At 62.7% G+C, this 55,614-nt stretch carries 52 protein-coding genes, 2 tRNA genes and 1 riboswitch (2 of these 55 only partly in view); of the genes, 35 read left to right on the forward strand and 19 right to left on the reverse strand.

Going from position 1 to position 55,614, the window contains the following annotated elements:
- On the reverse strand, positions 1 to 297 hold the start of the coding sequence (locus LAC81_RS00525) for a Crp/Fnr family transcriptional regulator (RefSeq protein WP_113536565.1). 408 nt of this gene lie to the left of the window's left edge; 297 of the gene's 705 nt are visible here — the first part of the coding sequence; the start codon lies at positions 295 to 297; its stop codon lies beyond the left edge, outside the window.
- A 261-nt stretch (positions 298 to 558) separates the two neighbouring features.
- On the opposite strand from LAC81_RS00525, the gene LAC81_RS00530 reads away from it, so the two are divergent.
- Positions 559 to 981, forward strand: coding sequence for a DoxX family protein (locus LAC81_RS00530; protein ID WP_223726314.1), 423 nt, complete (start codon positions 559 to 561; stop codon positions 979 to 981).
- 57 nt (positions 982 to 1,038) lie between these two features.
- Here the strand turns inward: LAC81_RS00530 and LAC81_RS00535 are convergent, their stop codons facing one another.
- Together LAC81_RS00535 and LAC81_RS00540 are read right to left on the reverse strand one after the other, a co-directional pair.
- Positions 1,039 to 1,467: an RbsD/FucU family protein gene (locus tag LAC81_RS00535; RefSeq protein ID WP_223726315.1), complete on the reverse strand. Its 429-nt coding sequence runs from the start codon at positions 1,465 to 1,467 to the stop codon at positions 1,039 to 1,041.
- Positions 1,467 to 2,699, reverse strand: coding sequence for an ROK family transcriptional regulator (locus LAC81_RS00540; protein WP_223726316.1), 1,233 nt, complete (start codon positions 2,697 to 2,699; stop codon positions 1,467 to 1,469). Before LAC81_RS00540 ends, LAC81_RS00535 begins: the two co-directional genes overlap by 1 nt.
- A 348-nt stretch (positions 2,700 to 3,047) precedes the next feature.
- Between LAC81_RS00540 and LAC81_RS00545 the strand changes: the two genes are divergently transcribed.
- The 7 genes from LAC81_RS00545 to LAC81_RS00575 all read left to right on the forward strand — a co-directional run bounded on the left by LAC81_RS00545 (position 3,048) and on the right by LAC81_RS00575 (position 9,822).
- On the forward strand, positions 3,048 to 4,073 hold the full coding sequence (locus LAC81_RS00545; protein ID WP_113536767.1) for a sugar ABC transporter substrate-binding protein: 1,026 nt from the start codon (positions 3,048 to 3,050) through the stop codon (positions 4,071 to 4,073).
- A 201-nt stretch (positions 4,074 to 4,274) separates the two neighbouring features.
- Entirely contained in the window at positions 4,275 to 5,360 is a 1,086-nt protein-coding gene (locus LAC81_RS00550; protein ID WP_223726317.1) for an ABC transporter permease, read from the forward strand.
- Positions 5,360 to 6,142: an ATP-binding cassette domain-containing protein gene (locus tag LAC81_RS00555; RefSeq protein WP_113536560.1), complete on the forward strand. Its 783-nt coding sequence runs from the start codon at positions 5,360 to 5,362 to the stop codon at positions 6,140 to 6,142. The genes LAC81_RS00550 and LAC81_RS00555 overlap by 1 nt, the downstream gene beginning before the upstream one ends.
- Positions 6,139 to 6,759: a nucleoside triphosphate hydrolase gene (locus LAC81_RS00560; RefSeq protein WP_223726318.1), complete on the forward strand. Its 621-nt coding sequence runs from the start codon at positions 6,139 to 6,141 to the stop codon at positions 6,757 to 6,759. The genes LAC81_RS00555 and LAC81_RS00560 overlap by 4 nt, the downstream gene beginning before the upstream one ends.
- A 186-nt stretch (positions 6,760 to 6,945) precedes the next feature.
- Positions 6,946 to 7,983 (forward strand): dihydroorotase, encoded by a 1,038-nt coding sequence (pyrC, locus tag LAC81_RS00565; RefSeq protein ID WP_223726319.1) that lies wholly within the window; start codon positions 6,946 to 6,948, stop codon positions 7,981 to 7,983.
- Positions 7,984 to 8,111: 128 nt separating this feature from the next.
- Complete coding sequence (locus tag LAC81_RS00570; RefSeq protein WP_223726320.1) at positions 8,112 to 8,804, forward strand: orotate phosphoribosyltransferase; 693 nt, start codon at positions 8,112 to 8,114, stop codon at positions 8,802 to 8,804.
- Positions 8,805 to 8,895: 91 nt separating this feature from the next.
- Positions 8,896 to 9,822: a carbohydrate kinase family protein gene (locus tag LAC81_RS00575; protein ID WP_223726321.1), complete on the forward strand. Its 927-nt coding sequence runs from the start codon at positions 8,896 to 8,898 to the stop codon at positions 9,820 to 9,822.
- A 7-nt stretch (positions 9,823 to 9,829) separates the two neighbouring features.
- Here the strand turns inward: LAC81_RS00575 and LAC81_RS00580 are convergent, their stop codons facing one another.
- Both LAC81_RS00580 and LAC81_RS00585 read right to left on the reverse strand, forming a co-directional pair.
- Positions 9,830 to 10,045, reverse strand: a complete 216-nt coding sequence (locus LAC81_RS00580) for a helix-turn-helix domain-containing protein (protein ID WP_113536556.1) — start codon at positions 10,043 to 10,045, stop codon at positions 9,830 to 9,832.
- 3 nt (positions 10,046 to 10,048) lie between these two features.
- The gene (locus LAC81_RS00585; RefSeq protein ID WP_223726322.1) at positions 10,049 to 10,603 is read right to left on the reverse strand and encodes a DUF2975 domain-containing protein; all 555 of its coding nucleotides are present in this window, start codon (positions 10,601 to 10,603) and stop codon (positions 10,049 to 10,051) included.
- A gap of 82 nt (positions 10,604 to 10,685) precedes the next feature.
- On the opposite strand from LAC81_RS00585, the gene LAC81_RS00590 reads away from it, so the two are divergent.
- A complete protein-coding gene (locus LAC81_RS00590; RefSeq protein ID WP_223726323.1) occupies positions 10,686 to 11,279 on the forward strand; it encodes a hypothetical protein in 594 nt (197 codons plus the stop codon).
- Between the two features lie 77 nt (positions 11,280 to 11,356).
- Here the strand turns inward: LAC81_RS00590 and pgi are convergent, their stop codons facing one another.
- Together pgi and LAC81_RS00600 are read right to left on the reverse strand one after the other, a co-directional pair.
- Positions 11,357 to 12,982, reverse strand: a complete 1,626-nt coding sequence (gene pgi / locus LAC81_RS00595; protein ID WP_223726324.1) for a glucose-6-phosphate isomerase — start codon at positions 12,980 to 12,982, stop codon at positions 11,357 to 11,359.
- A gap of 138 nt (positions 12,983 to 13,120) precedes the next feature.
- Positions 13,121 to 14,821 carry a long-chain fatty acid--CoA ligase gene (locus tag LAC81_RS00600; protein WP_223726325.1) on the reverse strand — a complete coding sequence of 567 codons (1,701 nt, stop codon included), beginning with the start codon at positions 14,819 to 14,821 and terminating at the stop codon, positions 13,121 to 13,123.
- Between the two features lie 344 nt (positions 14,822 to 15,165).
- Here LAC81_RS00600 and LAC81_RS00605 point away from each other — a divergent pair, with 344 nt between their 5' ends.
- The 8 genes from LAC81_RS00605 to LAC81_RS00640 all read left to right on the forward strand — a co-directional run bounded on the left by LAC81_RS00605 (position 15,166) and on the right by LAC81_RS00640 (position 26,024).
- Positions 15,166 to 16,389, forward strand: a complete 1,224-nt coding sequence (locus tag LAC81_RS00605) for an MFS transporter (protein WP_223726326.1) — start codon at positions 15,166 to 15,168, stop codon at positions 16,387 to 16,389.
- Between the two features lie 188 nt (positions 16,390 to 16,577).
- The gene (locus tag LAC81_RS00610; protein ID WP_113536766.1) at positions 16,578 to 17,738 is read left to right on the forward strand and encodes an AI-2E family transporter; all 1,161 of its coding nucleotides are present in this window, start codon (positions 16,578 to 16,580) and stop codon (positions 17,736 to 17,738) included.
- Between the two features lie 308 nt (positions 17,739 to 18,046).
- A complete protein-coding gene (kdpF, locus tag LAC81_RS00615; RefSeq protein WP_057248082.1) occupies positions 18,047 to 18,133 on the forward strand; it encodes a K(+)-transporting ATPase subunit F in 87 nt (28 codons plus the stop codon).
- Between the two features lie 84 nt (positions 18,134 to 18,217).
- Positions 18,218 to 19,927: a potassium-transporting ATPase subunit KdpA gene (kdpA, locus tag LAC81_RS00620; protein ID WP_223726327.1), complete on the forward strand. Its 1,710-nt coding sequence runs from the start codon at positions 18,218 to 18,220 to the stop codon at positions 19,925 to 19,927.
- A gap of 13 nt (positions 19,928 to 19,940) precedes the next feature.
- On the forward strand, positions 19,941 to 22,058 hold the full coding sequence (gene kdpB / locus LAC81_RS00625) for a potassium-transporting ATPase subunit KdpB (protein WP_223726328.1): 2,118 nt from the start codon (positions 19,941 to 19,943) through the stop codon (positions 22,056 to 22,058).
- A 2-nt stretch (positions 22,059 to 22,060) separates the two neighbouring features.
- Entirely contained in the window at positions 22,061 to 22,630 is a 570-nt protein-coding gene (kdpC, locus tag LAC81_RS00630; protein WP_223726329.1) for a potassium-transporting ATPase subunit KdpC, read from the forward strand.
- An 8-nt stretch (positions 22,631 to 22,638) separates the two neighbouring features.
- On the forward strand, positions 22,639 to 25,335 hold the full coding sequence (locus tag LAC81_RS00635; protein WP_223726330.1) for a sensor histidine kinase: 2,697 nt from the start codon (positions 22,639 to 22,641) through the stop codon (positions 25,333 to 25,335).
- Entirely contained in the window at positions 25,332 to 26,024 is a 693-nt protein-coding gene (locus tag LAC81_RS00640) for a response regulator (protein WP_223726331.1), read from the forward strand. Before LAC81_RS00635 ends, LAC81_RS00640 begins: the two co-directional genes overlap by 4 nt.
- A gap of 30 nt (positions 26,025 to 26,054) precedes the next feature.
- Here the strand turns inward: LAC81_RS00640 and LAC81_RS00645 are convergent, their stop codons facing one another.
- Positions 26,055 to 27,332, reverse strand: coding sequence for an alpha/beta hydrolase (locus tag LAC81_RS00645; RefSeq protein WP_419195788.1), 1,278 nt, complete (start codon positions 27,330 to 27,332; stop codon positions 26,055 to 26,057).
- A 193-nt stretch (positions 27,333 to 27,525) separates the two neighbouring features.
- Positions 27,526 to 28,698, reverse strand: a complete 1,173-nt coding sequence (gene ampC / locus LAC81_RS00650; RefSeq protein ID WP_419195789.1) for a class C beta-lactamase — start codon at positions 28,696 to 28,698, stop codon at positions 27,526 to 27,528.
- A 532-nt stretch (positions 28,699 to 29,230) separates the two neighbouring features.
- On the opposite strand from ampC, the gene LAC81_RS00655 reads away from it, so the two are divergent.
- The 3 genes from LAC81_RS00655 to LAC81_RS00665 all read left to right on the forward strand — a co-directional run bounded on the left by LAC81_RS00655 (position 29,231) and on the right by LAC81_RS00665 (position 30,936).
- On the forward strand, positions 29,231 to 29,482 hold the full coding sequence (locus tag LAC81_RS00655; protein ID WP_223726333.1) for a glycine zipper 2TM domain-containing protein: 252 nt from the start codon (positions 29,231 to 29,233) through the stop codon (positions 29,480 to 29,482).
- Positions 29,483 to 29,499: 17 nt separating this feature from the next.
- Positions 29,500 to 29,850, forward strand: coding sequence for an EF-hand domain-containing protein (locus tag LAC81_RS00660; protein WP_223726334.1), 351 nt, complete (start codon positions 29,500 to 29,502; stop codon positions 29,848 to 29,850).
- Between the two features lie 399 nt (positions 29,851 to 30,249).
- Positions 30,250 to 30,936, forward strand: a complete 687-nt coding sequence (locus tag LAC81_RS00665) for a VOC family protein (protein WP_223726335.1) — start codon at positions 30,250 to 30,252, stop codon at positions 30,934 to 30,936.
- 102 nt (positions 30,937 to 31,038) lie between these two features.
- Here the strand turns inward: LAC81_RS00665 and LAC81_RS00670 are convergent.
- Both LAC81_RS00670 and LAC81_RS00675 read right to left on the reverse strand, forming a co-directional pair.
- Positions 31,039 to 31,114 (reverse strand) — tRNA-Thr (locus LAC81_RS00670).
- A gap of 76 nt (positions 31,115 to 31,190) precedes the next feature.
- On the reverse strand, positions 31,191 to 32,201 hold the full coding sequence (locus tag LAC81_RS00675; protein ID WP_223726336.1) for an NAD(P)H-dependent flavin oxidoreductase: 1,011 nt from the start codon (positions 32,199 to 32,201) through the stop codon (positions 31,191 to 31,193).
- A gap of 336 nt (positions 32,202 to 32,537) precedes the next feature.
- Between LAC81_RS00675 and LAC81_RS00680 the strand changes: the two genes are divergently transcribed.
- A complete protein-coding gene (locus tag LAC81_RS00680; protein ID WP_223726337.1) occupies positions 32,538 to 33,749 on the forward strand; it encodes a biotin transporter BioY in 1,212 nt (403 codons plus the stop codon).
- Between the two features lie 105 nt (positions 33,750 to 33,854).
- Here LAC81_RS00680 and ppk2 read toward each other — a convergent pair whose 3' ends face one another.
- Positions 33,855 to 34,751, reverse strand: a complete 897-nt coding sequence (gene ppk2 / locus LAC81_RS00685) for a polyphosphate kinase 2 (protein WP_223727868.1) — start codon at positions 34,749 to 34,751, stop codon at positions 33,855 to 33,857.
- A gap of 232 nt (positions 34,752 to 34,983) precedes the next feature.
- Between ppk2 and phoR the strand changes: the two genes are divergently transcribed.
- The 7 genes from phoR (at position 34,984) to phoB (ending at position 42,910) form a co-directional block, all read left to right on the forward strand.
- The gene (gene phoR / locus LAC81_RS00690) at positions 34,984 to 36,252 is read left to right on the forward strand and encodes a phosphate regulon sensor histidine kinase PhoR (RefSeq protein ID WP_223726338.1); all 1,269 of its coding nucleotides are present in this window, start codon (positions 34,984 to 34,986) and stop codon (positions 36,250 to 36,252) included.
- Between the two features lie 195 nt (positions 36,253 to 36,447).
- Complete coding sequence (locus LAC81_RS00695) at positions 36,448 to 37,482, forward strand: substrate-binding domain-containing protein (RefSeq protein WP_113536540.1); 1,035 nt, start codon at positions 36,448 to 36,450, stop codon at positions 37,480 to 37,482.
- Between the two features lie 93 nt (positions 37,483 to 37,575).
- Positions 37,576 to 39,060 carry a phosphate ABC transporter permease subunit PstC gene (gene pstC / locus LAC81_RS00700; protein WP_223726339.1) on the forward strand — a complete coding sequence of 495 codons (1,485 nt, stop codon included), beginning with the start codon at positions 37,576 to 37,578 and terminating at the stop codon, positions 39,058 to 39,060.
- On the forward strand, positions 39,057 to 40,379 hold the full coding sequence (pstA, locus tag LAC81_RS00705; protein ID WP_113536538.1) for a phosphate ABC transporter permease PstA: 1,323 nt from the start codon (positions 39,057 to 39,059) through the stop codon (positions 40,377 to 40,379). Before pstC ends, pstA begins: the two co-directional genes overlap by 4 nt.
- A gap of 13 nt (positions 40,380 to 40,392) precedes the next feature.
- A complete protein-coding gene (gene pstB, locus LAC81_RS00710; protein ID WP_223726340.1) occupies positions 40,393 to 41,208 on the forward strand; it encodes a phosphate ABC transporter ATP-binding protein PstB in 816 nt (271 codons plus the stop codon).
- 50 nt (positions 41,209 to 41,258) lie between these two features.
- On the forward strand, positions 41,259 to 41,972 hold the full coding sequence (phoU, locus tag LAC81_RS00715) for a phosphate signaling complex protein PhoU (protein ID WP_223727869.1): 714 nt from the start codon (positions 41,259 to 41,261) through the stop codon (positions 41,970 to 41,972).
- A 254-nt stretch (positions 41,973 to 42,226) separates the two neighbouring features.
- Positions 42,227 to 42,910: a phosphate regulon transcriptional regulator PhoB gene (phoB, locus tag LAC81_RS00720; protein ID WP_057248102.1), complete on the forward strand. Its 684-nt coding sequence runs from the start codon at positions 42,227 to 42,229 to the stop codon at positions 42,908 to 42,910.
- Between the two features lie 69 nt (positions 42,911 to 42,979).
- Here the strand turns inward: phoB and LAC81_RS00725 are convergent, their stop codons facing one another.
- Positions 42,980 to 43,501 (reverse strand): GcrA family cell cycle regulator, encoded by a 522-nt coding sequence (locus LAC81_RS00725; protein ID WP_113536536.1) that lies wholly within the window; start codon positions 43,499 to 43,501, stop codon positions 42,980 to 42,982.
- 421 nt (positions 43,502 to 43,922) lie between these two features.
- Between LAC81_RS00725 and LAC81_RS00730 the strand changes: the two genes are divergently transcribed.
- The 3 genes from LAC81_RS00730 (at position 43,923) to LAC81_RS00740 (ending at position 47,424) form a co-directional block, all read left to right on the forward strand.
- The gene (locus LAC81_RS00730) at positions 43,923 to 45,122 is read left to right on the forward strand and encodes an aspartate aminotransferase family protein (protein WP_113536535.1); all 1,200 of its coding nucleotides are present in this window, start codon (positions 43,923 to 43,925) and stop codon (positions 45,120 to 45,122) included.
- Between the two features lie 104 nt (positions 45,123 to 45,226).
- A complete protein-coding gene (gene argF, locus LAC81_RS00735) occupies positions 45,227 to 46,144 on the forward strand; it encodes an ornithine carbamoyltransferase (protein WP_223726341.1) in 918 nt (305 codons plus the stop codon).
- A 290-nt stretch (positions 46,145 to 46,434) separates the two neighbouring features.
- A complete protein-coding gene (locus tag LAC81_RS00740) occupies positions 46,435 to 47,424 on the forward strand; it encodes an Hsp33 family molecular chaperone (protein WP_223726342.1) in 990 nt (329 codons plus the stop codon).
- Positions 47,425 to 47,513: 89 nt separating this feature from the next.
- Here the strand turns inward: LAC81_RS00740 and apaG are convergent, their stop codons facing one another.
- Both apaG and LAC81_RS00750 read right to left on the reverse strand, forming a co-directional pair.
- Positions 47,514 to 47,906 (reverse strand): Co2+/Mg2+ efflux protein ApaG, encoded by a 393-nt coding sequence (apaG, locus tag LAC81_RS00745; protein ID WP_057248107.1) that lies wholly within the window; start codon positions 47,904 to 47,906, stop codon positions 47,514 to 47,516.
- 237 nt (positions 47,907 to 48,143) lie between these two features.
- Positions 48,144 to 49,328, reverse strand: a complete 1,185-nt coding sequence (locus tag LAC81_RS00750) for an O-succinylhomoserine sulfhydrylase (RefSeq protein WP_223726343.1) — start codon at positions 49,326 to 49,328, stop codon at positions 48,144 to 48,146.
- A 45-nt stretch (positions 49,329 to 49,373) separates the two neighbouring features.
- Positions 49,374 to 49,452, reverse strand: a riboswitch (SAM riboswitch).
- A gap of 74 nt (positions 49,453 to 49,526) precedes the next feature.
- Here LAC81_RS00750 and LAC81_RS00755 point away from each other — a divergent pair.
- The 3 genes from LAC81_RS00755 to LAC81_RS00765 all read left to right on the forward strand — a co-directional run bounded on the left by LAC81_RS00755 (position 49,527) and on the right by LAC81_RS00765 (position 51,756).
- The gene (locus tag LAC81_RS00755; RefSeq protein WP_223726344.1) at positions 49,527 to 50,624 is read left to right on the forward strand and encodes a 2'-deoxycytidine 5'-triphosphate deaminase; all 1,098 of its coding nucleotides are present in this window, start codon (positions 49,527 to 49,529) and stop codon (positions 50,622 to 50,624) included.
- A gap of 82 nt (positions 50,625 to 50,706) precedes the next feature.
- Positions 50,707 to 50,781 (forward strand) — tRNA-Gly (locus LAC81_RS00760).
- A 141-nt stretch (positions 50,782 to 50,922) separates the two neighbouring features.
- Positions 50,923 to 51,756: a transporter substrate-binding domain-containing protein gene (locus LAC81_RS00765; protein WP_223726345.1), complete on the forward strand. Its 834-nt coding sequence runs from the start codon at positions 50,923 to 50,925 to the stop codon at positions 51,754 to 51,756.
- Positions 51,757 to 51,795: 39 nt separating this feature from the next.
- On the opposite strand, the gene LAC81_RS00770 is transcribed toward LAC81_RS00765, so the two are convergent.
- From LAC81_RS00770 to LAC81_RS00780, 3 genes are all read right to left on the reverse strand, one after another.
- Positions 51,796 to 52,206: a tellurite resistance TerB family protein gene (locus LAC81_RS00770; protein ID WP_223726346.1), complete on the reverse strand. Its 411-nt coding sequence runs from the start codon at positions 52,204 to 52,206 to the stop codon at positions 51,796 to 51,798.
- Between the two features lie 106 nt (positions 52,207 to 52,312).
- Positions 52,313 to 53,167, reverse strand: coding sequence for a thermonuclease family protein (locus LAC81_RS00775; protein ID WP_223726347.1), 855 nt, complete (start codon positions 53,165 to 53,167; stop codon positions 52,313 to 52,315).
- Between the two features lie 13 nt (positions 53,168 to 53,180).
- Entirely contained in the window at positions 53,181 to 53,831 is a 651-nt protein-coding gene (locus tag LAC81_RS00780) for a S24 family peptidase (RefSeq protein WP_113536528.1), read from the reverse strand.
- Between the two features lie 195 nt (positions 53,832 to 54,026).
- On the opposite strand from LAC81_RS00780, the gene LAC81_RS00785 reads away from it, so the two are divergent.
- On the forward strand, positions 54,027 to 55,103 hold the full coding sequence (locus tag LAC81_RS00785) for a calcium:proton antiporter (protein WP_223727870.1): 1,077 nt from the start codon (positions 54,027 to 54,029) through the stop codon (positions 55,101 to 55,103).
- A gap of 25 nt (positions 55,104 to 55,128) precedes the next feature.
- Here the strand turns inward: LAC81_RS00785 and LAC81_RS00790 are convergent, their stop codons facing one another.
- A protein-coding gene (locus LAC81_RS00790; protein ID WP_223726348.1) for a winged helix-turn-helix transcriptional regulator crosses the window boundary here: on the reverse strand, positions 55,129 to 55,614 show its 3' portion. Its footprint extends 24 nt past the window's final position; the window shows 486 of its 510 coding nt (coding positions 25-510); its start codon lies beyond the right edge, outside the window; its stop codon occupies positions 55,129 to 55,131.

The raw sequence follows: 55,614 nt of genomic DNA on the forward strand, positions 1-55,614 counted from the left end.
GGCATCGGCCGAGCGCGTCTGGCCGTCCAGCACCGCCATTTCGCCGAAGATCGCGCCGGCCTCGTGCTGGCGCAGCATCAGCTCGCGGCCCTGCGGGGTGATCAGCGATAGCTTGATGCGCCCGGAGATGACGACAATCATGTAATTGCCTTCGTCGCCGCGCTGGAAGATTACCGTGCCGGCCGGCCACTTCCTGTAGGTCGCGATATCGGCAAGTTCGGCAATGGCATTCTTGTCGAATTCTTCAAAGATCGGAAACGAGCGCCAGAATGTCGGGCTCCTGTTGATTTCGTTCATGACATGCCCCCGGGCGGCGTCCCCTGCCGCGCCGAAATTCTTCGCCTAGCCGCTGCGTCCTTGCAATAGAAAAGAACGATTTGCTGATGATGTAGTTCCGTGTCCGCCGTCAGACGAGCGAGAGAATGCCGGCTGCAAAGGTTGACGATGTCTCCGGGTCGTTTCATTTTTGTGAACGATCTGTCGCCCGCGCGACGGCTAGCTGATTTTGAGAATGCTGGTACTTCTGTTGCCAACACCCGTTTCTCACAGGAGCCTCGCATGCCTCAGAATGTTGTCGTCCTCGTCGGACGCGTCCTGCTCTCTATCATGTTCATCATGTCCGGTTTCAGCAAGCTGATGGATCCGTCGGGCACTGCCCAGATGATCACCGGCGCCGGCTGGCCGGCCCCGACCGCACTCGCCTACCTCGCAGGCCTCTTCGAGCTGGTGGCCGGCCTTGCCGTTCTCGTCGGCTTCCAGACCAAGATTGCCGCCTATCTGTTGGGTCTGTTCAGCCTGGTCACGGCTTTCGCCTTCCACAGCGGCGCAATCAACATCCCGAACTTCCCGCCGGAAGCCAACGGCCTGTTGACCGTCTTCAACGGCCTGATGATGATGAAGAACGTTGCGATCGCCGGCGGTTTCTTCGTGCTGGCCGCCTTCGGCCCCGGTGCCTTGTCGGTCGACAAGCGCGGCGCCTGAGACCTGGTCTCACCGCAATAACAAAAGCCCGCCGTCCTTCGGCGGGCTTTTTGCGTTTCAGGGATAGATCACGCCCTTGCGCAGGATGACGTTGCCGTAGAGCCTGGGTTCACTCGTCTGGACCACGGTGTGGGCAGCCCTGACCCGCGGGTAGAAGTCCGCGCCGAGCAAGGGAACGACGCGACGGTCCGGCTCATGCCGGCCGCAGCACGCGATGATCTCGCTGTGCACCGGGTCGAGCGCGTCCCTGTCCTGCTTGACCGTGGCACGGAAGATCGCTTCGGGCACGAAATCATCGATCGGGAAAACGCTGAGGATGGCGTCGAGCACCGGGATCAGGGCGTGTCCGTCAAGACGGACGAGACGACGCGCGTGCTCCTGCCCCGGGTAGTTGCCATCGACCAGCGCGATCTCGTCGCCATGGCCCATCGCCCGGAGCGTTGCCAGCAGCTCGGGACTGAGGATCGGGTTAATTCCTTTCAGCATCAGCCGAGCTCCTTGAAGAGGACATTGGTGTCGAGCAGGTAGCGGGAGAAGAGCGGTAGGCTGGCGCCGCCGATGGCGCGCGCATGGCTGCCGACGATACCTTCCACCAGCTCCGGAATGGTCACGCCCTGGAGGTCGAGCTCATAGAGCGCCTTGCGCGTGGCGGCGAGCAGCCGCGCCCGCACCCAGGGCGGGAAACCGCCGTCGATGACAACGGCGGAGAAGTCGACGATCGAAACGGCCGACACGACCGCCTGGGCAAGGGCTGCGCCACAGTCGTCGATCCAGATGTCCAGCGGTTCGCCGAAATCGATCCAGTCATCGGCCGAGTACCAGAGTGGCCGCGGATCGATGCCGCGTGCGCGCAACAGGTTCTCGAGCACGAAAACCGAGGCGATCTTCAGCAGCTGAATGGTCTTGCCGTCCTTGCCCGAGACGGGCAGCGGACCGACGGCGCCGGCGGTGCCGGTGCGTCCGGAAAAGAGTGCTGAGTTCAGGACGACGCCGCCGCCGATGAACGAGCCGATGTAGAAATAGACGAAGTCCGGATAGCTGGCGCCGACGCCGAAGGCGAGTTCCGCGCCGCAGGCGCTGGTGCCGTCATTCTGCAGGAAGACCGGATAGGTGGTGCGGGCCGAGACTGCCGCCTGCAGATCGACGTCGCGCCACTTATTCATTTCCTCGCGTGGGGCGCCCACTTCCTCCGCCCAGTTCCAGAGCTCGAAGGGCGTGGCGATGCCGATGCCGGCGATCCGCTTGCGTTGGTCGGGGTCAAGCTGTTGTTCGAGCTTCGCCATGCCGGAAATGATGAAGTCGACGAGATCGCCGGGCAACGGATAGGCGTGCACATGGTGCAGATGCAGCCGGATGCTGCCGACGAAATCCATCAGCACGAGATCGGCGCTACGCCGGCCGATCTTGACGCCGAATGAAAAGACCGCGTCCGGATTGAGCCGCATCGGCGTCGAGGGCTGTCCGACTTTGCCGCGAACCGGATCGCCCTTGACCAGAAGGCCATCGCTTTCCAGCGCCCGCATGATGACCGAAACGGTCTGCGCCGAAAGGCCTGAGCGGCGCGCGATATCGGCCTTGGAAAGGCCGCCGTGACGCCTGACCAGCGACATGACCAGGCGCTCGTTATAGGCGCGCACACGCGTCTGGTTGGCGCCGCCGCTCGGGTCGATGACTTCAGGTTGCGTCGGTCCCCGATCAGGACCGTCTGTCAATGACATGCCACCGTCTCCTCCCGTTGGCACTGGATCATAAATGAGAGCGGGATGCGGGCGGAAAACCGCATGCGATTTTCCCTGATCCCGTTCTGGTGCCCGCTTGGCGCAGGTCTCTTGTTTCCACTTGTCGCGGCTCTGTCAATTTGATGGGCGCACCAATCCTCCGGCGGAGCGTCGTCATCGCAAGAATGACACATCGAAATAATAATTCAATTTGATTTATTTATTGACACCCCGGAAATTTAGTGTTTGTTTTTATCTCGGAAGCGTCGCTCGCAGCGGAGGAGAATGCTGCGGTGGCGTGGCCTGGGCCGGTACGCCGGCACGATTTTCAATCCTTGGGAGGATTTCATGAAGAAGACTGTTCTTTCCGCCGCTTTCGGCGCGCTGTCGCTTGGCGTCGTCTTCGCCGCGCCGGCGCAGGCCGCCGATGTCAGCGCCTGCCTGATCACCAAGACCGATACCAACCCGTTCTTCGTCAAGATGAAGGAAGGCGCGACCGCCAAGGCCAAGGAACTCGGCGTGACGCTGAAGGCCTATGCCGGCAAGATCGACGGCGACCATGACAGCCAGGTGGCTGCGATCGAATCCTGCATCGCCGATGGCGCGAAGGGCATCCTGATCGCGGCTTCCGATACCAAGGCGATCGTCGACCAGGTGAAGAAAGCGCAGGATGCCGGCCTGCTGGTGATCGCTCTCGACACGCCGCTTGATCCGGCAACCGCAGCCGACGCGACCTTTGCAACCGACAACCTGCTCGCTGGCAAGCTGATCGGCCAATGGGCTGCGGCCACCATGGGCGAAGGCGCCAAGACCGCCAAGATCGGCTTCCTCGATCTGACGCCGTCGCAGCCGACGGTCGACGTCCTGCGCGACCAGGGCTTCATGATCGGCTTCGGCATCGACCCGAAGGACCCGAACAAGATCGGCGACGAGGATGATCCGCGCATCGTCGGCCACGACGTGACCAACGGCAACGAAGAAGGTGGCCGCAAGGCCATGGAAAACCTTCTGCAGAAGGATCCGGATATCAACGTCATCCACACCATCAATGAGCCGGCTGCCGTCGGCGCCTATCAGGCGCTGAAAGCCGTCGGCAAGGAAAAGGACGTGTTGATCGTCTCCGTCGACGGCGGTTGCCCGGGTGTCAAATCGGTCGCCGAAGGCGTCATCGGCGCCACCTCGCAGCAGTACCCGCTGATGATGGCCGCACTCGGCATCGAGGCAATCAAGAAGTTCGCCGATACCGGCGAAAAGCCGAAGCCGACCGAAGGCAAGGACTTCTTCGACACCGGTGTTTCGCTCGTGACCGACAAGCCGGCTGCCGGCGTCGAATCGATCGACACCAAGGTCGGCACGGATAAGTGCTGGGGCTGATCGCCTCTACGTTTCGAACGCATGAACGAGCTACGGAAGGGCGGCCCCGGCCGCCCTTCGCGTAAGCGCCGATGTCTTTGACAAGGCGATGAAAACCGCGCAGCTTCTTGTAAGAGTGCTGATGCCCGCCACACGGTGGGCGGGCTGTGCACCGAGCAGCATCGCAACCCCTTGGGAGTGGGGTTCACGGGAGGAAGGTCCATGGGCGAGCCCAACGCAGCCGCACAGCCATCCCAGGAATTCGAAAAAGTCCTGGTCAACAGTTCGACGCAGGTCGCGTCGTTCGATACGCATGACAAGACAGCGATACAGAAGATCCAGCATTTCCTGCATTCGACCCCGGCAGCCGTGCCGTTCATCGTCCTGGTCGCCGCGATCCTGATCTTCGGCATGGCCATCGGGGGCAAGTTCTTCTCGTCCTATACGCTGACCCTCATCCTGCAGCAGATCGCCATCGTCGGTATTCTCGGCGCGGCGCAGACATTGGTGATCCTGACGGCCGGCATCGATCTTTCGATCGGCGTGATCATGGTGCTCTCGGCGGTCATCATGGGCAATTGCGCCGTGACCTACGGGCTTCCCGCGCCAATCGCGATTTTCCTCGGCTTTGTCGTCGGCGGCGCTTGCGGCTTCCTCAACGGTTTCCTCGTCTCCAGGGTCAAGCTTCCGCCGTTTATCGTGACGCTCGGCACCTGGTACGTGATCATGTCGACGAACTTCATCTACTCCGCCAACGCGACGATCCGCGAGGCCGATGTGACGGCGGTCACTCAGATGCTCCACGTCTTCGGCGTCAGCTTCAAGGTGGGCTCTGCGGTGTTCACGCTTGGCGTAGTGATGATGGTCGTGCTGGTTTTCGGCCTCTGGTACGCGCTCAACCACACCGCCTGGGGACGGCACCTCTATGCTGTCGGCGACGATCCGGAAGCCGCCAAGCTCTCCGGTATCCGCACCAGCCGCGTGCTCCTCAGCGCCTACACGCTCGCCGGTCTGATCGCCGCTCTTGCCGCCTGGGTCTCGATCGGCCGCAATGGCTCGATCTCGCCCTCCGCAGCCGTCACCGACTACAATCTGCAGGCCATCACTGCGGCCGTGATCGGCGGTATCTCGCTGTTCGGTGGACGCGGATCGATCCTTGGCACGCTGATCGGTGCGATGATCGTCGGCGTGGTCTCCATGGGCCTCAACATGCTGGGTGCCGACCCGCAATGGAAAGTCTTCCTCACCGGCGTTTTGATCATCACCGCCGTCGCAATCGACCAATGGATCAGAAAGGTAGCAGGCTGATGGCTCAGGAACCCATTCTCACCGCACGCGGCCTGGTCAAGCGATATGGTCGGGTCACCGCGCTCGATCATGCGGATTTCGATCTCTATCCCGGCGAAATCCTCGCCGTGATCGGCGACAACGGTGCCGGCAAGTCCTCGATGATCAAGGCGATTTCCGGCGCCATCTCGCCGGATGAAGGCGAGATAAGGCTGGAAGGCAAGCCGGTGAATTTCCGCTCGCCGATGGATGCGCGAACGGCCGGTATCGAGACGGTCTATCAGAACCTGGCACTGTCGCCGGCGCTGTCGATCGCCGACAACATGTTCCTCGGTCGCGAAATCCGCAAACCCGGCCTCATGGGCAAGCTCTTCCGCACGCTTGACCGGGCCGAGATGGAGAAGAAGGCGCGGGCCAAACTGTCCGAGCTCGGCCTGATGACCATCCAGAACATCAACCAGGCGGTGGAAACGCTCTCGGGCGGCCAGCGCCAGGGCGTGGCGGTGGCCCGTGCCGCAGCCTTCGGCTCCAAGGTGGTGATCATGGACGAGCCGACAGCCGCGCTCGGCGTCAAGGAAAGCCGGCGCGTGCTGGAGTTGATCCTTGACGTGCGTTCGCGCGGTCTGCCGATCGTGCTCATTTCGCACAACATGCCGCACGTGTTCGAGGTGGCCGACCGGATCCATGTTCACCGTCTCGGCAAGCGCCTCTGCGTCATCAATCCGAAGGAGCACACGATGTCGGATGCGGTGGCCTTCATGACCGGCGCCAAGGAGCCGCCGCGCGAGGCGCTGGCGGCATGAACGTCGAGCCGATCGCCAACGAAATCCTGAAGCGGGCGGCCGGCGCCGCCCGTTTCGTCGTCGCCATTGCCGGTCCGCCCGGTGCCGGCAAGTCGACGCTTTCGGATGCACTCGCCGAGACGCTGGTGGCCGGCGGAGAAAAGGCGGCGGTGCTGCCGATGGACGGTTACCACATGGACAATGCCGTTCTGGAGGAAAAGGGCCTGCTGCCGCGCAAGGGAGCGCCGGAAACTTTCGACGTCAGGGCGTTCCTGTCGACCGTTGCGGCAGTGCGTGCCAATGACGGCGAGGTGCTGGTGCCGGTCTTCGATCGTACGCGCGAGATCGCGATCGCCTCTGCCCGGATCGTCTCACCCGAGACCCGCATCATTCTGGTGGAAGGCAACTATCTGCTGCTCGACGAGTCGCCGTGGAACAAGCTGGAGGGCGCCTTCGATTTTACCATCTTCATCAATCCAGGCGTTGAGGAGCTGGAGCGGCGACTTTTGAAGCGCTGGTACGATCATGGTTATGACGAGGAGGCAGCGAAGCGAAAAGCCTTCGGCAACGACATTCCGAATGCCCACCGCGTCGTTGACCGTCAGCGGCCGGCCGATCTGGTGCTAGCGGATTTCTGAGCGATGGTTGGATTGTCGATTGTGTTTCCTGGCGCATTGGTGATATCGAGACGCGGTTCCACCACATGAGAAACCGCCCGCGACCCGCACCTGCCGGCTGCAAAGCCGCGCGCGCGGATCGGGCGCGACGAGCCTGGAGCGGCGGATTTCCGTCTGCGCCTGCTCTGACCTAGGAGAACGCTGACCATGCAAGACCTCGTAATCCGCCGGCCGGATGATTGGCACCTTCACCTGCGCGACGGCGACATGCTGAAGGGCGTTATCGCCGATACCAGCCGCCATTTCGCCCGCGCGATCATCATGCCCAACCTGGTTCCGCCTGTCGTCACGACGGCAGATGCGAGCGCTTATCGCGAGCGTATCCTCTCGGCGATCCCGGCCGGGGACCGGTTCGAGCCGCTGATGACGCTTTATCTGACCGCAGGTACCAGCCCGGACGATGTCGAGGCCGGCCACAAGAGCGGCCTCGTCAAGGCGGTCAAGCTCTACCCCGCTGGCGCCACGACCAACTCGCACAGCGGAGTGCGCAACATCGATGAGGCGATGCCGGTGCTGGAGCGCATGGCGAAGATCGGCCTACCGCTCTGCGTGCATGGCGAAGTCACGAGCTCGGATGTCGACATCTTCGACCGCGAGGCCGTGTTCATCGAGACCGTGCTCGATCCGCTGCGCAAGCGGCTGCCGGAACTCAAGGTGACGATGGAGCACGTCACCACCAAGGACGGCGTCGACTATATCAAGGCGTCGAAGGCGAACCTTGCGGGCTCGATCACCACGCACCACCTGATCATCAACCGCAACGCCATTCTCGTCGGCGGGATCAAGCCGCATTACTACTGCCTGCCGGTTGCCAAGCGCGAGAACCATCGCCTGGCGCTGCGCGCTGCCGCGGTTTCCGGCGACAAGCGCTTCTTCCTCGGCACGGACTCGGCACCCCATGTCGATCCGCTGAAGGAGTGCGCCTGCGGCTGCGCCGGCATCTACACTTCGATCAACACCATGAGCTGCCTGGCGCATGTGTTCGAAGAGGAAGGCGCGCTCGACAGGCTCGAAGCCTTCGCCTCGCTGAACGGCCCCGCCTGGTACGGCCTGCCGGTCAACGAGGAAACGATCACGCTGCGCAAGCAGGCAGAGGTTGTCACCTATCCGAAGAAGATCGAGACCGGCGCCGGTCCGGTCACCGTTTTCGATCCGATGTTCCCGCTCCACTGGGCCGTCGTCTGATCGCCACTGCGTAATTCCTTGGATCGGATGGATCCAAGGACAAAATTATGCGGCAGTTAAAGATGTTACGGCGACCTTTGCGCGTCTGAACAGACGCGCGGCGCTGTAGAGAATTGAAGGAGAGTTTGATGTTTTCCAACGCGTTCACCGACAAGGCCGTGATGGCCGAGCTGGTCGCCAAGATGCTCTGGGAGATCAAGGCGGTGCATTTCAGCGCCGACAAGCCCTATAAGCTCTCGTCCGGCATGGCGAGCCCGGTCTATATCGACTGCCGCAAGTTGATTTCCTATCCGCGCATCCGTTCGGCGGTGATGGATTTTGCCGCAGCGTCGATCCTGCGCGAAGCCGGCTTCGAGAAGTTCGACGTGGTTGCAGGCGGCGAAACGGCCGGCATCCCGTTTGCCGCGATGCTCGCCGAGCGGCTCGGCCTGCCGATGATCTATGTCCGCAAGGCGCCCAAGGGCCACGGCCGCAACGCCCAGATCGAGGGCCACATGCCGGAAGGCGCTCGCGTTCTCGTCATCGAGGACCTGACGACCGCCGGCGGCTCGATGTTCAAGTTCATCGACGCCATCCGTGCGGCCGGCGGCGTCGTCAACCATGGCATTGCGCTCTTCTACTACGACATCTTCCCGGAAGCGGTCGGCGAGATGAAGGGCAAGGGCGTCGATCTGCACTGGATCGCCACCTGGCGCAACGTACTTGCGGTCGCCCGCGAGCAGAAGCTGTTCGACGAGAAAACGCTGGGCGAAGTCGAGGCCTTCCTCAACGCGCCGCTCGCCTGGTCAGGCCGCAACGGTGGCGTGAGCGCTCTGGCATAATGTTCGACGAGGCCCCGGTTCCGCCGGGGCCTCGCAAGGCTTGAGCTATTCGTTTTAAATCGATTGAAATACTATCGGGGAGGTAAAGCCGATGATCGTATGTTGCGGAGAAGCGCTGATCGACATGCTGCCGCGGGACACGACCGCGGGCGAGAATGCGTTCGCGCCCTATGCCGGCGGGGCAATCTTCAACACGGCGATCGCGCTGGGGCGGCTCGGCATTCCGACCGGCTTTTTTACCGGCCTCTCCGACGACATGTTCGGCGATATTCTGCGCGTGACGCTGAAGGCGGCGAACGTGGATTTCGGCCCCTGCGCGACCCTCTCGCTGCATACGACGCTCGCCTTCGTCAAACTCGTCAACGGCCATGCGAGCTACGCCTTCTTCGATGAAAACACCGCCGGCCGCATGATCACTCGCGAGCATCTGCCGGCGCTCGGCGATTTCTGCGAGGCGCTGCATTTCGGCGCGATCAGCCTGATCCCCGAGCCCTGCGGTTCGACCTACGAAGCATTGATGACGCGCGAGCATGAAAAGCGGGTGATCTCATTCGATCCGAACATCCGGCCCGGTTTCATCAAGGACAGGGAGGCCCATCTCGCGCGCATGAACCGCATGGCGGCGATGTCGGATATCATCAAGTTCTCCGACGAGGATCTCGCCTGGTTCGGCATGGAAGGCAGCCACGACGATCTTGCTGCCGAATGGCTGAAGCGCGGACCGAAGCTGGTGCTGATCACCAAGGGCGCCGATGGCGCCGTCGGCTATGCGGTGCGTCACAAGGTCGAGGTCGCTGGCGAAAAGGTCACGGTGGTCGATACGGTCGGCGCCGGCGACACGTTCGATGCCGGCGTGCTGGCGTCGCTGAAACTTGCGGGTCTCCTGACCAAGGTCGATGTCGCCGATCTCACCGAAACCGCCGTCCGCAACGCGCTGGCGCTCGGCGCCAAGGCGGCGGCCGTCACCGTCTCGCGTGCCGGCGCAAACCCGCCGTGGAAGCAAGAAATCGGCCTCTGAGCTTTTCTTATTCTTCCGGTTCCGGGCGGTATTCCAGGATATCGCCCGGCTGGCATTCCAATGCGGCGCAGATCTTCTCCAGCGTATCGAAGCGCACGCCTTTCACTTTTCCCGATTTCAACAGCGAGATGTTCTGCTCGGTGATCCCCACCTGCTCGGCGAGATCGCGTGAGCGGACTTTCCGTTTCGCCAGCATGACATCGAGATTGACGACAATCGGCATGCGTTAGACGAAGCTCCTGTTCTCCGCTTCGACCCCGGACGCAATGACCATGACGTGGCCGAGGCCGACGACGAGCCCGGACATCAGCAGTACGATCATCGTGCCACCATTGATGTCGAACATCACCGCCTGTCCCGCGGTGCCCGGGTTGTCGTAGGTAACGGCCAGGATGCCGATCCCGTTGCTGACGGTCATGCATGTTGCGCCGATCAGTGCAATCAGCCCCACCCTCCGCAACAGCACGCCATTGCGGCCGGAGAGGATTTCGCCACGCTGAAAGCTGTCGAAGAGCTGCCAGGCAAAGGCGAGGCCGGCAATGACAAGCGCATTGTTGATGGCCGTCAGGAAAATGACAGTCGCGATGGCGCGGTAGGAGAGGGTGATCGTGCCCACGCGGGGGAAGACGACATCGCGAATGCCCTGCTCGAAGCCCTGCCGATCGAAAAAGATCTGCCAGTGCATGTAAACGACGGCCGAACAGAACACCGCGCCGCCCAAGAGGATCATGAGCTTCATGAAGCGGCTGAGCCTGCGCAGCCTCTCGGCGCTATCCGTCATTAAAATTCCTTTATCGTTTGACTTGTATTTTTATCGTAAAACAATAAGTAATTCTCGTCAATTATGATTTTGGTATCGCGCCATGCCTTTTCGTTTTCTCAAAAACCCTTTCCTTTTCCTGCTGTTGAACCTGCTTGCCGCCTGCGCGGCACTGAACGTCGGCTCGATCGACAAGTTGTCGAGGCTCGACCCCTCGAAGACCAATCCGGCCGACCTTCGCGTCGCGCTCGCCGTACCGAAGGAGCTCGTCCTGAGGCGAGGCGATGCCACGCTGGGGCTCTCCTGGCGGGACGGGAATGCTCCTCCGGAGAGCCAGAACTATGCGCTCGACGTTCAGGTGGGAGGGGCGTCGAGTTCCGTACTCGCAGACCGCATATCTTCGGGCGAGACGCTCTACGTTTTGGCGCTCGCCGAGACTGATGCCGCACGTTTGCGGGTGCTGCAGGCGAAGATCGCATTGGCAAAAGGGGACGAACCCGGCAACCGGGGCAGCCTGTCGGTCAATTTCTCGGGCGGCTGCTGGCATGGTGACTTCCCGGCGGGCCGCAAGGTCAAGGTCAATGCCTGGATGCGAATGACGCCGGACACGGACTATTTCCCGGTGCTGTCGAATCTCGATCTGTTGCAGGTGCTGAAACCGGAGGGCACCACGGCGCTACCGGCCTGCGCAATATGATGAGGCCCGAGGTGCGCGCGCGCCTCGGGCCTTTTTGCTTAGACCTGTGCGGTTCCGGATGAACCACTCGGACCTGGTTAGTGCGCGGCCTTCAGCAAGGCTGCCACCAGACCTGCGGTCGAGGAATCGTGACCGGCTGCACCCTCCTTGCCTTCGACAACAGGAAGCAGGCCGGTTGCCAGCTCCTTGCCGAGCTCGACGCCCCACTGGTCGAAGGAGTTGATGTTGAACAGCGCACCCTCGACGAAGACGCGGTGTTCATAAACGGCAATGAGGCGGCCGAGCGCGAAGGGATCGAGCTGGTCGTAGACGATCGTCAGCGACGGGCGGTTGCCGGTGAAGACGCGGTGCGGAGCAATCTTGTCGGCCTTGGCATCGGCCATGCCCTTGGCGGTCAGCTGTGCCTTGGCCTCGGCAAGCGTACGGCCCTTCATCAGCGCCTCGGACTGTGCCAGGCAATTGGCAATCAGCAGTTCGTGCTGGTGGCGCAGGTTCTTCTCGTGGCCGTTGGCGGCGATCATGAACTCGGCCGGGATGATGTCCGTGCCCTGGTGGATGAGCTGGTAGAAGGCGTGTTGGCCATTGGTGCCGGGCTCCCCCCAGACGACCGGACCGGTCGAGTAATCGACCGGCGTGCTGTCGAGCGTTACCGCCTTGCCGTTCGATTCCATATCGAGCTGCTGCAGGTAGGCCGGGAAGCGCGACAGGCGCTGGTCATAGGGCAGGATCGCGCGCGAGGGGTAGCCGAGCACGTTGCGATGGTAGAAGCCGAGCAGGCCGAGCAGAACCGGAATGTTCTGGCGGATCGGGGCGGTGCGGAAATGTTCGTCTATGGCATGACCGCCATCGAGGAAGCGGCCGAAATTCTCCTTGCCGACGGCGATCATCAGCGGCAGGCCGATCGCCGACCAGATCGAATAGCGCCCGCCGACCCAATCCCAGAAACCGAAGACGCGGGCCTGGTCGATGCCGAAGGCGGCCACCTTGTCGAGTGCGGTCGAGACGGCAGCGAAGTGATGGCCGACAGCGGCCTCGCCGAGCTTGCCGGCAATGAAGGCGCGGGCGGTCGCGGCATTGGTCATCGTCTCGATGGTGGTGAAGGTCTTCGAGGCGATGATGAAGAGCGAGGTTTCAGGATCGAGGAGCTTCAGCGTGTCGGCGATATGGGCGCCGTCGATGTTGGAAACGAAGTGTAGGCGTGGACCATCATGGAAAGGTGCGAGCGCCAGCGTCGCCATGACGGGGCCGAGGTCGGAGCCGCCGATGCCGATGTTGATGACGTCGGTGATCTTCTTGCCGGTCGCACCCTTCAGCGCTCCCGAGCGGACGCCGTCGGCGAAGGCGCCCATGGCGGCAAGCACACCGTTGACGTCGGGCATCACGTCCTTGCCGTCGACGAGGATGGGGCGGTTGCCGCGGTTGCGCAGCGCCGTGTGCAGCACGGCGCGCTCCTCGGTGATGTTGATAATGTCGCCGCGGAACATCGCGTCCCGCTTCTCCTCGACCTTGGCCGCCTTGGCGAGCGCTTCCAGGCCGTCGAGCACCCTGTCGTTGACGGCGCATTTCGAATAGTCGAACAGCATATCGCCGAGCGTGGTGCTGAAGCGCTGGAAGCGATCGGCGTCGCTGGCGAAGGCCGCGCGGATATCGGTTGCGTTGGTCTCAGAGGCGGTTGCTTTGAGTTGGTCGACAAGCGCTTTCATAGCGGGACTCCTTGGTCGGACAGTGTGTCGGACAATCGCCTGCGTAGCTATTCGCTTTAAGCCGCTCAAATCAAGCCCGCAAAACCGCCGAAATGGCGGTTTTCAGGATTTTTTAAATCGTTTGAATTTTGGACTAATCTACCCGCGCAGATCCTTGCGCAGGATCTTTCCGACATTGGTTTTCGGCAATTCGGTGCGGAATTCGACGTAGCGGGGGCGCTTGTAGTTGGTGAGGTTGGCGGCGCAGTGACGCTTGACGTCGTCCTCCGTCAGCGCGGGATCCTTCTTGACCACGAAAAGCTTGACGGCCTCGCCGGAGTGCTCGTCCGGGATGCCGATCGCGGCGCATTCGAGGATGCCGGGATGGGTCATCGCCACTTCCTCGATCTCGTTCGGGAAAACGTTGAAGCCCGAGACGAGGATCATGTCCTTCTTGCGGTCGACGATCTTGACGAGTCCGGCCGCGTTCATGAAGCCGACATCGCCCGAGCGGAAGAAGCCGTCCGGAGAGATCGCCTTGGCGGTTTCATCAGGCCGCTGCCAGTAGCCGGCCATCACCTGCGGGCCGCGGATGCAGATCTCGCCGACTTCGCCGATCGGCAAGGTGTTGCCTTGGTCGTCGCGGATCTCGACATCGGTGGACGGGATCGGCATGCCGATCGTGCCGGTGAACTCGGTTGCGTCGAGGATGTTGGCCGTTGCCACAGGCGAGGTCTCCGAAAGGCCGTAGCCTTCGGCGATCGAGCACCCGGTCATCTGCTTCCAGCGTTCGGCGACCGGGCGCTGGATCGCCATGCCGCCGCCGAAGGTCAGCATCAGCGACGAGAAGTCCAGTTTCTGGAACTCCGCATTGTTCATCAGTGCGTTGAACAGCGTGTTGAGGCCGGGGAAGATGTTGGTCTTGTGCTTGCCGAGTTCCTTGACGAAGCCCGGAATGTCGCGCGGATTGGGGATCAGGATGTTGTTGCCGCCGGTGGCAAGCCCCATCAGCGAATTCACCGTGAGCGCGAAGATGTGATAGAGCGGCAGCGCGCACATGAAGACGAGGTTGTCGGGGCGTGCGCGCGAGCGAAAGGCCGTCTCGAACCAGATTTCCATCTGCGCCATGTTCGACAGCAGGTTCGAATGGGTGAGGGTCGCACCTTTCGAGACCCCGGTCGTGCCGCCGGTATATTGCAGGAAGGCGACATCGCTTGCGGCAACGTTCGGCTTCTTCATTGTGCTGCGGCCGCCCTTGGCAAGCGCGCTCTTGAAGGGGAGGTGGCCAGGGATCGACCAGGCGGGAACCAGCTTCTTGATCCGGCGCACCACCAGATTGACGATCGCGCCCTTCAGGCCGAGCATGTCGCCCATCGTGGCGACGACGACATGCTTGACCGAGGTCTTGTCGACCACCTGCTGCACCGTATGTGCAAAGTTCTCGAGAACGAAGATCGCCTTGGCGCCGGAATCGACCAGCTGGTGCTGCAATTCGCGCGGCGTATAGAGCGGGTTGACATTCACCACGGTGAAGCCGGCTCTGAGAATGCCGTAGACGATGACCGGGTTCTGCAGGATGTTGGGCATCATCACCGCGACGCGATCGCCCTTGGCAAGGCCAAGGGACTGCAGCCAGGCGCCGATCTTGGCGGACTCGGCATTGAGATCGGCAAAGCTCAGCGACTTGCCCATGCAGGTGAAGGCCGGACGGGTCGAATAGCGGGCAACGGCGTGGTCGAAGAACTCGCCGATCGATTTATAGGGCAGGGGGCCGATTTCGGCGGCTATTCCGGGTGGATAGGATTTCAGCCAGACCTTGCCTGGGCTGGTACCCGTTTGTTGTGCGCTGACTTCCGCCATGACCTCTCTCCCTCTGGTCGCCACAGGCTGGCCTGCTCGCGGCCTGAGAAAATCCCTCCCGACCTTCTCATGCCGATGAAGATGATGCTTTTGATACACCTCTTCAAGCTGAGATTCGGGATTATATAACTTTGACGTAAACGTCAACAAAGCTTACGGTTAACAGGCACGAGCCGCGCTCCCGAAAAAGTATGACGAGAGCCGCAAAAGCTTTGCCTGCCAAGGAAAAACACTGTATTGCATTGCAGCATATCCTTGTTGGTTCGATCCGACATCTGCCGACATATTCCCCAGACTCTTCTCCGGTCTTCTCCCCTCGGGCCGGACGACGCAGGCCATTGCTCATGTGTGACGAAGCTTATTCTTCCGCCGTCGAACCGCGCCGGGCGCGCGTCTCCGCTGCCGAAGTGGCGCTCGCCGTCGGCGGCTTCGGGATCGGCACCGGCGAATTCGCCATCATGGGTCTATTGCCGCAGGTCGCCGATGATGTTGCTGTTTCGGTGCCGCGAGCCGGGGCCGTGATCAGCGCCTATGCGCTCGGCGTCGTCGTCGGTGCGCCGTTGATTGCGGTGCTGGCCGCCCGCTTCTCCCGCTTCCGCGTGCTGCTCGCGCTGATGCTGATCTTCGCCGTCGGCAATTTCGCGAGTGCAATCGCGCCGGACTTCTACACGCTGATCGCCGCGCGCTTCTTCGCCGGCCTGCCGCATGGTGCCTATTTCGGCGTTGCCGCCCTGGTTGCGGCCGGTCTCGCGCCGCCGCACCAACGAGCCCGCGCCGTTGGCCGGGTGATGATGGGGCTGACGATCGCCACCCTTTTCGGCACGCCGCTCGTCGCCTGGTTCGGCCAGGCCCTCGGCTGGCGGTCCGCCTTCGCGATCGTCGGCGGTATCAGCCTTTTGACCGTGGCGCTGACCTTCGTCCATGTGCCGCGCGACAAGGGCAATCCGAAGGCGACGCCGCTCCGTGAATTGGGAGCGCTCGGCAAGCTGCAGGTCTGGCTGATGCTCGGCATCTGCGCCATCGGCTGCGGCGGCATGTTCGCGGTCTTCAGCTACATCACCCCGGCGCTCACCGAAGTTGCGGGTGTTTCGCTTGCCAATGTGCCGATCATGCTGTCGGTCTTCGGCGCCGGCATGATCCTCGGCAACATCGTCGGTGCTCGGCTTGCCGACTGGGCGCTCTTGCCGGCGATTGGCATCGCCATCGTCTTCAACATCTTTGCCTATGTGCTCTTCTACTTCACCATGGGCAATCCGTGGATCGCCATCGTCAACGTGCTCTTCATCGGCGGCGGTTTCGCGGTGGTGCCGGGCGTGCAGACGCGGCTGATGGATGTCGCCGGCGAGGCACAGACATTGGCGGCGGCACTCAGCCATTCCGCCTTCAACCTTGCCAATGCGCTGGGCGCCTGGCTTGGCGGCGCTTCGATCGCTGCAGGTTATGGCTGGACCTCCACCGGTCTTGTCGGTGCCGTTCTCGGCGTTGCCGGCTTCGGCATCTTCCTCGCATCCGTCTTCGTCGACCGTGCTCAGCCCGCTCGCCTGGCCGCAAAGCCTGCGGCGGAATGACCGGCTTTGCCGAAAGAAGGCCTGGAGAACTTGCACCCTCCTAAATTTTTCTGTCATGTCCCGCCGCTAGCGTCGCTTATGGCCCTGAAACTACCGTAAAGCAGGGGCAAAGGGGCGGCGCGCGGCACTAGGCAGGCTGGCAAGGCCGCGGGTTTGTTGTAAGCTCGTCGGAAGACGGAGGATCATTGGTGCAATTGGGTAATCGCGAACGAGAGAACTTTGCGGTGGAGCCACGGCTCCTCGGGCACACAGCCATTTCGCGCCATGCCCTTGTCGGCCCGATGACCGCTGCCCGCTGGATGCTGGTCTTCGTTCTCCTTGCGGGCGTCTATTTCTTCCATGGCTTCGTGGTGCCGGTGCTGGCCGCCGTCGTCATCGGTTTTGCCAGCTGGCCGATCTATCGCCGGCTGCTTGCCGCCGTGAACGGCAATCGCACGCTTGCCGCGACCATCGCCATCGTCTGCGTCATTTCCTTCATCGTCGTGCCGATCTCGATCGCCGCCGTCTATGCGGTCGATGAAGTGCGCGATTGGGTCGTCTGGGCGGTCGAGACCAATGCCAACGGCGCACTGGTCCCTGCCTGGTTGTCCGGTATCCCGGTTGCCGGCGCCTGGCTCGGCGAGCAATGGGTGAAGCATATCGGTCATCCGGGTGCGCTTGGCGAACTCGTCCAGCTCGTCAGTGGTTCCAACATCGGCAATATCTATCGTGGTGTTCTGGTTGTCGGTGCCTCGACCTTCCACGCCTTCCTGACGCTGCTGTTCATGCTGATCACGTTGTTCTTCGTCTATCGCGACGGCCATTCCTTCTCCGGCCAGCTCGATAAGCTTGGCGAGCGCATCTTCCCGATGCGCTGGGAGCGCCTGTCGCGAGTCGTGCCGCTGACGATCAGCTCGACGGTCACGGGCATGGGCATCATCGCCATCGGCGAAGGCATCGTGCTCGGCGTTGCCTACTGGCTTGCCGGCGTGCCGTCGCCGGTTACGCTCGGCATCATCACCGGCCTCATGGCCCTCATTCCCGGCGGCGCGCCGCTCTGCTTCACCCTGGTCTCGGTCTATCTCGTCGCCAGCGGTTCTCCGGTTCACGGCATTGCTCTGTTTGCCTGGGGCACGACCGAACTCTTCATCGTCGACAAGACGCTGCGGCCGCGCCTCGTCGGTGGACCGATCAAGCTCCCGTTCCTGCCGACGTTCTTCGGCCTCGTCGGCGGTGTGAAGACCATGGGCTTCCTCGGCCTCTTCGTCGGTCCGGTGCTGATGGCGCTGCTGGTGGCCATCTGGCGCGAGTGGATGCGCGAAGTCACCGCCCCCACCGAAACGAACGTCAACCACATCATCAAGGGCTAGGCGCATTCGCGCCAAGCCAGCGGCCGCAAATGCGCGGCCGCGCGGATGCGTTCAACGTCTCGCCGATACGCGGACATTGATCCGATCCTGTGTTCCCCGAACCGGAGACAGCGGGCGTCTTTACCTTTTCCTTATGCGCCCTTCCAACCATCGCAATCGATAATTGACCCGTCACGGGCGCAAGATTCGGACCTCAACAGTCCGGAGTATTTGCATGTCCGATGTTCTTTTCCTCGCCGCCGGCATTGGCGGCTTTGTCGTGTTCGCGCTTTATGCGCGCGCGCTGAGCCGTCTTTAGGAGGGTCACTATGTTCGAAGCCCTGATCGGTCTCGCTGTCGCCGTCGCGCTCGCTGCCTATCTCGTCGTCACCCTCGTTCGCCCGGAACGGTTCTGATCCCGGCCGAAGGGTTCGCACCCGTGCCGTTCGCATCAGCCGGGCGTGTTTGCGCCGTCCGGCCGCCCTTAGCGGAGTAATCTCATGTCTATCATCGGGTGGCTGCAGATCAGCCTCCTTTTCGCCGCCGTCCTGATCGTCATCAAGCCGCTGGGGCTTTACATGGCGCGGGTCTTCTCCGGTGACCGCAACGTCTTTTCACCCATTCTCGGTCCCGTCGAGCGCGGCCTTTATCGCGCTGCCGGCGTCGATCCGAACAAGGAACAGGGCTGGCTCGCCTATACGATCTCGATGCTGGCCTTCAGCCTCGCAGGCTTCGTCTCGCTCTATGCGATCCTGAGGCTGCAGGCCTTTCTGCCGATGAACCCGCAGGGCTTCGTGGGCATGCCCTCCGATCTTGCCTTCAACACGGCGGTCAGCTTCGTCACCAACACCAACTGGCAGAACTACGGCGGCGAAACGACCCTCAGCCACTTCAGCCAGATGGCCGGATTGACGGTGCATAACTTCGTCTCGGCTGCGACCGGTATCGCCATGGCGCTCGCGGTCACCCGCGCCTTCGCCCGTTCGAATGCCGCAACCATCGGCAATTTCTGGGTCGATCTCACCCGTTCGACGCTCTATGTGCTCTTGCCGATCGCGGTCGTCATGGCGCTCGCCATGGTCTGGAGCGGTCTACCGCAGACCTTCCACGCCGACCTCACGGCAACGACGCTCGAGGGCGCCAAGCAAACGATCTCGATCGGTCCGGTCGCAAGCCAGGAGGCGATCAAGCAGCTCGGCACCAATGGTGGCGGCTTCTTCAACGTCAACGCCGCTCACCCCTTCGAGAACCCGACGGCGTTTTCCAACTACCTCAACATCTTCGCGATGCTGTCGATCTCGGCAGCGCTCGTCTACACCTTCGGCCAGATGGTCGGTAACCGTCGTCAGGGCTGGGCCTTCATCGCCGTCACCGCAATCCTTCTGATTTCCGGTGTTGCCGTTGTCTATTGGGCGGAATCCCAGGGCAACCCGATCCTGACCGCGCTCGGTCTCGATGCCACGCAGGGCAATATGGAAGGTAAGGAAGTCCGTTTCGGCCAGGCGATGACGGCGCTCTACGCGGCTGTCACGACCGGTCTGTCGGATGGCGGCGTCAACGGCATGCACGGTTCGCTGACGGGGCTCGGCGGCCTCGTGCCCATGTTCCTGATGCAGCTCGGCGAGGTTCTACCCGGCGGCGTCGGTTCCGGCCTCTACGGCATGGTCGTCTTCGCGATCCTCGCCGTCTTCGTCGCCGGCCTGATGGTCGGCCGCACGCCCGAACTGCTCGGCAAGAAGATCGAAGCGCGCGAGATGAAATACGCGATGTTCGCGGTGCTCATCTTGCCGGTGACGATCCTCGGTTTTGCCGCCGTCTCCGCCATGCTGCCCTTCGCGGTCGCGAGCATCGGCACCGCCGGGCCGCACGGCCTGTCGGAAATCCTCTACGCCTTCACCTCCGCCGCCGGCAACAACGGCTCGGCCTTCGGTGGGCTGACCGGCAATACGCCCTGGTACAACACGACACTCGGCCTCGCGATGCTGCTCGGCCGCTTCGCCTATGCCGTTCCGGTCATGGCGATCGCCGGCGCCATTGCCGTCAAGACCCGCGTGCCGGCGTCCAAGGGTACCTTCCCGACCGACACGCCGCTCTTCGTCGGCCTGCTCGTTGGCATCATCCTAATTCTCGGCGGGCTGCAGTTCTTCCCGGCGCTCGCTCTCGGTCCCATCGTCGAGCATTTTTCGATGCTTGCCGGCCAGACCTTCTAAAGGAATTCGACACATGTCTTCCAAACCAGTTGCTCCCAGTCTTCTGGACCCGGCCATCCTCCTGCCGGCGGTCAAGGCGGCGTTCGTCAAGCTCGATCCCCGCCAGCTCGTGCGCAACCCGGTGATCTTCGTCACCGAGGTGGTTGCGGCCGTGGTTACCGGCTTCTTTGTCCGCGATCTTGCAACCGGCAGCGGCAGCCCGCTCTTCTCCGGGCAGATCGCGGCCTGGCTGTGGTTCACCGTGCTGTTTGCCACCTTCGCAGAAGCCGTCGCCGAAGGGCGCGGCAAGGCACAGGCCGACAGCCTGCGTCGCACCAAGTCCGAACTGACGGCCCGCAAGCTGGTATCGGCAGAAGGCCGCGAAACCCAGGAGATCCCGGCGACATCGCTGAAGGTCGGCGATCTCGTGCTGGTCGAAGCCGGGGACCTGATCCCCGGCGACGGCGAAGTGGTCGAGGGCGTCGCCTCCGTCAACGAAAGCGCCATCACCGGCGAATCCGCGCCCGTCATCCGAGAGTCCGGCGGCGACCGTTCGGCCGTCACCGGCGGCACGCAGGTTCTGTCCGACTGGATCAAGGTGCGCATCGCCGTTGCCCCCGGAAACACCTTCGTCGATCGCATGATCGCGCTGATTGAAGGCGCCCAGCGTCAGAAGACCCCGAACGAGATCGCACTGTCGATCCTGCTCTCGGGCCTGACGCTGATCTTCCTCGTCGCCGTCGTCACGCTCTGGGGCCTTGCCGGTTATTCCGGTACCGTTCTCTCGGTCACTGTGCTTGCCGCCTTGTTGGTAACGCTGATCCCGACCACCATCGGTGGTCTGCTTTCGGCAATCGGCATTGCCGGCATGGACCGCTTGGTCCGTTTCAACGTCATCGCCACCTCCGGCCGCGCTGTGGAGGCTGCCGGCGACGTCGATACGCTGCTGCTCGACAAGACGGGCACGATCACCTTCGGCAATCGCATGGCCGCCGACTTCATGCCGGTCCCCGGCGTGACAGAGGCCGAACTTGCGGATGCGGCGCTGCTTGCCAGCCTTGCCGACGAAACGCCGGAGGGGCGCTCGATTGCTGCACTTGCGACCGGCGAGTTCGGCCGTCAGACCCCGGATGTGTCGCTTCCCGCCTCGGAAAAAGGCGAAGTCGTGGCGCTCGCCGTCGGTGGTGGCGCAAGCCCGGCCGGCACGACCCGGATCGACGCCGTCATCCCCTTTGCCGCGGAAACCAGGCTCTCGGGCGTCGACTTCGGCGGGCGCCGGCTGCGCAAGGGTGCTGTCGATTCCATCCTGAAGTTCACCGGCATCCGCGACGAGAACGTGCCGAACGAGTTCCGCCGCGCCGTCGACCAGGTGGCGCGCACCGGCGGCACGCCGCTTGCCGTTGCCGACGGTCCGCGCCTGCTCGGCGTCATCCATCTCAAGGACGTAGTGAAGCCCGGCATCAAGGAGCGCTTCGCGGCCCTGCGTGCCATGGGCATCCGCACCGTCATGGTCACCGGCGATAACCCAGTGACGGCGGCGGCCATTGCCTCTGAAGCGGGCGTCGACGACTTCCTCGCCGAAGCGACGCCGGAGGACAAGCTTGCCTATATCCGCCGGGAGCAACAGGGTGGCCGCCTGATCGCCATGTGCGGCGACGGCACCAACGACGCCCCGGCGCTCGCCCAGGCCGATGTCGGCGTCGCGATGCAGACAGGCACGCAGGCCGCCCGCGAGGCCGCCAACATGGTGGACCTCGATTCCAGCCCGACGAAGCTCATCGAGATCGTCGAGATCGGCAAGCAGCTGCTGATGACCCGCGGCTCGCTCACGACGTTTTCGATCGCCAACGACGTGGCGAAGTACTTCGCCATCATCCCGGCGCTGTTCATTACGACCTATCCGGCACTGGCCGCGCTCAACATAATGGGCCTCGGCTCGCCGCAATCGGCGATCCTCTCGGCGGTCATCTTCAACGCGCTGATCATCGTCGCGCTGATCCCGCTGGCGCTGAAGGGCGTCAGGTATCGGCCGGTCGGCGCGGCCGCCCTGCTGCGTCGCAACCTCGTTGTCTACGGCCTCGGCGGCCTTCTCCTGCCCTTCGCAGGCATCAAGCTGGTCGACCTCGCCGTCAACGCATTCAATCTGGTGTAACCATGCTGAATCAACTTCGCCCCGCCATCGTGATGATCGTGCTTCTGTCTGCCATCACCGGCCTTGCCTATCCCTTCGCCATCACCGGCGCCGCGCAGGTGTTGATGCCCGCTCAGGCAAACGGCAGCCTCATCAGGAAGGACGGCACCCTGATCGGCTCCGCGCTGATCGGCCAGAACTTCACGTCCGACAAATACTTCTGGCCGCGCCCATCCGCGACCGGCCCGGAGGCCTATAATGCCGGTGCGTCGAGCGGCTCCAATCTCGGGACCACCTCGGTCAAGCTGAAGGATCGCGTCGCCGCCGACGTCGAGCGGCTGAAGTCCGCAGGCCTCGCCGGCGAAATCCCCGCGGATGCGGTGACGACATCCGGCTCCGGCCTCGACCCGCATATCACGCCGGCTTACGCCGATGCGCAGGTCGCTCGCGTCGCCAAGGCGCGCGGCCTCGCCGAGGCGGATATCGCCGCCATGGTCGACAAGGCAACGGAAGGCCGCCTCTTCGGGATCGTAGGCGAGCCGCGCGTCAATGTGCTAGAACTGAACCTGGCTCTTGATGCGCCTCAAACCTGAGACAATGAATGCCCGACAGTGAACGCGACGCCAAAAGTCGCCCCGACCCAGACGCCCTGCTGGCGCTCGCTGCACAGGACCGTCGGGGAAAACTGACCGTTTTCCTCGGCGCCGCCCCCGGCGTCGGCAAGACCTATGCGATGTTGATGCGGGCACGCCGACTGAAGGAAGACGGCGTCGATATCGTCATCGGGCTGGTCGAAACCCACGGACGCAGCGAAACCGCCGCGCTGGTCGAGGGTCTGGAAATCCTGCCGCGCCGCGATGTGAACCATCGCGGCCGTGTGCTTTCCGAATTCGATCTCGATGCGGCCCTTGCCCGGCGACCCAAGATCATCGTCGTCGACGAGCTTGCCCACAGCAATTCGGCTGAAAGCCGGCACCCGAAGCGTTACCAGGATATCGAGGAACTGATCGCCGCCGGCATCGATGTCTGGACCGCGCTCAACATCCAGCATCTCGAAAGCCTCTCTGACATCGTCGCGCAGATTGCGGGTGTGCCGGTGCGCGAACGGGTGCCGGACACGGTGTTGAAGCGCGCCGACGACGTGCTGCTTGTCGATCTGCCGCCGGCTGAGCTGATCGAGCGGTTGAAGGAGGGCAAGGTCTATCTGCCCGACAGCGCCAAGCGCGCGGTCGACCGCTTCTTCCGCCTCGGCAACCTGACGGCCCTGCGCGAACTCGCGCTTCGGCGCACCGCCGACCGCGTTGACGACCAGATGGTCGACTATCTCAAGCAGAATGCGATCGAAGGGATCTGGGCGAGTGGCGAGCGTCTGCTGGTCTGCATCGGTTCCGATCCACTCTCCGAAAAGGTGGTGCGCACCGCAAGCCGGCTGGCCGAGGGCTTGAATGCTCCCTGGATCGTCGTGTTCATCGAGCGCGCCGACCGCGAGAGTGGCGATGGCGAGGACGTCCGCCGCCTCGACGAGACCTTTCGCCTCGCCGAACAGCTGGGCGCTGAGACGCGCCGCATCATCGGCAACGACTTCGTCGAGGAAATCCTGAAGCTTGCGCGTCGCGAACACGCAACGCAAATCGTCATCGGCGCCCGCCGTCAGTCCCTCCCGATGCGGTTGTTTCGCCAGCCGCTTCCCGATGCTCTGGCGGAGCGGGTGTCCGGTGTCGGTATCCACCTCGTCACCGATCGCGAAACGGTGCCGGCCAAGCGGCGATCCACCGTCAAAAGGTCCCTGCCGCCGGGGCTCGGACGCGCCATCGGCATCGCCGCCGGGTCGGTGGGGGCGGCAACTGCGATCGGTCTGCTGCTCGGCCGTTTCGTCGTTCTGCCCAACATCTCGCTGCTCTATCTGCTCGCCGTGCTGGCGTCTGCGACCTATGCGGGCCACGTCGCGGCGATCGCGGCGGCGCTGTTTTCGGTGCTCGCCTACAATTTCTTCTTCATTCGGCCGACCGGCACTTTCACAATTGCTGAGCCGCACGAGGTCTTCGCGCTCGTCATCTTCCTTGCTGCCGCCGCCCTTGCCGGCAGCCTGGCATCGCGGGTTCGCGAACAGGCAAAGACGGCGCGCCGGCGCGCTGCTGCAACCCAGGCGCTCTATGATTTCTCCCGCAAGCTTTCCGGTACGGCCAAGGCCGACGACGTGCTTTGGGCGGCGGTGACGCAGATGCAGTCGACGTTGAAGCGCAGCTCGGCGCTGCTGTTGCCCGAGGAGGGCGATCTGCAGCTGAAGGCTGCCTGGCCACCGGATACGGAGCTCGACGTCACCGATATCATGGCGGCGCGCTGGGCAATGGACAAGCAGGAGCCGGCCGGCAACGGAACCGGCACGCTACCGAACAGCCCCTTCCACTTCCGCCCGCTGACGAGCCCGCACGGCGTCGTCGGAGTCTGTGGTTTCATCCAGGCCGACAAGCCGCTGGAGATCAACGAGGAGCGCGCGCTGGCCGCGATCCTCGACCAGACGGCGATTGCCGTCGACCGGGCGCGCTTGTCGCGCGAAAGCTTGGATCAGGCGGCAAAACTTGAGGGCGAGCGCTTTCGCGCGGCCCTCCTGTCGTCGATATCCCATGACCTTCGGACGCCGCTTGCCACCATCACAGGCGCCGTCACCAGCTTGCGCCAACTTGGCGACCGCATGCCGCCGGAAAGCCGCGACGATCTGTTGAAGTCGATCGAGGAAGAAGGTGGGCGGCTGACCCGTTTCGTCGCCAACCTGCTCGACATGACCCGCATCGAGGCGGGTACTGTCAACGCCAAGCGCGATTGGGTCGATGTCGCCGACGCGGTTCGAGCTGCCGTCGATCGTGCCCGCAAGTATTTCCCTGACCGCGAGATCGAAACCAGCATCGCGCCCGATCTGCCCCTGATGCGCGGCGACAGCGTGCTTCTCGGGCAGGTGCTCTTCAACCTGCTCGACAATGCCAACAAGTATGGCGGTGACGAGCCGATCAGCATCTATGCCCGCTCGGACGGCAAAGAGATCGTGCTGTCGGTGACCGATCTCGGCAAGGGCATCGCGCCCAAGGATCTCGAACAGGTCTTCGAAAAGTTTTTCCGCCGCGGCAAGGCGGATGGCCGCACGCCAGGTACGGGCCTCGGGCTTTCGATCGCCAAGGGTTTCGTCGAGGCAATGGGCGGCCAGATCAAGGCGGAAAGCCCGGCGCTTCGCCGCCGCGGCACGCGCATTTCCATGCGCTTTCCCGCCGCCAAGCCTGAAATATCCGAAAAGGACCGTGCATGAGCGTGGAGCGTATCCTCGTTGTCGACGACGAACCCCAAATCCAGCGTTTTCTGAAACCGGCCCTCAGCGCCGCCGGCTACGATGTTCGGGAGGCCATGACTGGTGCCGAGGCGCTGAAAGCGGCTGCGACGACGGCCCCGGATGTCGTCATCCTCGATCTCGGCCTGCCCGATATGGACGGCAAGGAAGTCATCGCCAATCTGCGCGGCTGGTCGCAGGTGCCGATCATCATCCTTTCGGCCCGCGACCGCGAAAGCGAGAAGATCGCGGCGCTGGACCTCGGCGCCGATGATTACATCGAAAAACCCTTCGGCATCGGCGAGCTGACCGCCCGCATTCGAGCTGCCCTTCGCCATCGCGTGCAGATGGAAGGCGGCCAGACCCAGCTTTCCGCCGATGGCGTGTCGATCGACACGATCAAGCGGGTGGTGACCAAGGACGGCGAACCGGTGCGGCTGACGCCGAAGGAATATGACCTCCTGGTCATGCTCGCCCATCACGCCGGCCGCGTCGTTACCCACAAGACGCTGCTGACCTCGGTCTGGGGCGTCGCGCATGGCGAAGACCTGCATTATCTGCGCGTCTTCATCGGCCAGCTGCGCGGCAAGATCGAGCGTGACCCCGCCGACCCGAAGATCATCCGCACTGAGCCGGGCGTCGGCTATCGTTTCGTCGGCGACGAAGGTTGACGGCAGGCTGCCGCCAAAAACGGCGGCCGCTTACTTGATCTTCACCGGCGTCGGCACGTCGGTCGCCAGCGTTTCGCCGACGACTTTCTTCTTCTTGGGGGTCGGCATCGGGTTTTCGAGCATCGATACCGGCGCCGATACGGTGGCTGCAGCAACATTGCCGACGTTTCTTGCCGTGCCGGCAACGACTGCCGCAATGCCGGTTCCAACCGAGATGTCGGAGTCCGTGAGTGTCTGGCCCGTAGCCAACCGTGTGCCAATGAGCTGGACGATTTGCGGGCTTTCCGCGAATTTTCCGTGGTGGAGGCCATCCGCCGATTTGACCTTGGTCAGGTCGATTGCGGTGATGCCGGCCCGTTCCAGCTGGCTGCGGTAGGGCTCGGCAGAAGGATCGATCGCTCCGAGGCGGGAAACGTCGCCGGAAATGAAGCTGGAAAGCGCCAGCGCGCGGTCGTCCTGCGAAACGAAGATCGTGAATTTGGGCCGCTTGTGGCCCATCTCGACGAACTGCTTGGCGAAGACGTCGAGGTCGATGTCGGGCGACGCGAGGATGACGTTCTCGATCTTGGCGGGCACGTTGCCGTCACGGATACCCATCTGCCGAAGCGTCTCCATGGTCAGCCAGGTCCCCATCGAGTGGGCAAGGATGGTAATGCTCTTGACCTTCGGCGCGTCGGAAAGCTTCTTCAGGATGTCTTCAAGCGCCGTGCGCGAATAGTTCGTGCTTTCCTTGTCGTAGTTGTAGTCGAACACATTGGCGCGCGAAGGCCAGGTGAAGAGAACCGGCGTCGCCTTGACGTCCGAGTCGTGGACGATCTGCGCGAGCCGGTAGACCGAATCCTCGTAGCGGTTGTTGAAGCCGTGCACGAAGACGAAGGCATTGCCCTCGACGTCGTGCTGCAGGAACCAGGACTTGGCCTCATCGAGTGTCTGGAGCTGACGCACGCGGGTAACGGCGAATTCCTTGGTGGGATCCGGGGGCAGCTTGCGCGGCCACTGCACGGTGCCTGACTTGCGTGCCGTGTCCGGCGGGATCGAGACTGCGACGTCGGTCAGGAAGGTATTGGCGTCACGTTCGCCGGAAAACAGCGTTGCCGGGTCACCCGAGGGTTCACGCGTCGTTGCGACCAGCATGTCGACTGTGGATGCGCCCGGGACCGGAGCCGTGAGTGCAATGGGTGCCATCACGCCTTTGGCATGGCCGCCGCAACCGGCAAGCAACGCCAGGGTCGCCAAGACAAACACTATTCGTCCTTTGCCTGCGCATTTGTGCCGCAACGAACCTTGAAACCCCACCCGCCCGAACATCGGCATCCCCACATACGCCTGAACTCGACTGCATCTGATCGCGCTTTCGCGAAACGAAGATGACAACACTCGGCGTTAATATGCAAGCGCGCGCTTATTGAAGTTTCGCTACAGGGTTGTTGATGAACGCAGATTCCCCCGTGGCGAGACTGCCGCAACACGGGGGGTCGTCTTTATCGAATGCTCCGGCTGCCTATTCGGACGCGGCAGCCAGCGTTTCCAGGATCGCATGCGCCGCCTTGATCCGCTCGGGATTCGGGAAGCTGCGGTTGGCAAGCAACACGACGCCGATCTTCTTTTGCGGCACGAAGGCGACGTATCCGCCAAAGCCGTTGGTGGATCCGGTCTTGTTGTAAAGCGTCGCGCCCCCCGGACGCTTCGGGGGGATCAAGGCCGTAACCGGGTTGGCCTCGAGTGCCATGGCACGGGAGTTGCCGTCGAGCAGCCGCTCAAGCGAAACCGGATAGGGGTATTGTTCCCAGCCGAGGCCCTGGACCATTTTCTTGGTGTCGAAGTAGCCGACATGCGTTCCCTCGATGGCGCGGCGAACGGTGTCATCGAACTGTTCCGGCCTGATGTTGGCCTCGACGAAGCGGATCATGTCTGCCGCCGACGATTTGACGCCATAGGCTTCCGCATCGAACATGCCCGGGTTCACCCGGATCGGCTTGTCAGCCTTGCCGTAGCCCCAGGCGTAATCGTTCATCGCGCGCGCCGGCACGATGACATAGCTGTGCTTGAGGTTGAGCTTCGGGAACAGCACGGTCTCGAGCGCAGTTGCGAAGCTGCCGCCCATCGCCAGACCCGCGACATGGCCGAAGAGGCCGATGCTCGGGTTGGAGTAACGGCGCCTCTTCCCCGGTTCGGCGGCGGGTTTCCAATCGCGGAAGTAAGCCACCATGTCAGCGTCGCTTTTGACCGCGTCGGGGAACTGCAGCGGCAGGCCGCCTGCAGTATAGGTGGCGAGATTGAGGAGGGTCGCCTTGTCGATCGCGCTGCCGCTGAGATCTGGCATGTACTTGCCCGGATGGTCGTTAAGGGAAAGCTTGCCGAGCACCTGCGCATAGGATGCGAGCGTGCCGGCAAAGGTCTTGCTGATCGAACCCAGTTCGAACACCGTGTTTTCGGTGACGGGTGCTTTCGTTTCCTTGGACGCGACGCCGTAATTGGCGAAGTAATTCCGGCCATTGACGGTGACCGCGATCGCGACGCCCGGCACCTTGTATTCGCGCATGATCGGCTTGATGGCCTTGTCCACGGCGGCAGTAATCCGGGCCTGCTCGTCGTTCTCGGCGAAGGCGGTCGTGGCAAGCGAAACGAGGATTGTAGTAGCAAGGCCTAATTTTGTTATCGTCATTCTATCCATTCGATCTGTTCTTTCTTGTGCGGCCGGGATGTCACTGGCTGGACCCGGGAGGGGGCGTCGGGCCCAAAAAGCGACGGATAGCCGGATCGGCCCGTTGAGCGTGCCTTACGCCCGATGGTCGCCCGGCGAGCTTCGGGCAAAAGCAAGGGGCTGTGCCCGGGGGCAAGCCAGACCTAGGCCGCTCCTCGCCATGTCACAAACGATGATATTTCGCAGGAGACCCAAAAAAATCTAGGGACAGAGCTTCCTGCCGTTTGGCGGGCGTGGCCGAAGAGGGTGAGGGTTACTTCAGGTGGAAAAGCTAATACTACGTGGAACATTGTCATCGCCGGTCGCTAAGGGTAGTATTCGCCCCGCAAGTTTGGGGTCTTTGTCTCCGGACTCTGTGTTTTATTCGTGAGCTGCTTCTGATTGAACAGAAGAGCCTCCCTTATCCTGGGAGCATACTCGGAAGCTTATTTACATCTGACGCCACTCAATGGCGCCTCCGCCCGATCTCTATTCTAAACAGACGGCCATATTGGAGGATAAAATGAGCAAGCAGACCGTAACAATCATTCTTGCCGGCGCCCTAGCCTTGTCCGGGTGCCAATCGGCCTACGTGTCGAAGAGCGGCCCGACGGGCAACGAATTCGGCTGCATCGCCGGAACGGTGGGTGGCGCGATCGTCGGCGGCCTGATCGGCTCGACGATCGGCTCAGGCACCGGTCAGCTCTGGGCGGTTGGCGGTGGCGCCACGCTCGGCGCTGCAGCCGGCAATGCGCTGACGTGCCACTACTATTGATCACGGAAGGTTGAGGGATGAGAAAGCTCGTTCTTTTGAGCGTCCTTGTATTCTGTCCGGCTGGTCTCGCTGTCGCGCAGCAGGCTGCAACGATGAACCAGGGGCAGATGGATGCGCTCGACCGCAACAAGGACGGCGCGGTCGATCGGTCCGAGTACGAGGCCTTCATGACCACGGCCTTTGCGAACCTGGACAAGAACAAGGACGGTAACCTTACCCCCGACGAGACGAAACAGGCGCTCAATGCTCAGCAGTTTGCCGCCACCGATGCCAATAGCGACGGCAAGATCACCCGGGCCGAATTTCTGGACCGGGTGATGGCGGACTTCAAAACGGCGGATCGCAGCGGCGACGGCAATCTGAAGTGATTCTCCCGGGCGGAGGCGGGTCTGCGGCGACGTCCGCGGACTCCGTGTCTGGCGACAGAAGCTTGACTCGGTGGGTGACCGGTCGACTACCGGTCACCCACCGATGGCATGCGCGCTAAGTTGCCGAAGTGAGACTGCGGAGGTCGACTCAACGGCATCGGCTCGATCACGAACACCCAGATTGCGCCCCGGTAGGGTGCGCCGGCTTGATGACCTTCGTCACGGCATGCCTGCCAATTCAACTCCTCCTCAGTTTCAACCACGCGCGCCGGGATCGACGAGGAACCCTCGTGCACGCCGAGGTCTCCTGTCGGCCGTGGCGAATTGGTGCCACGGGCGGCTTGACCTCAACTTAACTTGAGGTCGTAACACGGTGTCCGATAGAGCCAAATCGATTCGATGGGATCGGATTTCATGCGTATAGATAAACTGACACTCCCTGCATCGGATATCTCGAAGAGCGCCGCGTTCTTTCGTGACGTGCTGGACCTGCCGGTAACCGGGAATTCCATCCAGGTGGGGTGGAGCGAAATCCGTCTGATCTCTGCGACGGAAGAGGCGCCGCGTGGCGTGCACATGGCTTTCAATGTGCCCTATGATCGGTTTGGTGCCGCAGTGGACTGGCTGAAGGAGCGAACGCCTGTCCAACGGGTACCGGATGGCAGGGAATGCTTCGTTCTTGGCGGACATTGGCAGGCAAAGTCTATCTACTTCGACGGTCGCGACGGCTCGGTGCTGGAGTTGATCGGCCGTCGCAGGCTGGCCGGCCTCGCCGGAGATCGACCGTTCAGCGGGGCTGATTTATCCTGCTTGAGCGAGGTCGGGTTGCCGACCGAAGATGTCGCGAGCCTCGTTGCCGAGTGCCTCAGGGCGTTCGGGATGGCAACGCTCGGACCGGCCTCGTCCGGTTTTGCCGCGATCGGTAATGATGAGGGGCTGCTGATCGCCGTCGAACCAAGCCGGTCATGGTTTCCGCAAAAGCGTCAACTGCCGAGTGCGCAAGGCCTGGAAATTACGTTGGCTGGCGTGGACGCACCTGGAGCCATGTCGGACCCGAAATATGGTTGGAAGATCCGCGCCGATTAGCGCCGTTCCGGGGCCAAGTCGTGCAGCAGCGTCGCCCCTCGGACGGGGATAGCTGAGCCATTGCCAAGCCGGCAATTTCAATACTGATTTCCGAGAGAAGAATGGTGCCGCTTACGTGACTCGAACACGTGACCCCATCATTACGAATGATGTGCTCTACCGACTGAGCTAAAGCGGCCCGGAGGCAGTTCCGCGGACGTCCGCGGAACGAATGTGAGGCGCTGATAAACGCAAAGCGCCAAGATTTCAAGCCATCAGTTTCGAGAACTTGAAAATTCCTTGTTAGTTGCCGCGACGGGCTTGGCGTTCAGGCCGAGGCGGGTGCGGGCCGCGTCGTATTCGCGCTCGAGCCGGTCGACCAGGCGGGCGACGGAGGTCACTTCCTTGACCGCGCCGATGCCCTGGCCGCAGCCCCAGATATCCTTCCAGGCCTTGGCGCCTTCGGTTGCCGCGCCGAAGTCCATCTTTGACGGGTCTGCTTCCGGCAGATTGTCCGGATCCATGCCGGCCGCAGCGATCGAGGGCTTCAGGTAGTTGCCGTGAATGCCGGTGAAATAGTTGGAGTAGACGATGTCGCCGGCGTTGCTGTCGACGATCATCTGCTTGTAGGCGTCACTGGCGCGCGCCTCCTCGGTCGCAATGAACGGAGAGCCGATATAGGCCATGTCGGCGCCCATAGCCTGGGCTGCCAAAATGGCGCCGCCGGTGGCGATCGCGCCGGAAAGCAGCAGCGGCCCGTCAAACCAGGAACGGATTTCCTGGGTGAGGGCGAAGGGGGAGAGCGTGCCGGCATGGCCGCCGGCGCCGGCGGCAACCGCGATCAGGCCATCGGCGCCCTTGCGGATCGCCGAATTGGCGTGGCGGTTGTTGATGACGTCATGCAGCACGATACCGCCATAGGAATGGATCGCGGCATTGACCTCGGGCACGGCGCCGAGCGAGGAAATGACGACCGGGACCTTGTATTTGATGCAGAGCATCAGGTCCTGCTCGAGGCGCGCGTTCGACTTGTGCACGATCTGGTTCACGGCGAAGGGTGCTGCGCGCCGGCCCGGGTTCCGGGCATCGTGATCGGCGAGCGTCTCGGTGATCTCGGCGAGCCATTCGTCGAGTTGCGATTGCGGGCGTGCGTTCAGTGCCGGAAAGGCCCCGATCACGCCGGCCTTGCATTGGGCGATCGTCAATTGCGGATTGGAGATGATGAACAAAGGCGCGCCGACGACAGGCAGTCTCGTCGTTCCGGAAAGAATTGGCGGAAGCGGCATCGGTTTCTCCATCCCTCGTGGCGCATCAAATTTTGACGTTTGCGTAAACGTCAAAATAGATAGCAGCAAGTTCATTGCTTGCAAAGAGGTGGTTTTCGCGCCGGCGACGCGGGCTTATCCTGCACGATGCCCGCGAAGTTGTCGCGTTTTCCCCGGGCTTGGCCGGTCGACTGGACCGCCGGACTTGCAGATTCCGAAAGCAGCAGTTACGCAATTGTTAACAAAACCAACGGCGTGCCTCCAGATTTAACCGTTAGGCCCCTGGAGACAGATCGAGGAAGTAGCGGCTAGAGCGCGCCGGCAGGCCCAAAGCCCTGCCTACACAGAGGACTTGATGTGAGCGGACTTGAGACTGCGATCAGAAATGCACTTGAGCGCTCCGACCGCGCCAGCGCGGAAACACGGGCGCGCATCTACCAGTCGGCCCGCCAGGCACTGGAAGCCGGGCTGCAGAAGCAGGGAATTGAGGACGTCAACGTCATCGCCCAGCAGCGCCATCGGCTGGAGGGGGTAATCCATGCAATCGAAACCGAGGAGCGAGCGGCCCTGAGGGCGCGACAGCCCGCGCCTCCCGTCACCCCTCCTGTCGCTAGTGTCGACGCCGCCGTCCGCGCTCGTGACCCGGAGCAGGGGCGTGTCGAGCCGCAATCTCAACCGCAGTCCAGGCCTCAGGTCCAACCGCAGTCGCCGGCGGCAGACCGCCGCGAGCCGGGTTTCGCCGCCGATGCGTCCCGTTCCGCAGGCAATGATGGCGGGCTCGGTGGCCTTCGCGCCGATCGTGACGGCCCGGTTGTCTCGACCCGTGCGGCCGCGGATACGGCGGCACGGGGCGCAGAGGCAACTGCCGCCGCGCCCGAGGTTCGCGGGGATACGGATCGCAAGCGCCGCCGCAAGCGCAGCCGTTTCCTGTCTTTCACCATGGTCGTCGTCACCCTGGCCGCCGCGGCCGGAGCCGCTGCCTGGTGGGTGCAGACCAATGATCTCCTGAAATCCGCGGCCGAACGCGACACCAATGTCGCCAACCCGCCGGCATCGGTGGCTTCTGAAGATTTCGACGGTGCCGCCGGCCTGCAAACGCTCGGCGCCCAGCAGGGCTTCACCGGTGACTGGGTGGAAGTCTTCGCGCCCGCAAACACGTCTGCCATCGCAGCCGGCGCGCGCGCCAAGGCTGAGCCGGTGGACGACGACGGTGGCAAACGCATCCAGCTGACGTCTTCGGTCGCCGAAACGGAAGGCGACATCACCATCGAGATCCCGGCGACGGTCCTGGCGCAGCTTTCCGGAAAAACCTCGACCATGGCGCTGACGGTGCAGGCGCAGCCCGGCAAGACGACCGAGTTTGCTGTCGAGTGCAATTTCTCTTCGCTCGGCGAATGCGGCCGTCATCGCTTCACCGTCCACGACGAGCGGCTCGACATGCTGTTCAAGATCACCTTCGATCGCAGCCTCGCGCCGAACTCCGCCGGCCGGATCGTGATCAACAGCGATATCAGCGGCGAGGGCAAGAGCCTCAACCTCTACGCCATCCGCGTCCTTCCGGGCCAATAAGGCCCCGCTCGACCGCCTCGGCGTTCCTAAACACCCGAGCGCCAGCCGGGCGACCATAGCGGCGCCTCGTCCGGGCCGCCGCTCTCGGCCGCTATCGCCTTGGCGTTACTTCAGGAAACCAGGGCCGGACCCGATGATCTTGTCGTCAATCTCACCGATCGCGCCCTTGTCCTTGCCGTCATAATCGAGCGTGGAGAGGATGTGGCGGATGAGGTTGAGGCGCGCGCGCCGCTTGTCGTTGCCACGCACGACGGTCCAGGGCGCATGGTCCGTGTGCGTTGCCTTCAGCATCTCGTCGCGCTTGGCCGTGTAGTCGTCCCATTTGTTGAGGGCGGCGATGTCCATCGGCGAGAGCTTCCAGATCTTCAGCGGATCGTGGCAACGATCGTGGAAGCGCTTGAGCTGCATCTCTCGGCCGATATTGATCCAGAATTTGAAGAACTGAATGCCCTCGTGCACGATCATCTTCTCGAAGCGTGGCGCCTGCTTCAGGAACTGCTTGTGCTCCTCGGGCGTGCAGAAGCCCATGATTGGCTCGACGCCGGCGCGATTGTACCAGGAGCGGTCGTAAAGCACGAATTCCCCAGCCGTCGGCATGGTCGCGACATAACGCTGAAAATACCATTGCCCGCGCTCGGTCTCTGTCGGCTTCGTCAGTGCCACGATGCGCGCCCAGCGGGGGTTCAGGTTGCCCATGGTCGCTTGGATCGCACCGCCTTTGCCGGCTGCGTCGCGGCCCTCGAATAGCGCGATGATGCGTTTTCCGGTCTTCTGCTGCCAGAGCTGAACCTTGACGAGCTCGATCTGAAGCTTCTCCAGTGTCTCGAGATATTCGTCGTCGTCGAGCTTCTTCTTGTAGGGAAAGTCATCGGACGAAAACGCTTCGTCGTCGATCCACTTCGGCAACTCGGGATTGTCGATGTCGAAAATGCGGCTCTTGCCGCCGATCTGCAGTTCCACTGCGCGGCTTTCAGGCTTTTCCGTCCTCTCCGCTAACGCCATGTACTCGCCCTTTCGGCTTGGCGCACGGGCCCGAAAACCGGCTTCGATCATCGGCAGGATCATGCGCGTTTTCAAACTTCTGTAGGCCCAGGCAGCGTTGAAAAGACGCGGTGCTCAGGGCTCGATTTCCTTGGAGGAGGCCACAATTGCGTTGCGGATTCAAGCCGGTCGTGAAAATCATGTCATGAAGGATCGCTATTCCTCGATCATTTTGGTTCGGGAGGAAGACAAAGTGATTCATGAGGATGTCGAGGTGGACGGTTCGAAAGCGTTCTGGCGGGACCTGGTGCCGCGGCTGAAAGCAGAGCGCTGGCTTCTGGGCCTCACCGTGCTTTTGGCGATCCTGGCGACCTTTGCCGGTATCCACTTCCTCATCGTGCTTCCCTTCTGGATCGTTCTGGTCGCTGCGCTGCTCAACCGCAGCGCGCCGGCCTCCGTGATCTTGAGCCCGGCGAAGTCCGTGGCCGTCGACGGCCCGACCAGCGATCCGCTCATGCCGGCGCTGAATGCGCTCGATATGCCGGTGCTGGTGGTCGCTGCCGACGAGACGGTGGTTTTCCAGAACATCGCCGCGGAGAAGGCCTTCGGCACCATTCCGCCGAACACATACCTGGCCGCCCGGGTGCGCTCGCCGGGTGTTCTCGACATGGTTCGCGAGACGATGGCGACCGGCAAGGCCAACCAGATCGAGCACACCGAGCGCCTGCCGTCCGATGCCGTCTACGTCGTGCGCGTCGCACCGGCCGAGATCGGCGGGGAGGGTCGGACGCGCCGCATTTTCCTCATCACCTTTCGCGACATCTCGCAGGCGCGCCGCATCGACCGCATGCGTTCCGACTTCGTCGCCAATGCCAGCCACGAATTGCGCACGCCGCTGGCATCGCTGCGCGGCTTTATCGAGACCCTCCAGGGGCCTGCGCGCAACGACCTGAAGGCGCAGGAGAAATTCTTCGGCATCATGCACGAGCAGGCGACCCGCATGAGCCGCCTTGTTGATGACCTCCTGTCGCTCTCGCGGCTGGAATTGCGCTCGCACATCGCGCCTGAAGATCCGGTGGATCTCGCACCCTTGCTTGGTCATGTGCGCGACAGCCTTCTGCCGCTGGCGAAGGACCTCGACGTCACCGTATCTCTGGTGGTGCCGGACAAGCCCGTCATCGTGCAGGGCGATCGCGACGAGCTCACCGAGGTATTCGAGAACCTGATCGAGAACGCATGCAAGTACGGCCAGGAGGGCAAGAAGGTCGACATCATCTTGCGCGGCGGTGAAGAGGGCTCCCAGGCCGAAGTGATCGTGAAGGACTACGGACCAGGTATCCCAGCCGAGCACGTGCCGCGCATTACCGAGCGGTTTTATCGGGTCAACGTCGAGGCCAGCCGTTCGAAGAAGGGCACCGGATTGGGCCTTGCCATCGTCAAGCACATCCTCACCCGGCACCGTGCCCGGCTGCTGATCCATTCAGAGATCGGCAAAGGTACGACCTTTACGGTCCGGTTCTGACATATTGGCGCGGGAAAAGCCGGGATCGTTCATTTTCCCTTAGCATTTTCAATGACATGAGCTGTCATAAATGTTTCGTCAAACTGACATAAAAGGTGTGGCTATCGGCAGCTAACTAGGGGCAGCCGATAAGACGGCGAAGAGCGCTGCAACGCTTGGCGCACACCAACACAAGCCCATTCTGGGAGAACTTTTATGAAAGCTCTTAAATTCACTGTCGCGGCGCTGGTCGCGTCTGTCGCTTTTGCCGGCGCAGCCGCCGCGCGCGATCAGGTCCAGGTCGCTGGCTCCTCGACCGTTCTTCCCTACGCAAAGATCGTCGCCGAGACGTTCGGCGAGACCTTCCCCGATTTCAAGACCCCGGTCGTTGAATCTGGAGGTTCCTCTGCCGGCCTGAAGGAATTCTGCAAGGGCGTCGGCCCGGATACCATCGACATCGCCAACTCCTCGCGCAAGATCAAGGACAGCGAAGTCGAGGCCTGCAAGGCCGCTGGCGTGACCGAGATCCAGGAAGTCAAGATCGGCTATGACGGCATCGTCTTTGCGACCGACGCTGCCAATGCCGACCTCGCCCTGAAGCCTGTCGATCTCTACAAGGCCCTGGCTTCCGAAGTCGTCGTCGACGGCAAGATCGTTGCCAACCCCTACAAGAAGTGGTCGGAAGTCAACTCCGCGCTTCCGGACGTAGAAATCGCCGCCTTCATTCCGGGCGAAAAGCACGGCACCCGCGAAGTCTTCGAAGAGAAGATCCTGGCGGCAGGCTGCAAGGAAGCTGGCGCCGTTGACGTCATCAAGGCTGCCGTTGCCGATGAAAAGCAGCAGCACAGCAAGTGCGTCGCAGTTCGCAAGGACGGTCTGGCTGTCGACATCGACGGCGACTACACCGAAACGCTCGCCCGTATCGCTGCCAACAAGAACGGCATCGGCGTCTTCGGCCTGTCCTTCTACGAAAACAACGCCGACAAGCTGAAGGTCGCGACCGTCAACGGCATCGTGCCGTCGACCGAAACGATCGCTTCCGGCGAGTACCCGGTTTCCCGCCCGCTTTTCTTCTACGTCAAGAAGGCACATCTCGGCGTTATCCCGGGCCTCAAGGAATATGTTGAATTCTTCATCAACGACCAGATGATCGGCCCGGACAGCCCGCTCGCCGAATACGGCCTGGTTGCTGCCCCGGACGCCGAGCGCGAAGAAATCCGCAAGGCCTTCGAAGCCGGCAACATGCTCTGATAATGACAAGCCCCGGCGCGGTTTTTCGCGCCGGGGCATGCCTCCATTCGATTTGCCGGCGGCCATGACGGGCGATGCCGGGGAGACGTGCCGATGAGTACTTCGCTCCTTCTTTTGTTAATTGTTGTTATTGGTTTCATTGCTTATTTTGCCGGTCGCGCGCGTTCGCTTGCGCTCTCCGGCGGCAAGCTCTCCAACCTTCATTCCTTGCCGGGCTATCACGGCAGCTACGTCGCCATCTGGGCGATGCTGCCGGCGGCGCTCGTCCTCGGCGCGTGGCTGATTGCTGCTCCCGTCTATATCGACGGAAGCACGCGGGCAGCCCTGCCGGATACTGTTCAGAGCCAGGGCGCAGCGGCCGTCCAGCTCGCGCTTGGTCAGGTCAAATCCGTCGCCGGCGGCTTGCTGCGCTTGAGCGGCGAGGAACTTGCGGCGCTCCAAGGCGGCACCGCCAATCTCCGCTCGACGCTTGCATCCAAGGGTGTCGCCCTTGCCGGCGAAGGCGAGCCCTACATGGTCACCGTCGCCCAGCACTTCAACGCGATGACTGCGGCCAACCGTTGGCTCATGACGGCGGTCGTTCTGTTGATCGCGATTGCCGGCGGCATCTATGCCATTCGCAACGTCGCCACCCGCTTCCGGGCGCGCAACCAGGTTGAGCGGGTCATTCTCGGCTCGCTGATCGTTGCCTCGTCCATTGCCATCCTGACGACGGTCGGTATCGTCGCCTCGATGCTGTCGGAAGCCGGCCGTTTCTTCACCATGGTCTCGCCGTTCGAGTTCTTCTTCGGCACGGTCTGGGATCCGCGCTTCGCTGCTGCCGGCAGTGGTGGTGCCTCCGGTCAGTTCGGCTTGATCCCGCTTCTCGCCGGCACGCTCTACATCGCCTTCGTCGCCATGCTCTTTGCGGTGCCGATCGGCCTTTTCGCAGCCATTTACATGGCGGAATATGCAAGCCCGCGCCTGCGTTCGACCGCAAAGCCGCTACTTGAAGTGCTCGCCGGCATCCCGACCATCGTCTACGGTTTCTTCGCACTGGTAACCGTTGGCCCGTTCCTGCGTGACATCTCGGCGCAGCTGAACGGTCTTGCCACCGGCAACTACCAGAACTTCATCCAGGCGCAGAGCGTTGTCACCGCCGGCATCGTCATGGGCATCATGCTCATCCCGTTTGTGTCGTCGCTCTCCGACGACATCATCACCCAGGTGCCGCGTGCACTGCGTGACGGCTCGCTCGGTCTCGGCGCCACCCGCTCGGAAACGGTCAAGAAGGTTATCCTTCCAGCAGCCCTCCCGGGCATCGTCGGCGCGCTGCTTCTGACCGCCTCGCGCGCCGTCGGCGAAACCATGATCGTGGTGCTGGCAGCCGGTGTGGCGGCCCGCATGCAGATCAATCCGTTTGAACCGATGACGACGGTGACCGTGAAGATCGTCAACCAGCTCACAGGCGACCTCGAGTTCACCTCGCCGCAGACGCTGGTGGCCTTCGCGCTGGGCATCACGCTCTTCGTCATCACGCTCGGCCTCAACATTTATGCGCTCTACATCGTGCGCAAATACCGGGAACAGTACGAATGACCGACATCGCTTCCCCGACCGTCCGGATCTCCGCCCGTCCCGCATCCGCCAAGCGCGATATCGGCATCAAGCGACGCTATGCCGCCGAACGCCGGTTCCGCGCCTACGGTATCGCCGCAATCAGCACCGGTCTCTTTTTCCTGGCGCTGCTGCTGTGGACCGTCATTTCCAACGGCTACACCGCATTCCAGCAGACGACGATCACGCTGCCGATCGAGTTCACCGAAAAGGTCATCGACCCCAACGGCGAACGCACGACCGACAGCAAGGTCCTGATGACTGCCAACTATCCGCTGCTGGTGCGCGACGCGCTCGTCAAGCAACTCGGCATCGACGCGACCAAGCGCCCGCTCGTCAAGCAGGCGACCGACATGGTCTCTGCGAGCTCCCGCACGCTGCTGCGCGACATGGTCGTGGCTGATCCGTCCATCATCGGCAAGACCGTTCCGGTCACGCTGCTGGCAGAAGCCAATATCGACTCCGCCAACAAGGGTCAGATCGACCTCAAGGTCGACGAGAGCAAACGCAAGGTCAAGGACCAGCAGGTCACCTGGATGAACGAGCTTGCAAGCGCTGGCATCCTGAAGAAGAGCTTCAACACCGGCATCTTCACCTTCGGCGCCTCCAGCCGTCCTGAAGCGGCAGGCGTCGGCGTTGCTGCCCTCGGTTCGTTCTACATGATGCTGATCGTGCTCGTGCTGTCGCTGCCGATCGGCGTCGCCGCCTCGATCTATCTCGAAGAGTTCGCTCCGAAGAACCGGCTCACCGACCTGATCGAGGTCAACATCAACAACCTCGCGGCCGTTCCGTCGATCGTCTACGGTCTGCTGGGCCTCGCCGTCTTCATCAACTTTGCCGGCATGCCGCGCTCGGCGGCTGTCGTCGGCGGCTTCGTGCTGACGCTGATGACGCTTCCGACGATCATCATCGCCACCCGCGCGGCCTTGAAGGCGGTTCCCCCGTCGATCCGCTCGGCGGCACTCGGCCTTGGTGCCTCGAAGATGCAGACCATCTTCCACCACGTGCTGCCGCTGGCAATGCCGGGCATCCTGACCGGTACGATCATCGGTCTTGCCCACGCGCTTGGCGAAACCGCGCCGCTTCTTCTGATCGGCATGGTCGCCTTCGTCGTCGATTTTCCCGGTTCGCCGATGGAACCGTCGACGGCGCTGCCGGTGCAGATCTACATGTGGGCCAACGAGGCGGAACGCGCCTTCGTCGAGCGCACCTCCGGCGCGATCATCATCCTTCTCATCTTCCTCGTCGTCATGAACCTTGGCGCCATTCTGTTGCGACGTCGCTTTGAGCGCCGTTGGTAGTGAGGTAATTACTATGAACATCATGTCAGAAGCAGCAGTCGAGAAGGCCTTGGATCAGAAAATGAACACCGTGCCCTACAAGATGATCGGCAAGGATGTGTCGGTCTACTACGGCGAGAAGCGGGCGCTTTTCGACGTCAACCTCAACATCCGGGAAAACACGGTAACGGCGCTGATCGGCCCGTCCGGTTGCGGCAAGTCGACCTTCCTGCGCACGCTGAATCGCATGAACGACACCATCGAGAACTGCCGCGTCACCGGCAAGATCACGCTCGATGAGGACGACATCTACGATCCGACCATCGACGTCGTCGAACTGCGCGCTCGCGTCGGCATGGTCTTCCAGAAGCCGAACCCGTTTCCGAAGTCGATTTACGACAACGTGGCCTACGGTCCGCGTATCCATGGACTTGCCCGCACCAAGGCGGATTTCGACGAGGTCGTCGAGACCAGTCTGCAGAAGGCCGGTCTGTGGAACGAGGTCAAGGACCGCCTGCACGAGCCGGGCACGGGGCTTTCCGGTGGCCAGCAACAGCGACTGTGCATTGCGCGCGCCGTTGCCGTTAGCCCGGAAGTGATCCTGATGGACGAGCCCTGTTCGGCACTCGACCCGATTGCGACCGCCAAGGTCGAGGAACTCATCCACGAACTGCGCACGAACTTCACGATCGTCATCGTGACCCACTCGATGCAGCAGGCCGCCCGCGTTTCGCAGCGCACCGCCATGTTCCACCTCGGCAATCTCGTCGAGGAGAACGACACCGACAAGATGTTCACCAATCCGGATGACCAGCGCACCCAGGATTACATCATGGGCCGCTTCGGCTGAGGCCAATTACGGCTGCAACAGTAACTGGAAAGCGCCTGTAAGGATCGACGATCATGTCCATGCATATCATGTCCGCCTATGACGAAGAATTGAAGTACCTGACGCGCCGCATCTCGGAGATGGGCGGTCTTGCCGAGCAGATGGTTGCCGAATCCGTTCGCGCCCTGGTCAATTCCGACCTGGCTTTGGCGCAGAAGGTGATCTCGGACGACACCATTCTCGACGATGCCGAGCGCCAGATCGGCGAGAAGGCGATCGTCACGATCGCCAAGCGCCAGCCGGTCGCCGCCGACCTTCGCGAGATCATGGGGTCGATCCGCATCGCCTCCGATCTGGAGCGTGTCGGCGACCTCGGCAAGAACACCGCCAAGCGCGTGATCGCGGTTGCCGGTTCCGGCATTCCGCGCAAGCTCGCACGCGGTCTCGAGCACCTTGCTGAGCTCGCTCTGGTGCAGCTCAAGGAAGTGCTCGACGTCTACGCCTCGCGCTCGCCGGAAAAGGCCAACAGCATCCGTGAGCGCGACGAGGAGATCGATGCGATCTACACCTCGCTGTTCCGCGAATTGCTGACCTACATGATGGAAGACCCGCGCAACATCACGCCCTGCACGCATCTTCTGTTCTGCGCCAAGAACATCGAGCGTATCGGCGACCACGCTACCAACATCGCCGAGACGATCTACTACATGGCGACGGGTGCCCAGCCGGAAGGCGAGCGTCCGAAGGATGACAACACGTCGACGTTGGGCTCGGTCAACGACTAGGTTGGAGCGGGATGCGAGGGGAAGCTGCCTACACTCTTCTCCATCCCTTTCTAGCGCCGAACGCGCGTTCGCAATGCATGCCCCATGAATATCATCCGGTCGCGGCTCCGGTCGCGGCCCCGAATTCCTGTATCTGAAGCACGCGGCTTTCGCACCGTCTTTGAAAACGGCGGTTGTGCTCCAGATTTAGAGTGTCTGAGCGCCGGACGGTCCACTGGACCCACACGGCACTCACGGTAAGGAGTGGTTACCTGATGTTGCCAAAAATCGCCGTGGTCGAGGACGAAGAGGCGCTGAGCGTCCTGCTGCGTTACAATCTGGAAGCGGAAGGCTTCGACGTCGATACGATCCTCAGAGGTGACGAGGCGGAGATCCGGCTTCAGGAACGTCTGCCCGATCTCCTCATTCTCGACTGGATGCTGCCCGGCGTCTCCGGCATCGAGCTGTGCCGTCGGCTGCGCCAGCGCCCGGAAACGGAGCGGTTGCCGATCATCATGCTGACGGCGCGCGGCGAGGAGAGCGAGCGCGTTCGTGGTCTGGCGACCGGGGCAGACGACTATGTGGTCAAGCCGTTCTCGACGCCGGAGCTGATGGCTCGCGTCAAGGCGATGCTGCGCCGGGCGAAGCCTGAAGTGCTCTCGACGTTGCTGCGCTGCGGCGACATCGAGCTCGACCGGGAAACCCACCGCGTTCATCGCCGTAGCCGCGAAGTTCGCCTGGGGCCGACGGAGTTCCGCCTGCTGGAGTTCCTGATGTCCTCTCCGGGCCGCGTTTTTTCGCGTTCGCAGCTGCTGGACGGGGTCTGGGGTCATGACATCTATGTCGATGAGCGCACCGTCGACGTCCATGTCGGCCGCCTGCGCAAGGCGTTGAACTTCTCGACCATGCCCGACGTCATTCGCACGGTCCGCGGCGCCGGATACTCGCTCGAGAGCTGAGAAAGACGACTTGAAGCCAATAAAAAAGGGGCCAGTCGGCCCCTTTTCCTTTTGTTCCCGTGCGGCGCCTCAGCGCATCCGACGGCGCTCGGCCGAGGGCTGGTAGGCAAGCCGTGCATGGAAGCTGCAATAGGGCGAGGATTCCGGCGAGTCATTGCCGCAGAAGTGGAACTCTTCCTTCAGCGGGTCGCCGATCGGCCACTTGCAGGTGCGCTCGGTGAGCTGGGTCAGCTCGAGGCGGCGCGACATCGGCACGACCACGTCGGTGCTGATGCTGAAATCCTGCTCTGCCACGAGATCGACTTCGATCTCTTCCTTGAGAACCGTGGCGCCGGACGGGCGGGCAACGGTGCGGGTCGCAACGCGCGCGGCGTAGTTCGGTGCGCGCGGGGCCGAGGTCGGCCGCTTCGGACGGGCCGCAGCGGTGGTGCTGCCGCCAGCCTTGGCGCGTCCCGGGAGGCTCAGGCGATGAACCTTGCCGATGACAGCGTTGCGGCTGACACCGCCGAGCTGTGCCGCGATCTGGCTAGCGCTCAGGCCCTCGGACCAAAGCTTCTTCAGTTTCTCCACCCGCTCGTCAGTCCAGTTCATTTCTGCACTCTCCGTTCTCAGCGTTGGGGATGGCAGAATCCCTCACCGCACCCCGGCTGAACCCCGAGGCTGCAAACGCGATAACTCTTTTGGTGACTAGGTCCGCCGCATGCGTCTAGTAATTGAATGTTAACGTACTGACCGTCGGACTCCGTGGCAAGAGTCCGGGGAATCGAGCCGAATCGAATTCGTAGTTTTCCCCAACTTGCTCGATCAGCGTTGCATTTTTGCAAGCCCTTCCGACTGATTTTTTCGCCGCAGGGAAACGGGCCTTGTCATCGCGCTGCAAGGCTTGGTTTTGTTGACATTGCAGTGCGAAATGGGAATAGTGCCTGCGCCGCCGCAAGGCGGCATTTTTGATTTTTATCGGGCCGCACGAAGCCGCGGGATCGATGCCGACTGGAGTGAAGGAGAGCCTCGCATGACTGCAACCACGCCGCTTTATGATACCTACATGCGCGCGCCGTTGCGTTTCGAGCGAGGAGAGGGCGTGTGGCTGATTGCCGAAGATGGCTCGCGCTACCTCGACTTCGCTGCTGGCGTTGCCGTGAACTCGCTTGGTCATGCGCATCCGCACCTCGTCGAGGCGCTGAAGGCACAGGCCGAGAAGGTCTGGCACCTTTCCAACCTGTACGAGGTTCCGGGTCAGGAAAGCCTTGGGCGTCGCCTGGCAGCCGTCACCTTTGCCGATCGGGTCTTCTTCACCAATTCCGGTGCGGAAGCGCTGGAGTGCGCGATCAAGACGGCGCGGCGCTATCACTTCGCCAAGGGGCAGCCCGAGAAGTTTCACGTCATCACCTTCGAGGGTGCCTTCCATGGCCGCACCATCGCGACGATTGCGGCCGGCGGCCAGCAGAAATACATCGAAGGTTTCGGGCCGAAGGCGCCGGGTTTCTACCAGGTTCCGTTCGGTGACATCGCAGCCGTCAAGAATGCGATCACCGAGGAGACTGCGGCGATCCTGATCGAACCGATCCAGGGCGAGGGCGGCATTCGTCCGGCGACCAAGGAGTTCATGCAGGAATTGCGCGCGCTCTGCGACGAGTTCGGCCTGCTCCTGATCCTCGACGAGGTTCAGACCGGCGTCGGCCGTACCGGCAAGCTATTCGCCCATGAATGGTCGGGTATCCGCCCGGATATCATGGCCGTGGCCAAGGGCATCGGCGGCGGTTTCCCGCTCGGCGCTTGCCTTGCGACGGAAGAGGCGGCTGCCGGCATGGTGGCGGGCACGCATGGTTCCACCTATGGCGGCAATCCGCTGGCCATGGCCGTCGGCAACGCCGTGCTCGACGTCATCCTCGCGGACGGCTTCCTCGCCCATGTGCGTGATGTCGCGCTCGTCTTCCGCCAGGGCCTTGCCTCTCTGAAGGACCGCTTCCCGGATGTCATCGAGGACATCCGCGGCGATGGCCTGATGCTGGGCATCAAGGTGAAGGGGCCCTCGGCCGATCTCCTGAAGGAAATCCGCGCCGAGAAGCTCCTGGCCGTCCCGGCCGGCGACAACGTATTGCGCCTGCTGCCGCCGCTGACGGTGACGGCGGAGGAAGCGCGCGAGGGTCTCGCACGCATCGAGCGCGCTGCCGAGGCAGTGCGCAAGGCCGGCGGCAACGCTGCCGCTTAACGGATAGGACCGACGCCGACACAGGGTGTTAGAATGATCTTCGTGCGTTCACGCGGAATGCGTGGCGCACCAGGGATCGATTTTTCAGACAGGAACCGAGTACGATGGCAGGCACCAGACATTTTCTCGATCTTTCGGCCATGACGGCCGCCGATCTCCGGACGATCATTGACGATGCCCGCGTCCGAAAGGCGGCGACCAAGGCCGGAACCGCCGAGAAGCCGCTCGCCGGCAAGATGCTGGCGATGATCTTCGAAAAGCCGTCGACCCGTACACGCGTCTCCTTTGATGTCGGCATGCGCCAGCTGGGCGGCGAAACCCTGTTTCTTTCGGGCACCGAAATGCAGCTCGGCCGCGCCGAAACGATCGGCGACACCGCCAAGGTCCTGTCGCGCTATGTCGACGCGATCATGATCCGCACCACCGACCATCGTCGTCTTCTGGAGCTGGCCGAGCATGCGACAGTGCCTGTTATCAACGGCCTGACCGACGATACGCATCCTTGCCAGATCATGGCCGATATCATGACCTTCGAGGAGCATCGCGGACCGGTGAAGGGCAAGACGATCGCCTGGACCGGTGACGGCAACAATGTGCTGCACTCGCTGATCGAAGGCTCCGCCCGTTTCGGCTATCGGATGAACATGGCCGTGCCGCTGGGTTCCGAGCCGCAGGACAAGATCCTGAACTGGGCCCGTAACAACGGCGGCGAGATTCTGCTGTGTCATGATGCCGAGCAGGCTGTCGCCAATGCCAACTGCGTTGTTACCGACACCTGGGTGTCGATGAACCAGGAGCACCGCGCCCGCGGTCACAACGTCTTCCAGCCCTATCAGGTCAACGAGGAGCTGATGAAGCGTGCTGCGTCCGATGCCCTTTTCATGCACTGCCTTCCGGCGCACCGCGGCGAAGAGGTGACCGACGAGGTGATCGACGGCCCGCAGTCGGTGGTCTTCGATGAGGCTGAAAACCGTCTGCATGCGCAGAAGTCGATCATCGCCTGGTGCATGGGCCTCGTCTAAGCGGCTTGCAGGTACGAGCGCTGCGCGGCCAGCCGATCGCGTAGCGCTTCGGTAGGCGCGTGGCTGGCTATTGACATTGCCGCAGCGCGACACGATCTAGGCGGCAAGCGGGGCGCTCCTGGCAACAGTGAAGCGCTGACTGCCATGGGTGGTGTGCAGCGCAATGGCGAACGGCACATGCCCGGTGGACTATCCGTTCATCGCGGGATCAATTGAGACAGCGGGCACGTTGCGCCGAGGGATAGGAATGTCCCTGGCGCAATGCAGTTGGCTGATGCAGGGAGCAAGACATGACTGACATGACGCCAGGGCTTGGTGAGTTCGACTTCGCCGGTGACGATCACGTCGTGCCTTTCCAGGTGGAAGGCCTCGATGTGCGGGGGCGTGCCGTACAGCTCGGCCCGATGCTCGACGCTATCTTGGAGCGCCACAACTATCCGCTGCCGGTCGCGCGGCTTGTTGCCGAGACCGTCGTCCTCACGGTTCTGCTCGGCACGTCGCTGAAGTTTGAAGGCAAGCTGATCGTCCAGACCAAAGGCGACGGTCCAGTCGATCTGGTGGTTGCGGATTTCTCGACGCCCGACCGTGTGCGCGCATATGCCCGCTACGATGCGGACGCGCTGGCCGTTGCCGAGAAGGATGGCCGCACTCGCTCGCACGAGCTGCTCGGAAAGGGCGTGCTCGCCTTTACCATAGACCAGGGCGCTCACACTCAGCGCTACCAGGGCATCGTCGCGCTGGACGGCGCCACGCTGGAAGAAATCGCCGGCGTCTATTTCCGCCAGTCGGAGCAGATTCCGACGAAGGTCAGGCTCGGTGTTGCTGAGCTGCTCGATCGCGATGAAAACGGCAAGCCGCGCCATCGTTGGCGTGCCGGTGGCATGGTCGCCCAGTTCCTGCCGGAAGCGCCTGAGCGCATGCGCCAGCCCGACCTTTCCGGCGGCGACGGCGATGATGGCGAAAGCGTCTTCGAGGATGACGATCTCTGGGCGGAAGCCAAGGTGATGGTCGAAACGATCGATACCGACGAGCTGACGGACCCGATGGTCGGAACCGAGCGGCTGCTCTACCGGCTGTTCCACGAACGCGGCGTTCGCGTCTATGAGCCGCAGGCGGTCTTTGACCGTTGCAGCTGCTCGCGCGAGAAGCTTCGTTCCGTGCTCGCCAATCTGGAAGCGGACGATCTCGAAAGCACCCTCGAGGATGGCGTTGTGAAGGTGACCTGCGAGTTCTGCTCCACCACCTACCGTTTCGAAGCAAGCGAAGTGCGTCCGCAGTAGCGGGCGCCTCCGGTCATTTGGCCGGGGTAGCTATTTGAGGCACGCAAATCCCGACGGAAAAGCGCCTCACTCTTAATCCTGGAATTGCTTTAGTTCAGGGTGCGCACGAGCCCGGGTGAATCGAGCGAGAAGGCGGGGATGGCCACGTTGAAGGTCTCTCCGCCTTCCGCTTCCATGCTGTAGTGGCCGAACATCACTCCCGACGGTGTATCCAGCGGGCAGCCCGACGAATATTCATAGGTGTCACCGGGATTGAGCAGCGGCTGTTCGCCGATCACGCCGGGGCCGCTGACCTCGTCGACCTGTCCATTCTCATCGGTGATATGCCAGTAACGGGTCATCAACCGGACGGCTGCGTCCGAATGGTTCGATATGACAATGCGATAGCCCCAGACATAGCGGCCGTCATCGGGATCCGACTGCTCTTCGAGATAGTACGGCTCCACCGTAACTTCTATGTCGCGGGTCAAAGCGCGATACATGGGCAACACCTTGCTTCAGGTCTTCCAGGGTATTCTACAGCAAGATGGTTTCGTCAAGAATAACGGCAAGATTGTGCATACCCATTCCTGGGCAATGGCTTGCGGGAATCCCGATCGGCTGTTTGAGCCCTCGACACCGCTGGTAACGCCACCTTGGATGGCAGCGCTGCCGGAGCATGAGTGCCGCGGGGGATCGACGGCCGCCGTCCTGTCGCGGCGGCCGCATCTTTCGTTGCCTCAGGCTTTGACGGCCTTGAGCGCGCGGGCGAAATCCTCGACGACGTCGTCGCTGTCTTCGATGCCGGCCGAGAAGCGCACGGTACCGGCGGAAATGCCGAGTTCTTCGCGGGCTTCGTCCGTCAGGTTCTTGTGCGTCGTCGTCGCCGGATGGGTGATCAGGCTCTTGCTGTCGCCGAGATTGTTGGAGATGCGCACGATCTCCAGCGCGTTCTGCAGCGCGAAGGCCGCGTCCTTGCCGCCCTTCAGTTCAAATGCGACGAGCGTGGAGCCGCCGGTCATCTGCTTGGCGATGATGTCGGCCTGCGGGTGATCCTTGCGGCCGGGATAGATGACCTTGGCCACCTGCGGCTGCTCCGCAAGGAAGTCCGCGACCCGGCGGGCCGTTTCCGTCTGTTGGCGCACGCGCAGCGGCAGAGTCTCTATGCCCTTCAGCAGCGTCCAGGCATTGAACGGCGACATCGCCGGGCCCGTATGACGGAAGTAGTCGTGCAGGTTCTCGTTGATCCATTCCTTGTCGGAAAGCACGACTCCGCCGAGGCAGCGGCCCTGGCCGTCGATATGCTTGGTGGCGGAATAGACGACGATATGGGCGCCGAGTTCCAGCGGCTTCTGGAAGAGCGGCGTGGCGAAGACGTTGTCGACGACGACCTTGGCGCCGATCTGGTTGGCGAGCTTGGCGACGCCGGCGATGTCGATGACTTCGAGGGTCGGGTTGGTCGGGCTTTCCAGGAAGAAGACCTTGGTGTTCTTCTGGATCGCCTTTTCCCAGTTTGCGAGGTCGCGGCCGTCGATCAGCGTGCATTCGATGCCGTATTTCGGCGCCAGCGTCTCCACCACCCAGCGGCAGGAGCCGAAGAGGGCGCGGGCAGCGACGATGTGGTCGCCGGCCTTCAGCTGGCAAAGGATCGCCGCGGAAACGGCAGCCATGCCGGAGGCTGTGGCGCGCGCGTCTTCGGCGCCTTCCAGCATGCACATGCGCTTTTCGAACATGTCATTGGTCGGGCTGCCGTAGCGGGCGTAGATGAAGCCTTCGGTCTCGCCCTTGAAACGGGCTTCTGCCGCTTCGGATGTTTCGTAGACGAAGCCCTGGGTGAGGAAGATCGCTTCGGAGGTTTCTCCGTGCTGGGAGCGGGTGGTTCCGCCGTGAACAAGTTGCGTTGCAGGGCGCCAGTTTTTGCTCATGTGACGATCACTTTCAAAAACAAAAAAACCGGCCGCGAAAACGGGCCGGTTTGACACCCGGCCTTTTTAGCTACTTGTTTAACGTGGCTGCAAGCCGACCGGCCAAATCACCACGGGATAAAGCTTCAATACTGCTAGGGTGCGCTTGCGTCAATTCCCGTAGTTTGGTTTTGTCTCGCAACTGAAAAGAGGACTGCAATGGGCCGCGACACTGGGATTTTGGCCGACCGCGCGATTGCCGCGCTGTTCGAAACGGGGCGCCTGAAGAGCGAGAGGCCGTTGGATGCCGATCAGATCCAGCCGGCAAGCCTCGACCTGCGTCTTGGCGCCAAGGCTTTCCGCGTTCGCGCGAGCTTCATGCCCGGCCCGTCCCATCTGGTCGCGGACAAGCTCGACCGCTTGAAGCTGCACGTGGTTGATCTCACCGATGGCGCAGTGCTGGAGACCGGTTGCGTCTACATCGTGCCGTTGATGGAGAGCCTGGCGCTACCTTCGGACATGTCGGCTTCGGCCAATCCGAAGAGCTCGACCGGCCGTCTCGACATCTTCACCCGCGTCATCACCGACCGCGCCCAGGAGTTCGACAAGATTCCGGCCGGCTACAGCGGTCCCCTCTATCTCGAAATCAGCCCACGCACCTTCCCGATCGTCGTGCGCCGCGGTTCGCGGCTCTCGCAAATCCGCTTCCGCATGGGCCAGTCGCTGCTGTCGGAGCAGGAGTTGCTCGCGCTGCATGAAAGCGACGTGCTGGTGGCGAGTGAGCGCCCGAATGTCAGCGGTGGCGGCATCGCGCTGTCGATCGATCTCAAGGGTACTGGCCCGGACGGCCTGATCGGCTACCGCGGCAAGCATCACACCGCGGTCATCGACGTCGACAAGAAGGCGCAGCACGCGATCTTCGACTTCTGGGAGCCGCTCTACAGCCGTGGACGCGACGAGCTGATCCTCGATCCGGACGAGTTCTACATTCTTGTCTCGCGTGAGGCGGTGCATGTGCCGCCGCTCTATGCCGCCGAGATGACCCCGTTCGACCCGCTGGTGGGTGAGTTCCGCGTGCATTATGCGGGCTTCTTCGATCCGGGCTTCGGCCATGCCTCCGCCGGCGGCACCGGCAGCCGCGCGGTGTTGGAGGTGCGCAGCCACGAGGTGCCGTTCATCCTCGAGCACGGGCAGATCGTCGGCCGTCTCGTCTATGAACACATGCTGGAACGTCCTGAGGGCCTCTATGGTCTAGGCGTCGGCTCCAACTACCAGGCGCAAGGCCTGAAGCTTTCGAAGCATTTCCGCGCCGAGTAGGAGATTTTGCGTGGGACCCTCGTGCGATACCGCGCAAGGGTCCTTGACAGATCGTCTCGGTTCGGGAAATTTCGCAGGCATCGCGGGTGTAGTTCAGTGGTAGAACGCCAGCTTCCCAAGCTTGATGTCGTCGGTTCGATCCCGATCACCCGCTCCAATTCTTCCTGAAGCCTCTCTTGCCGCGTTCGCGCGAGGCCTATGGCCAGTTGCCTTGATGGCGGTTACTTTACCGCTCGATGAATCATCCCGCGGTTCTAAGGGCCGCCCCTGCCACATGAGACATGCCGGCCCGCTGCCCATGAGATTTCTTTCCCTGTTCGCTCTCTGCGCGTCCTTGATCGCAACGCCGTTGGCGGCGCAGCCGAAGGATCTGCCGATCCTATTCGATGCGCGCGAACGCATCGCCAAGCCCGATCTCACGGGTCTGGCGCGTCTGCGTTTCCTGACGACGGTGGACTTTCCACCGTTCAATTTCATCGACCAGTCCGGCAAGCTCTCCGGCTTTCACGTCGATCTGGTGCGCGAGATCTGCCGCGAGCTCGACATCGAAGCCAAATGCCAGATCCAGGCCGTGACCTATGCGGAACTCCTGCCGGCGCTGGAACAGGGGCAGGGCGAAGCGGTCGCCGCCGGCATCGCCGTCGGCCCTGAGCTGCGCCAGCGCTTCGGCTTTTCGCGCGCCTTCATGCGGCTGCCCGCCCGGTTCGCCATCAACGCCAAGGCAGCTGGCGCCGTGACGGGTCCAAAGGATCTCAGGAAAAAAGCGGTTGGGGTCGTGGCGGGGACGACGCATGAGGCCATGTTCAAGGCGTACTTCCCGAAGATCGAGGCCAAGGTCTTCCCGGATCGCGACGCCATGCTGACGGCGCTGCAGAAGGGCGAAGTGCCGGCGGTCTATTCCGACGGATTGCAGCTTTCCTTCTGGGTCTCAGGCACGACTGCCGGTGGGTGCTGCTCGCTTGTCGACGGCGCCTATTTCTCGCAGCGCTTTCTCGGTGAAGGCCTGACGATCATGAACCGCAAATCCGAACCGGCCCTGACCCAGGCCATCGACCACGCTTTGCTGGCGCTTTCGCGCAGCGGCCGGCTCGAGGAAATCTACCTGCGCTATTTCCCGAACGGCATCTACTGAGGGTAATGCACCCTGTAGTGAGTGCCAGGGTGGGGTAGGCTATCGGCGGAAGCGGGCGAGCGCCCCGCGCTCGATTGCCGCGCAGGTGAGCTTGTCGAGACCCAGGCGATCGCGCAGCAACTGCAGCAGGCGGATCTCCTCGTTGCGGATACGCTGGTCCGCGGCGGCGATTTCGACCGCAAGCGCATAGGCCGTCTCGTGGTATTTTTCCGGAAGCGCCTCGCGCACGATTTCCAGGGCGATGTCCAGCCCTTCGGGAGCCGCGAGCTGGGCCGAGCATTCGTGGCCGATGAGCACGAGCTGGTCCTCATCGAACCCCTCGAAGACGGGCAGGAACTGCACCAGCCGGCCGATGCGGGCAAATTCGTCGTCGCTCATTTCGCGGTCGACTGCCGACATCATCACCATGACATAGACGAGGGCTTCGTGGTGGCTCAGGCTTGGCGGCATGGGGCTTTCCGGAAATGCGTCGTTTCAAAGAGTTGGATCATCGCCCTGGTTCACCGAAAGAGTGAGACGATCCGGACGGTTGAGAGCTGGGAATTGTCGTGGCTGTTTACAAGTCCGGCTGGGGGTCGTCCATGCCGGTGCCGAACGTTGGATCGTCAAGCGTCATCGGCGTGTGGCTGAGATCGCGCGGATCCTCACCGTAGAAACCGAGCTTTGCCTGGCGCGCGGCGTCGGCCCGCGTCTCGAGCGGCGAGCCGGGTACCGGCGTCGCCCAGCCATTGTCAACGAGCCAGGCGGCGAGATCTCGCCCGCCGAGCGAGCACGAGGCAGTGGCCGAAGAACCGGCGCTCCCTTCCGGCATGTCGCAGCTGACCGCACGGGCGCGCAGGAAGTTCCGGAAGGCCGTCCGCGCGACGATGCCGCAGGGCCAGCTCTTGCCGCCGGTTTCGCAGGTCCTGTCCGCCTGCTCGGGCTCGATGCCGTCGATCTGCAGCGTCAGCTTGTCGAATTGGATCACGCCGGCGGCGACAGCCATCGGGCGGTAGAGGATGGTCGGCCCGGCCGCCGACTTCGCCTGCTTGTCCTGTTCCGACAGCGGTGCGCGCGGCTCCATCCGTTCGAGCGGCGCGCCGGTTACCGTATCCGGCAAACCGAACTGTTGTGGCTCGATGGCGCGCGCGGCATTTTCCGTCGCGGGGTTTTGCGGTTGCTCGCCGGTCGTAGCCGCACCGGGCTCCGGGGTGCCGCCAGAGGATGTGCCGAGATCGAGCGGCACGTCTTCGCCCGTCTCGCCTTGATCCGGCGCCGTCTCGAATTCCGTCATGTCGGGCGTTTCGAGCACGAGGTCCGGCGTTGCCGCGCTCTCACGGTCGCGAATGGCGGCTGCTCCTGCGTAGAGGATGCCGGTGAAAAGCGCGATCGCGGCGATGCCGCCGGCGAGAGTGTATAAATGCTGCCGCATCAGGAAGAACGTCCTATTGGCTGGCCCAGATGATCCGGGCGATCCATTCAATCTGGCTGATCTCGAAGCTCCGGTTCGGGTGCTCCGGGTTGAGAGAGAGGAGTTCGATCGTGCGCGGGGTCTGGCGTGTCAGGACCTTCGCCATGACCTCGCCTTCGCGCGTCTTGACGACGACGCGGTCGCCGCGCCGAACCTGCGCACCGGGGTCGACGATGAGCGTGTCACCGTCACGATAGAGCGGCAGCATGCTGTCGCCCTGGACCTCGAGCGCGTAGATGCCGGGCCGCCGTTCGACCGTCGTCGGAAAGTCGATGACGTCCCAGCCCTGGCCAGCCGGAAAGCCGCCGTCATCGAAGAAGCCGCCCGCCCCCGCCTGGGCGAAACCGATCAGCGGGATTGCCGCGCTTGCAGCCGCCGGGACGGGTTGAGCGCCATCCGGGCTCAATAGGCTGGTGAACTGATCCATGGTGGCGCCGGTCGCCTCCAGCACCTTGGCGATCGATTCCGTTGAAGGCCAGCGTTCCCGCCCGTCGGCGGAGTGGCGCTTGGATTTGTTGAAGGAGGTGGGGTCGAGCCCGGCGCGGCGGGCGAGACCAGAAGGCGAGAGCTGATTGCGCTCGGCCAATGCATCGATGGCGTGCCAGATCGTGCCGTGAGACAACATGCGAAAGGTCCGGGCCGAACAGGGCGGCCGCTTGCTGGGTTTGTTCAACGCAACACTACCGAAACGCGGAGGACCGGTAAAGAATCCGAAGGAAAATAGTCCTTTTCCCGTCATTTGCATTGGGGACGACGGGCCCTATAGTTCGCCTGACGGACAGGGCAGGCTTTCACCGGAGGGAACGTTTTGTTGGCGCGCATGACATCGGAGCGTCTGCTGTTCGTTGCCGTTGCTGCCGCGGTTGCCGGGATCGCGCTGGAGCATCATCTTCTGGAGATGGGACGGCTCGCAACGCTCCTCGGCGCTGGCGGTCTAGTGGTCGCGATCGTGCTGGCGTCGCTGCGGGTGTCGCACCATGCCGAAGTGCTGGCATCCAAGGTCGGCGATCCCTACGGCACCATGATCCTGACGCTCTCGGCGGTACTGGTCGAGGTCGTCGTGCTGGCGATCATGATGACGAGCGAGACCTCGCCGACGCTCGTGCGCGACACGATCTATGCGGCCGTCATGCTCGACATCAACGGCATTCTGGGACTGGCTGCCCTGCTCGGTGGCCTGAAACACGGCGAGCAGCCCTATAACGACGATTCCGCCCGCACCTACAGTGTGATGATCCTGACGGCGATGGGGATTTCGATGATCGTCCCGGAATTCGTGCCGGCGGCGAAATGGCATCTCTACTCGGTCTTCACCATCGGCGCGATGATCACGCTCTACACCCTGTTCCTGCGCATGCAGGTGGGAGTGCACAGCTATTTCTTCAGCTACAGCTATCCAAAGGCGAAGGGCGAGGGGAGCGCGAGGCAGGGCATTCCGGACCAGCCGGCATTGCCGTCGATCGTGATCCTGATCCTCGGCATCGTGCTGATTGGTGTGCTGGCGGAAGTGATGTCGTCGCTGCTGACATCGGGCCTGAAGGGGAGCGGTGCTCCGCCGGCGGTCACGGCCATCGTGGTTGCCGCGATTTCCGCCTCGCCGGAGATCATGACCGCCATGCGCGCAGCTCTCGCCAACCGCATGCAGGCCGTGGTCAACATCGCGCTCGGCGCCTCGCTTTCGACGGTCATCCTGACCGTTCCGGTAATGGAGGCGATCGCGCTCTATACCGGTCAGCCTTTCGTAATGGCCATGTCGCCGGTGCAGACGGTAATGGTGACGATCACCTTGATCGTCGCGGCGATCAACCTCAACGACGGTCAGACCAATGCCATCGAAGGCATGACCCATTTCGTGCTGTTCGCCACCTTCGTCATGCTGTCGGTGATCGGGCTTTGAACGGGTGGCGAACGCTTGGCATGTGTCAGGCCGTCGCCTTCTCTCCCGCCTTTCTTGCCACTACTTCTTCATAGGCAGCCTGTAGCATGGCGCGCACCCGCGGCGGACCATCGAGCAGCGCGCCGAGATGATCGTGCCGCAGCTCGTCCATGAAGCGGTCCCAGAGCTCAGGCCCGCCTTGTTCCATCAGCTCGGCGCGGATGCTGAGCTCTTCGCTGACCGGCAGGTAGCGCCGTCCCCAGGCGCCGAGCTGGGCCATGATCGGCACCAGCGCGATCGTCATCTCCGTCAGGCTGTAGATCGCCTTCTGCTTGTGCGTGGGGTCGTCGGCCTTGGTCAGCATGCCCTGTTCGAGCAGCATCTTCAGCCGGTCGGCCAGGATGTTGGACGAGATGCCCTCCTGGGAGCGCAGCAATTCCCGGAAATGCCTTTTACCGCCGAAGATCATGTCGCGAATGATCAGCAGGCTCCATTTGTCGCCGAACACTTCGAGCGAAAGATTGATCGGGCA

The organism is Ensifer adhaerens (genome assembly GCF_020035535.1).
GTDB lineage: Bacteria > Pseudomonadota > Alphaproteobacteria > Rhizobiales > Rhizobiaceae > Ensifer.

Excerpts from the sequence above, each read along its gene's own strand:
- LAC81_RS00530 (WP_223726314.1), top strand. The coding sequence starts at position 559 with ATGCCTCAGAATGTTGTCGTCCTCGTCGGACGCGTCCTGCTCTCTATC.
- LAC81_RS00665 (WP_223726335.1), top strand. The coding sequence starts at position 30,250 with ATGGGATCGGATTTCATGCGTATAGATAAACTGACACTCCCTGCATCG.
- LAC81_RS00695 (WP_113536540.1), top strand. The coding sequence starts at position 36,448 with ATGAAAGCTCTTAAATTCACTGTCGCGGCGCTGGTCGCGTCTGTCGCT.
- LAC81_RS00750 (WP_223726343.1), bottom strand. The coding sequence starts at position 49,328 with ATGAGCAAAAACTGGCGCCCTGCAACGCAACTTGTTCACGGCGGAACC.
- LAC81_RS00660 (WP_223726334.1), top strand. The coding sequence starts at position 29,500 with ATGAGAAAGCTCGTTCTTTTGAGCGTCCTTGTATTCTGTCCGGCTGGT.
- ampC (WP_419195789.1), bottom strand. The coding sequence starts at position 28,698 with ATGGATAGAATGACGATAACAAAATTAGGCCTTGCTACTACAATCCTC.
- kdpF (WP_057248082.1), top strand. The coding sequence starts at position 18,047 with ATGTTCGAAGCCCTGATCGGTCTCGCTGTCGCCGTCGCGCTCGCTGCC.
- LAC81_RS00545 (WP_113536767.1), top strand. The coding sequence starts at position 3,048 with ATGAAGAAGACTGTTCTTTCCGCCGCTTTCGGCGCGCTGTCGCTTGGC.
- phoB (WP_057248102.1), top strand. The coding sequence starts at position 42,227 with ATGTTGCCAAAAATCGCCGTGGTCGAGGACGAAGAGGCGCTGAGCGTC.
- LAC81_RS00730 (WP_113536535.1), top strand. The coding sequence starts at position 43,923 with ATGACTGCAACCACGCCGCTTTATGATACCTACATGCGCGCGCCGTTG.
- LAC81_RS00755 (WP_223726344.1), top strand. The coding sequence starts at position 49,527 with ATGGGCCGCGACACTGGGATTTTGGCCGACCGCGCGATTGCCGCGCTG.
- LAC81_RS00675 (WP_223726336.1), bottom strand. The coding sequence starts at position 32,201 with ATGCCGCTTCCGCCAATTCTTTCCGGAACGACGAGACTGCCTGTCGTC.
- LAC81_RS00560 (WP_223726318.1), top strand. The coding sequence starts at position 6,139 with ATGAACGTCGAGCCGATCGCCAACGAAATCCTGAAGCGGGCGGCCGGC.
- LAC81_RS00645 (WP_419195788.1), bottom strand. The coding sequence starts at position 27,332 with ATGTTCGGGCGGGTGGGGTTTCAAGGTTCGTTGCGGCACAAATGCGCA.
- LAC81_RS00765 (WP_223726345.1), top strand. The coding sequence starts at position 50,923 with ATGAGATTTCTTTCCCTGTTCGCTCTCTGCGCGTCCTTGATCGCAACG.
- pstA (WP_113536538.1), top strand. The coding sequence starts at position 39,057 with ATGACCGACATCGCTTCCCCGACCGTCCGGATCTCCGCCCGTCCCGCA.
- LAC81_RS00640 (WP_223726331.1), top strand. The coding sequence starts at position 25,332 with ATGAGCGTGGAGCGTATCCTCGTTGTCGACGACGAACCCCAAATCCAG.
- LAC81_RS00535 (WP_223726315.1), bottom strand. The coding sequence starts at position 1,467 with ATGCTGAAAGGAATTAACCCGATCCTCAGTCCCGAGCTGCTGGCAACG.
- LAC81_RS00780 (WP_113536528.1), bottom strand. The coding sequence starts at position 53,831 with ATGTTGTCTCACGGCACGATCTGGCACGCCATCGATGCATTGGCCGAG.
- LAC81_RS00555 (WP_113536560.1), top strand. The coding sequence starts at position 5,360 with ATGGCTCAGGAACCCATTCTCACCGCACGCGGCCTGGTCAAGCGATAT.
- LAC81_RS00725 (WP_113536536.1), bottom strand. The coding sequence starts at position 43,501 with ATGAACTGGACTGACGAGCGGGTGGAGAAACTGAAGAAGCTTTGGTCC.
- pstB (WP_223726340.1), top strand. The coding sequence starts at position 40,393 with ATGAACATCATGTCAGAAGCAGCAGTCGAGAAGGCCTTGGATCAGAAA.
- LAC81_RS00580 (WP_113536556.1), bottom strand. The coding sequence starts at position 10,045 with ATGCCGATTGTCGTCAATCTCGATGTCATGCTGGCGAAACGGAAAGTC.
- LAC81_RS00605 (WP_223726326.1), top strand. The coding sequence starts at position 15,166 with ATGTGTGACGAAGCTTATTCTTCCGCCGTCGAACCGCGCCGGGCGCGC.
- kdpC (WP_223726329.1), top strand. The coding sequence starts at position 22,061 with ATGCTGAATCAACTTCGCCCCGCCATCGTGATGATCGTGCTTCTGTCT.
- argF (WP_223726341.1), top strand. The coding sequence starts at position 45,227 with ATGGCAGGCACCAGACATTTTCTCGATCTTTCGGCCATGACGGCCGCC.
- LAC81_RS00785 (WP_223727870.1), top strand. The coding sequence starts at position 54,027 with ATGACATCGGAGCGTCTGCTGTTCGTTGCCGTTGCTGCCGCGGTTGCC.
- LAC81_RS00590 (WP_223726323.1), top strand. The coding sequence starts at position 10,686 with ATGCCTTTTCGTTTTCTCAAAAACCCTTTCCTTTTCCTGCTGTTGAAC.
- pstC (WP_223726339.1), top strand. The coding sequence starts at position 37,576 with ATGAGTACTTCGCTCCTTCTTTTGTTAATTGTTGTTATTGGTTTCATT.
- LAC81_RS00655 (WP_223726333.1), top strand. The coding sequence starts at position 29,231 with ATGAGCAAGCAGACCGTAACAATCATTCTTGCCGGCGCCCTAGCCTTG.
- kdpA (WP_223726327.1), top strand. The coding sequence starts at position 18,218 with ATGTCTATCATCGGGTGGCTGCAGATCAGCCTCCTTTTCGCCGCCGTC.
- ppk2 (WP_223727868.1), bottom strand. The coding sequence starts at position 34,751 with ATGGCGTTAGCGGAGAGGACGGAAAAGCCTGAAAGCCGCGCAGTGGAA.
- LAC81_RS00570 (WP_223726320.1), top strand. The coding sequence starts at position 8,112 with ATGTTTTCCAACGCGTTCACCGACAAGGCCGTGATGGCCGAGCTGGTC.
- LAC81_RS00770 (WP_223726346.1), bottom strand. The coding sequence starts at position 52,206 with ATGCCGCCAAGCCTGAGCCACCACGAAGCCCTCGTCTATGTCATGGTG.
- LAC81_RS00540 (WP_223726316.1), bottom strand. The coding sequence starts at position 2,699 with ATGTCATTGACAGACGGTCCTGATCGGGGACCGACGCAACCTGAAGTC.
- LAC81_RS00575 (WP_223726321.1), top strand. The coding sequence starts at position 8,896 with ATGATCGTATGTTGCGGAGAAGCGCTGATCGACATGCTGCCGCGGGAC.
- LAC81_RS00585 (WP_223726322.1), bottom strand. The coding sequence starts at position 10,603 with ATGACGGATAGCGCCGAGAGGCTGCGCAGGCTCAGCCGCTTCATGAAG.
- apaG (WP_057248107.1), bottom strand. The coding sequence starts at position 47,906 with ATGTATCGCGCTTTGACCCGCGACATAGAAGTTACGGTGGAGCCGTAC.
- LAC81_RS00635 (WP_223726330.1), top strand. The coding sequence starts at position 22,639 with ATGCCCGACAGTGAACGCGACGCCAAAAGTCGCCCCGACCCAGACGCC.
- LAC81_RS00775 (WP_223726347.1), bottom strand. The coding sequence starts at position 53,167 with ATGCGGCAGCATTTATACACTCTCGCCGGCGGCATCGCCGCGATCGCG.
- LAC81_RS00550 (WP_223726317.1), top strand. The coding sequence starts at position 4,275 with ATGGGCGAGCCCAACGCAGCCGCACAGCCATCCCAGGAATTCGAAAAA.
- pgi (WP_223726324.1), bottom strand. The coding sequence starts at position 12,982 with ATGAAAGCGCTTGTCGACCAACTCAAAGCAACCGCCTCTGAGACCAAC.
- LAC81_RS00600 (WP_223726325.1), bottom strand. The coding sequence starts at position 14,821 with ATGGCGGAAGTCAGCGCACAACAAACGGGTACCAGCCCAGGCAAGGTC.
- LAC81_RS00740 (WP_223726342.1), top strand. The coding sequence starts at position 46,435 with ATGACTGACATGACGCCAGGGCTTGGTGAGTTCGACTTCGCCGGTGAC.
- pyrC (WP_223726319.1), top strand. The coding sequence starts at position 6,946 with ATGCAAGACCTCGTAATCCGCCGGCCGGATGATTGGCACCTTCACCTG.
- kdpB (WP_223726328.1), top strand. The coding sequence starts at position 19,941 with ATGTCTTCCAAACCAGTTGCTCCCAGTCTTCTGGACCCGGCCATCCTC.